This window comes from Exiguobacterium sp. ZWU0009, assembly GCF_000798935.2.
Classification (GTDB): domain Bacteria; phylum Bacillota; class Bacilli; order Exiguobacteriales; family Exiguobacteriaceae; genus Exiguobacterium_A; species Exiguobacterium_A acetylicum.
In genome coordinates this window covers 1,927,662-1,985,332 of the sequence record NZ_CP018057.1, presented here as the reverse complement: position 1 = coordinate 1,985,332, position 57,671 = coordinate 1,927,662, and the positions used below count along the sequence as shown (strand labels likewise).

General features: G+C 47.4%; 61 protein-coding genes (2 of these 61 cut by a window edge). 56 read left to right on the top strand and 5 right to left on the bottom strand.

The features are described from left to right. From L985_RS10515 to L985_RS10480, 7 genes are all read left to right on the top strand, one after another. On the top strand, positions 1 to 1,610 hold the 3' portion of the coding sequence (locus tag L985_RS10515; protein ID WP_034786026.1) for a DNA translocase FtsK. It extends 538 nt beyond the left edge of the window; 1,610 of the gene's 2,148 nt are visible here — the last part of the coding sequence; its start codon lies off the left edge, out of view; its stop codon occupies positions 1,608 to 1,610. A gap of 332 nt (positions 1,611 to 1,942) precedes the next feature. Continuing rightward, positions 1,943 to 2,956 (top strand): BMP family lipoprotein, encoded by a 1,014-nt coding sequence (locus tag L985_RS10505; RefSeq protein ID WP_047393865.1) that lies wholly within the window; start codon positions 1,943 to 1,945, stop codon positions 2,954 to 2,956. 222 nt (positions 2,957 to 3,178) lie between these two features. Then, positions 3,179 to 3,898, top strand: a complete 720-nt coding sequence (locus L985_RS10500; RefSeq protein ID WP_023468666.1) for a GntR family transcriptional regulator — start codon at positions 3,179 to 3,181, stop codon at positions 3,896 to 3,898. A gap of 129 nt (positions 3,899 to 4,027) precedes the next feature. Continuing rightward, the gene (locus tag L985_RS10495; RefSeq protein ID WP_047393869.1) at positions 4,028 to 5,101 is read left to right on the top strand and encodes a BMP family lipoprotein; all 1,074 of its coding nucleotides are present in this window, start codon (positions 4,028 to 4,030) and stop codon (positions 5,099 to 5,101) included. Positions 5,102 to 5,167: 66 nt separating this feature from the next. Continuing rightward, the gene (locus L985_RS10490; protein ID WP_047393872.1) at positions 5,168 to 6,697 is read left to right on the top strand and encodes an ABC transporter ATP-binding protein; all 1,530 of its coding nucleotides are present in this window, start codon (positions 5,168 to 5,170) and stop codon (positions 6,695 to 6,697) included. After that, positions 6,694 to 7,764, top strand: a complete 1,071-nt coding sequence (locus L985_RS10485; protein ID WP_029342028.1) for an ABC transporter permease — start codon at positions 6,694 to 6,696, stop codon at positions 7,762 to 7,764. Before L985_RS10490 ends, L985_RS10485 begins: the two co-directional genes overlap by 4 nt. Beyond that, the gene (locus L985_RS10480) at positions 7,764 to 8,723 is read left to right on the top strand and encodes an ABC transporter permease (RefSeq protein WP_023468662.1); all 960 of its coding nucleotides are present in this window, start codon (positions 7,764 to 7,766) and stop codon (positions 8,721 to 8,723) included. The genes L985_RS10485 and L985_RS10480 overlap by 1 nt, the downstream gene beginning before the upstream one ends. A gap of 129 nt (positions 8,724 to 8,852) precedes the next feature. Here the strand turns inward: L985_RS10480 and L985_RS10475 are convergent, their stop codons facing one another. After that, entirely contained in the window at positions 8,853 to 9,101 is a 249-nt protein-coding gene (locus tag L985_RS10475) for a ferredoxin (RefSeq protein WP_029342027.1), read from the bottom strand. A gap of 228 nt (positions 9,102 to 9,329) precedes the next feature. On the opposite strand from L985_RS10475, the gene L985_RS10470 reads away from it, so the two are divergent. From L985_RS10470 to L985_RS10435, 8 genes are all read left to right on the top strand, one after another. Then, positions 9,330 to 10,352 (top strand): YpbB family protein, encoded by a 1,023-nt coding sequence (locus tag L985_RS10470; RefSeq protein WP_029342026.1) that lies wholly within the window; start codon positions 9,330 to 9,332, stop codon positions 10,350 to 10,352. Further along, on the top strand, positions 10,352 to 11,782 hold the full coding sequence (locus L985_RS10465) for a RecQ family ATP-dependent DNA helicase (protein ID WP_029342025.1): 1,431 nt from the start codon (positions 10,352 to 10,354) through the stop codon (positions 11,780 to 11,782). Before L985_RS10470 ends, L985_RS10465 begins: the two co-directional genes overlap by 1 nt. A 43-nt stretch (positions 11,783 to 11,825) precedes the next feature. Beyond that, a complete protein-coding gene (locus L985_RS10460) occupies positions 11,826 to 12,020 on the top strand; it encodes a hypothetical protein (protein WP_047393877.1) in 195 nt (64 codons plus the stop codon). Between the two features lie 71 nt (positions 12,021 to 12,091). Continuing rightward, positions 12,092 to 12,976: a MerR family transcriptional regulator gene (locus tag L985_RS10455; protein WP_029342023.1), complete on the top strand. Its 885-nt coding sequence runs from the start codon at positions 12,092 to 12,094 to the stop codon at positions 12,974 to 12,976. 58 nt (positions 12,977 to 13,034) lie between these two features. Further along, positions 13,035 to 13,625 carry an adaptor protein MecA gene (locus L985_RS10450; protein WP_029342022.1) on the top strand — a complete coding sequence of 197 codons (591 nt, stop codon included), beginning with the start codon at positions 13,035 to 13,037 and terminating at the stop codon, positions 13,623 to 13,625. 140 nt (positions 13,626 to 13,765) lie between these two features. Beyond that, positions 13,766 to 14,710: a D-alanine--D-alanine ligase gene (locus tag L985_RS10445; RefSeq protein WP_029342021.1), complete on the top strand. Its 945-nt coding sequence runs from the start codon at positions 13,766 to 13,768 to the stop codon at positions 14,708 to 14,710. Between the two features lie 134 nt (positions 14,711 to 14,844). Then, positions 14,845 to 16,110: a Glu/Leu/Phe/Val family dehydrogenase gene (locus L985_RS10440; RefSeq protein ID WP_023468654.1), complete on the top strand. Its 1,266-nt coding sequence runs from the start codon at positions 14,845 to 14,847 to the stop codon at positions 16,108 to 16,110. A 121-nt stretch (positions 16,111 to 16,231) separates the two neighbouring features. Beyond that, a complete protein-coding gene (locus L985_RS10435) occupies positions 16,232 to 17,221 on the top strand; it encodes a YpdA family putative bacillithiol disulfide reductase (protein ID WP_029342020.1) in 990 nt (329 codons plus the stop codon). Positions 17,222 to 17,274: 53 nt separating this feature from the next. On the opposite strand, the gene L985_RS10430 is transcribed toward L985_RS10435, so the two are convergent. Then, positions 17,275 to 18,243 carry an asparaginase gene (locus tag L985_RS10430; RefSeq protein ID WP_047393882.1) on the bottom strand — a complete coding sequence of 323 codons (969 nt, stop codon included), beginning with the start codon at positions 18,241 to 18,243 and terminating at the stop codon, positions 17,275 to 17,277. 168 nt (positions 18,244 to 18,411) lie between these two features. Here L985_RS10430 and prsW point away from each other — a divergent pair, with 168 nt between their 5' ends. From prsW to L985_RS10300, 26 genes are all read left to right on the top strand, one after another. Continuing rightward, a complete protein-coding gene (prsW, locus tag L985_RS10425; RefSeq protein WP_029342018.1) occupies positions 18,412 to 19,089 on the top strand; it encodes a glutamic-type intramembrane protease PrsW in 678 nt (225 codons plus the stop codon). A 19-nt stretch (positions 19,090 to 19,108) separates the two neighbouring features. Further along, a complete protein-coding gene (locus L985_RS10420) occupies positions 19,109 to 19,765 on the top strand; it encodes a flagellar brake protein (protein ID WP_029342017.1) in 657 nt (218 codons plus the stop codon). Positions 19,766 to 19,841: 76 nt separating this feature from the next. Next, positions 19,842 to 20,516: a (d)CMP kinase gene (gene cmk / locus L985_RS10415; RefSeq protein ID WP_029342016.1), complete on the top strand. Its 675-nt coding sequence runs from the start codon at positions 19,842 to 19,844 to the stop codon at positions 20,514 to 20,516. After that, the gene (locus tag L985_RS10410) at positions 20,513 to 21,112 is read left to right on the top strand and encodes a lysophospholipid acyltransferase family protein (protein ID WP_029342015.1); all 600 of its coding nucleotides are present in this window, start codon (positions 20,513 to 20,515) and stop codon (positions 21,110 to 21,112) included. Before cmk ends, L985_RS10410 begins: the two co-directional genes overlap by 4 nt. Before the next feature lie 102 nt (positions 21,113 to 21,214). Continuing rightward, the gene (rpsA, locus tag L985_RS10405; RefSeq protein ID WP_023468647.1) at positions 21,215 to 22,348 is read left to right on the top strand and encodes a 30S ribosomal protein S1; all 1,134 of its coding nucleotides are present in this window, start codon (positions 21,215 to 21,217) and stop codon (positions 22,346 to 22,348) included. A gap of 123 nt (positions 22,349 to 22,471) precedes the next feature. Further along, on the top strand, positions 22,472 to 23,782 hold the full coding sequence (der, locus tag L985_RS10400) for a ribosome biogenesis GTPase Der (protein ID WP_029342014.1): 1,311 nt from the start codon (positions 22,472 to 22,474) through the stop codon (positions 23,780 to 23,782). 14 nt (positions 23,783 to 23,796) lie between these two features. Further along, positions 23,797 to 24,822 (top strand): NAD(P)H-dependent glycerol-3-phosphate dehydrogenase, encoded by a 1,026-nt coding sequence (locus L985_RS10395; protein WP_029342013.1) that lies wholly within the window; start codon positions 23,797 to 23,799, stop codon positions 24,820 to 24,822. Positions 24,823 to 24,861: 39 nt separating this feature from the next. After that, positions 24,862 to 25,038, top strand: a complete 177-nt coding sequence (locus L985_RS10390) for a DUF2768 domain-containing protein (RefSeq protein WP_034786022.1) — start codon at positions 24,862 to 24,864, stop codon at positions 25,036 to 25,038. Beyond that, the gene (locus L985_RS10385; protein ID WP_029342012.1) at positions 25,035 to 25,769 is read left to right on the top strand and encodes a hypothetical protein; all 735 of its coding nucleotides are present in this window, start codon (positions 25,035 to 25,037) and stop codon (positions 25,767 to 25,769) included. Before L985_RS10390 ends, L985_RS10385 begins: the two co-directional genes overlap by 4 nt. Positions 25,770 to 25,854: 85 nt before the next feature. After that, positions 25,855 to 26,127 carry an HU family DNA-binding protein gene (locus L985_RS10380; protein ID WP_012370671.1) on the top strand — a complete coding sequence of 91 codons (273 nt, stop codon included), beginning with the start codon at positions 25,855 to 25,857 and terminating at the stop codon, positions 26,125 to 26,127. Between the two features lie 140 nt (positions 26,128 to 26,267). After that, positions 26,268 to 26,846, top strand: a complete 579-nt coding sequence (locus tag L985_RS10375; RefSeq protein ID WP_029342011.1) for a heptaprenyl diphosphate synthase component 1 — start codon at positions 26,268 to 26,270, stop codon at positions 26,844 to 26,846. A 22-nt stretch (positions 26,847 to 26,868) separates the two neighbouring features. Next, positions 26,869 to 27,576: a demethylmenaquinone methyltransferase gene (locus tag L985_RS10370; protein ID WP_029342010.1), complete on the top strand. Its 708-nt coding sequence runs from the start codon at positions 26,869 to 26,871 to the stop codon at positions 27,574 to 27,576. A 1-nt stretch (position 27,577) separates the two neighbouring features. Continuing rightward, positions 27,578 to 28,540 carry a polyprenyl synthetase family protein gene (locus L985_RS10365; protein ID WP_023468640.1) on the top strand — a complete coding sequence of 321 codons (963 nt, stop codon included), beginning with the start codon at positions 27,578 to 27,580 and terminating at the stop codon, positions 28,538 to 28,540. A 93-nt stretch (positions 28,541 to 28,633) separates the two neighbouring features. Next, positions 28,634 to 29,050 (top strand): nucleoside-diphosphate kinase, encoded by a 417-nt coding sequence (gene ndk / locus L985_RS10360; protein ID WP_029342009.1) that lies wholly within the window; start codon positions 28,634 to 28,636, stop codon positions 29,048 to 29,050. A gap of 192 nt (positions 29,051 to 29,242) precedes the next feature. Further along, the gene (locus L985_RS10355; protein WP_029342008.1) at positions 29,243 to 30,019 is read left to right on the top strand and encodes a CheR family methyltransferase; all 777 of its coding nucleotides are present in this window, start codon (positions 29,243 to 29,245) and stop codon (positions 30,017 to 30,019) included. 19 nt (positions 30,020 to 30,038) lie between these two features. Further along, entirely contained in the window at positions 30,039 to 31,193 is a 1,155-nt protein-coding gene (gene aroC / locus L985_RS10350; protein WP_029342007.1) for a chorismate synthase, read from the top strand. Next, entirely contained in the window at positions 31,190 to 32,251 is a 1,062-nt protein-coding gene (gene aroB / locus L985_RS10345) for a 3-dehydroquinate synthase (RefSeq protein ID WP_047393887.1), read from the top strand. The genes aroC and aroB overlap by 4 nt, the downstream gene beginning before the upstream one ends. After that, positions 32,242 to 33,498: a 3-phosphoshikimate 1-carboxyvinyltransferase gene (aroA, locus tag L985_RS10340; protein ID WP_047393891.1), complete on the top strand. Its 1,257-nt coding sequence runs from the start codon at positions 32,242 to 32,244 to the stop codon at positions 33,496 to 33,498. Before aroB ends, aroA begins: the two co-directional genes overlap by 10 nt. A gap of 11 nt (positions 33,499 to 33,509) precedes the next feature. Then, positions 33,510 to 34,796, top strand: a complete 1,287-nt coding sequence (locus tag L985_RS10335; protein ID WP_231925633.1) for a tetratricopeptide repeat protein — start codon at positions 33,510 to 33,512, stop codon at positions 34,794 to 34,796. Between the two features lie 28 nt (positions 34,797 to 34,824). Next, entirely contained in the window at positions 34,825 to 35,355 is a 531-nt protein-coding gene (locus L985_RS10330; RefSeq protein ID WP_029342003.1) for a ReoY family proteolytic degradation factor, read from the top strand. Between the two features lie 181 nt (positions 35,356 to 35,536). Continuing rightward, the gene (locus L985_RS10325; protein WP_023468632.1) at positions 35,537 to 35,977 is read left to right on the top strand and encodes a DUF2487 family protein; all 441 of its coding nucleotides are present in this window, start codon (positions 35,537 to 35,539) and stop codon (positions 35,975 to 35,977) included. Positions 35,978 to 36,081: 104 nt separating this feature from the next. Then, positions 36,082 to 36,588, top strand: coding sequence for a ubiquinol-cytochrome c reductase iron-sulfur subunit (locus L985_RS10320; protein ID WP_023468631.1), 507 nt, complete (start codon positions 36,082 to 36,084; stop codon positions 36,586 to 36,588). A gap of 3 nt (positions 36,589 to 36,591) precedes the next feature. Then, positions 36,592 to 37,263 carry a menaquinol-cytochrome c reductase cytochrome b subunit gene (gene qcrB / locus L985_RS10315; RefSeq protein ID WP_012370658.1) on the top strand — a complete coding sequence of 224 codons (672 nt, stop codon included), beginning with the start codon at positions 36,592 to 36,594 and terminating at the stop codon, positions 37,261 to 37,263. A 40-nt stretch (positions 37,264 to 37,303) separates the two neighbouring features. Beyond that, positions 37,304 to 38,095, top strand: a complete 792-nt coding sequence (locus L985_RS10310; RefSeq protein WP_029342002.1) for a menaquinol-cytochrome c reductase cytochrome b/c subunit — start codon at positions 37,304 to 37,306, stop codon at positions 38,093 to 38,095. A 54-nt stretch (positions 38,096 to 38,149) separates the two neighbouring features. After that, positions 38,150 to 38,752, top strand: coding sequence for a DUF1405 domain-containing protein (locus tag L985_RS10305; RefSeq protein ID WP_029342001.1), 603 nt, complete (start codon positions 38,150 to 38,152; stop codon positions 38,750 to 38,752). 45 nt (positions 38,753 to 38,797) lie between these two features. After that, positions 38,798 to 39,478, top strand: a complete 681-nt coding sequence (locus L985_RS10300) for a zinc metallopeptidase (RefSeq protein ID WP_023468628.1) — start codon at positions 38,798 to 38,800, stop codon at positions 39,476 to 39,478. Between the two features lie 42 nt (positions 39,479 to 39,520). On the opposite strand, the gene L985_RS10295 is transcribed toward L985_RS10300, so the two are convergent. Next, on the bottom strand, positions 39,521 to 40,408 hold the full coding sequence (locus L985_RS10295; protein WP_029342000.1) for a YitT family protein: 888 nt from the start codon (positions 40,406 to 40,408) through the stop codon (positions 39,521 to 39,523). Positions 40,409 to 40,578: 170 nt separating this feature from the next. On the opposite strand from L985_RS10295, the gene bshA reads away from it, so the two are divergent. From bshA to nth, 13 genes are all read left to right on the top strand, one after another. Continuing rightward, positions 40,579 to 41,721 (top strand): N-acetyl-alpha-D-glucosaminyl L-malate synthase BshA, encoded by a 1,143-nt coding sequence (gene bshA, locus L985_RS10290; RefSeq protein WP_029341999.1) that lies wholly within the window; start codon positions 40,579 to 40,581, stop codon positions 41,719 to 41,721. Continuing rightward, positions 41,708 to 42,841 carry a CCA tRNA nucleotidyltransferase gene (locus tag L985_RS10285; RefSeq protein WP_047393896.1) on the top strand — a complete coding sequence of 378 codons (1,134 nt, stop codon included), beginning with the start codon at positions 41,708 to 41,710 and terminating at the stop codon, positions 42,839 to 42,841. The genes bshA and L985_RS10285 overlap by 14 nt, the downstream gene beginning before the upstream one ends. Further along, complete coding sequence (locus L985_RS10280) at positions 42,811 to 43,773, top strand: biotin--[acetyl-CoA-carboxylase] ligase (protein WP_047393899.1); 963 nt, start codon at positions 42,811 to 42,813, stop codon at positions 43,771 to 43,773. Before L985_RS10285 ends, L985_RS10280 begins: the two co-directional genes overlap by 31 nt. Positions 43,774 to 44,030: 257 nt before the next feature. Then, positions 44,031 to 44,870, top strand: a complete 840-nt coding sequence (gene panB, locus L985_RS10275) for a 3-methyl-2-oxobutanoate hydroxymethyltransferase (protein WP_029341996.1) — start codon at positions 44,031 to 44,033, stop codon at positions 44,868 to 44,870. After that, on the top strand, positions 44,867 to 45,697 hold the full coding sequence (gene panC, locus L985_RS10270) for a pantoate--beta-alanine ligase (protein ID WP_029341995.1): 831 nt from the start codon (positions 44,867 to 44,869) through the stop codon (positions 45,695 to 45,697). The genes panB and panC overlap by 4 nt, the downstream gene beginning before the upstream one ends. A gap of 2 nt (positions 45,698 to 45,699) precedes the next feature. After that, a complete protein-coding gene (gene panD, locus L985_RS10265) occupies positions 45,700 to 46,083 on the top strand; it encodes an aspartate 1-decarboxylase (protein WP_029341994.1) in 384 nt (127 codons plus the stop codon). 105 nt (positions 46,084 to 46,188) lie between these two features. Beyond that, on the top strand, positions 46,189 to 49,002 hold the full coding sequence (gene dinG, locus L985_RS10260; protein ID WP_047394027.1) for an ATP-dependent DNA helicase DinG: 2,814 nt from the start codon (positions 46,189 to 46,191) through the stop codon (positions 49,000 to 49,002). A 62-nt stretch (positions 49,003 to 49,064) separates the two neighbouring features. After that, positions 49,065 to 49,235: a YpmA family protein gene (locus tag L985_RS10255; RefSeq protein ID WP_069940825.1), complete on the top strand. Its 171-nt coding sequence runs from the start codon at positions 49,065 to 49,067 to the stop codon at positions 49,233 to 49,235. Then, complete coding sequence (locus L985_RS10250) at positions 49,232 to 49,699, top strand: hypothetical protein (RefSeq protein ID WP_047393903.1); 468 nt, start codon at positions 49,232 to 49,234, stop codon at positions 49,697 to 49,699. Before L985_RS10255 ends, L985_RS10250 begins: the two co-directional genes overlap by 4 nt. 14 nt (positions 49,700 to 49,713) lie before the next feature. Next, a complete protein-coding gene (locus L985_RS10245) occupies positions 49,714 to 50,895 on the top strand; it encodes a pyridoxal phosphate-dependent aminotransferase (protein ID WP_029341992.1) in 1,182 nt (393 codons plus the stop codon). 29 nt (positions 50,896 to 50,924) lie between these two features. Beyond that, a complete protein-coding gene (asnS, locus tag L985_RS10240; protein ID WP_197499327.1) occupies positions 50,925 to 52,214 on the top strand; it encodes an asparagine--tRNA ligase in 1,290 nt (429 codons plus the stop codon). A 75-nt stretch (positions 52,215 to 52,289) separates the two neighbouring features. Then, positions 52,290 to 52,868, top strand: coding sequence for a DnaD domain-containing protein (locus L985_RS10235; RefSeq protein WP_029341990.1), 579 nt, complete (start codon positions 52,290 to 52,292; stop codon positions 52,866 to 52,868). Positions 52,869 to 52,872: 4 nt separating this feature from the next. After that, positions 52,873 to 53,529: an endonuclease III gene (gene nth / locus L985_RS10230; RefSeq protein ID WP_047393910.1), complete on the top strand. Its 657-nt coding sequence runs from the start codon at positions 52,873 to 52,875 to the stop codon at positions 53,527 to 53,529. A gap of 39 nt (positions 53,530 to 53,568) precedes the next feature. Here nth and L985_RS10225 read toward each other — a convergent pair whose 3' ends face one another. Both L985_RS10225 and L985_RS10220 read right to left on the bottom strand, forming a co-directional pair. Next, entirely contained in the window at positions 53,569 to 54,483 is a 915-nt protein-coding gene (locus tag L985_RS10225; RefSeq protein ID WP_052169455.1) for a DUF3800 domain-containing protein, read from the bottom strand. Positions 54,484 to 54,658: 175 nt separating this feature from the next. Continuing rightward, entirely contained in the window at positions 54,659 to 54,961 is a 303-nt protein-coding gene (locus L985_RS10220) for a DUF1798 family protein (protein WP_023468613.1), read from the bottom strand. Between the two features lie 74 nt (positions 54,962 to 55,035). Between L985_RS10220 and recU the strand changes: the two genes are divergently transcribed. Both recU and L985_RS10210 read left to right on the top strand, forming a co-directional pair. Further along, positions 55,036 to 55,662, top strand: coding sequence for a Holliday junction resolvase RecU (gene recU, locus L985_RS10215; protein WP_035396916.1), 627 nt, complete (start codon positions 55,036 to 55,038; stop codon positions 55,660 to 55,662). A gap of 20 nt (positions 55,663 to 55,682) precedes the next feature. Then, a protein-coding gene (locus tag L985_RS10210) for a PBP1A family penicillin-binding protein (RefSeq protein WP_047393913.1) crosses the window boundary here: on the top strand, positions 55,683 to 57,671 show its 5' portion. 675 nt of this gene lie beyond the right edge of the window; only the first 1,989 of its 2,664 coding nucleotides appear in the window; the start codon lies at positions 55,683 to 55,685; the stop codon falls past the right edge of the window.

The window sequence follows — 57,671 nt, the reverse complement described above, 5'->3', positions numbered from 1 at the left end:
GTGTCGAAAAAGAGTTGAAAGCGAAACCGGTTCGTGAGAAAAAACCGAAGACGTTGCGACCAGCAACTGTCGAGGAACCGATCGAAACGGAACAAGAAGCAGAAGATCCTTCCGTCAACATTCAAGACGTTCCGATCATCGGTTTCACGGATCACGTTGAACCGCAAGCAGCGGAGACACAAGGACCGTTGACGATGACAGAGACACCCGACGGTTATCAATTGCCGTCGCTTGATTTGTTAGCAGAACCAACATCAAAAGACTTGTCCGGTGAGAACAAACGATTGAAGGACAATGCGACGAAATTGATTGCGACCTTAAAGTCGTTCGGGATCGGAGCAAAAGTTTTAAAGATTCATCTCGGACCTAGTGTCACGAAGTACGAGATTGAACCAAAACAAGGAATCAAGCTTAGTCGAATCACGGGACTCGCCGATGACTTAGCGCTAGCGTTAGCCGCAAAAGATATCCGGATCGAAGCACCGATTCCGGGTAAAGCGGCTGTTGGAATCGAGGTGCCGAACCGTGAAGTCGCCATGGTATCCCTTCGAGAAGTACTAGGAGCGGAGAGCGTCCAATCTGACAGCGATCGTTTGCTCGTCGCACTCGGACGAAGCATTTCTGGTGAGACGGTGACAGCGAAGTTGAATAAGATGCCACACGTCTTAGTTGCCGGTTCGACGGGTTCCGGTAAATCGGTCTGTATTAATGGGATGATTGTCTCGATATTGATGCGGGCACGACCGGATGAAGTCCGCTTGATGATGATTGACCCGAAAATGGTCGAATTGAATGTCTACAACGGCATTCCGCACCTCTTAGCGCCCGTCGTCACCGATCCTAAAAAAGCGGCACAGGCATTAAAACAGGTCGTCTCGGAAATGGAACGCCGTTATGAGATCTTCAGTCAAAACGGAGCGCGCAACATCGAAGGCTACAATGCACTGATTGATAAGATGAACGCAGAGGAGAAAGTGCATCAACGATTACCGTACATCGTTGTCATCGTCGATGAGTTAGCTGACTTGATGATGGTCGCGTCAAACGAAGTCGAAGATGCGATCATGCGACTTGCACAAATGGCGCGAGCAGCAGGAATTCATATGGTCATTGCGACGCAGCGTCCGAGTGTTGACATCATCACCGGTGTCATCAAGGCGAATATCCCGTCGCGGATCGCATTCAGTGTATCGAGTGCGACTGACTCGCGGACGATTCTTGATACGGGAGGCGCTGATAAATTGCTCGGACGAGGAGATATGTTGTTACTTGGTAACGGCATGAACAAACCGGTCCGCGTACAAGGAGCCTTTTTATCGGACGAAGAAGTCGAGAAGGTCGTCAATCATGTCATCAGTCAGCAAAAGGCACAGTATGTTGAAGCGATGATTCCAAAAGATGTACCAGAGGGCGAAACAGAGGTCGACGATCCACTTTACGATGAGGTCGTCCAGTTCATTCTGACACAAGAGACAGCATCAACGTCGATGATTCAACGAAAGTACCGCATCGGTTACAACCGAGCTGCCCGTCTTATTGATGCGTTAGAAGAAAACGGTCTAATTGGTCCATCTGAAGGATCTAAACCACGTCGCGTCATGGGACGTTAATCGAGTAGAAAGGAAGTCGTGGAATATTCCGGGGCTTCCTTTTCTTTTCTAGAAAAATGTATAGAGAAGACCCGGTATCTCAAAAAAAGAAAAGACATATGAAAAAAAGACATGATGATTTTGTATAAATAGAAATGACTGGAAAAATTCATAAATGCATCAAAAATAAAATCGCTTTCATGAAAATAGTTGTCAGACGTCTGTTGATTTTCAGTAGTGTTTTTGGCATACTCAGTCATATGAGTGACCGACCTTCAACACGAGGGCTGGGAGCGGCTTTTTCACAAATAGATAATGAAAGCGCTCTCATAATTGCAGAGGAGATGGATGAAATGAAGAAGAAACAGGTAATCGTATCGATGATGTCAGTAGCGACGGTTGGTCTTGTTGCTTGTGGTGGTTCAGGTGAGAAAGCCGATCAAAAAGATCAATTCTCTGTTGCGATGGTAGCCGATAAGGGTGGTATCGATGATAAATCGTTCAACCAATCCGCTTGGGAAGGTCTGCAAGCGTACGGTAAAGACAACAAACTTCAAAAGAATGAAGGGTTCTCTTATCTACAATCTAAATCGCAACAAGATTATCAACCGAATCTATCGCGTCTTGCTCGTGGGGGAGAAGATTTAGTTTTCGGAATCGGGAACACGTTCAATGAGGATATCAAAACAATTGCTGATCAATTCAAAGACACACAATTCGCAATCATCGATAACGTCGTTGAAGGAAAGAACGTCACGTCGATCACATTCAAGGAAAATGAAGGAGCATATCTTGCGGGGATCGTTGCTGCAATGGAGACGAAAAAAGATCATATCGGTTTCGTTGGTGGGATGAAGATGGACGTCATCGAGCGTTTCCGTGCCGGTTTCGAAGCAGGTGCTAAGTCCGTCAATCCGAAGATTAAAATCGATGTCCAATATGCGGAAGACTTCGCAGCTCCAGAAAAAGGTCAAGCGATCGCAGCTGGAATGTATGGTAAAGGCGCAGATATCATCTTCCCAGCAGCAGGTGGTACAGGAAACGGTGTCTTCACAGAGGCGAAAAACCGCAAGAAAAACGGTGAAAACGTCTCAGTCATCGGTGTCGACCGAGACCAAAAAGAAGAGGGTATGCCGGAAGACGTTACATTAACTTCTGTCATCAAACGTGTCGACAGTGCAGTCGAAGATACAGCAAACGCAGCGAAGGATGGTAAACTCGAGGGCGGCAAAACGATTCGTTATGGTCTGAAAGAAGATGGAGTTGATATCGTACCATCTGAAAAGATTTCGAAGAAGACGTTGACTGCGCTTGAGAAAGCAAAATCAGATGTCGTTTCTGGAAAAATCGAAGTACCTGAGCAATAAGCGTTGAAAAAAGAAGGGGCATTCTTAGGTAGAATGCCCTATTTTCTTCCATTATTGATTGCGTTATGAAAAGGGTTACAAAAGCGCCAGAAGTCAGACTTCTAACCTGTTACAAAATGATTGCAGGATTGTGTTGGGCGTCATATACTTATCTTGGCTGGAGTTCTCATACGTCAGAAGTCTGAGCACTGGTTACAACTAGATAGAGGATGGAGATGCGTCATGTCGATTAAATTAGATCATCGTTTGCTTTATTTACGTGTGATTGAAAAGATCAAGTCTGACATCGATGACGGCGTTTACAAGGAAGGCGAGAAGCTCCCTTCAGAGTTTGAACTTTCAAAGCAACTTGGCGTCAGTCGAGCTACTCTTCGAGAGGCATTACGAATTCTTGAAGATGAGAACATCGTCATCCGTAAACACGGTGTCGGTACGTTTATCAATGCAAGACCACCGTTTACTTCTGGAATCGAAGAATTGTACAGCGTAACAGAAATGATTGCGCGCGCAGGTATGGTTCCGACATCAGAAGTGTTATCATCCGAGATGGTCCAACCGACTGAGCGCGACCGAGAGCGTTTTCAACTTGGTCCGGATGAATTGGTTTATCGAATCGAACGAATCCGACTCGCAGGGGATGTTCCTGTCGTCTATTGTATCGATAAGATTCCAAGCCATTATATTAAAAATGAAGAGCAGTTCACCTCTTCGACATCATTATTTGATGCTTTAGAAAAAGAACTTGGACGACGTGTCACGCATGCCGTGACGCACATCGAGCCACGTATTGATCCGAAAATCGCTGAACAATTACATACGGACCAACCTTTGCTCGCGTTGCGTCAAACGCATTATGATGAGCTCGACCGTTCCGTTCTTTTTTCAGCGAACTATTTCCGAGCAGATAAGTTTGATTTCCACGTCATCCGTAAACGTGTGTGAGCCATTGTTTTAGGATGAATACTGAAAGCGCTTTCCGTCATAACCTACGTAACGCTCCTCATCGCCAGCCTCGGGTGCTAGACGTAGTCTTGAACTTTGTATGACCATATTCGAAAGGGGATTTTCCAGATGAAAAAGAAGTCACTTCTCGCATTAGCAGCAACAGGTTTAGCAATGAGTTCGGTCCTTGCAGCATGTGGTGGCAACGACGATTCAAAAGATTCAGGTAGCGGCAGCAAATCAGACGGCTTTAAAGTAGGTATGGTTACAGATACAGGCGGTGTTGATGATAAATCATTCAACCAATCTGCTTGGGAAGGTATCCAAAAGTTCGGAAAAGACAACGACTTAAAAGAAGGTACTGGCTACAAATATCTTCAATCTGCAAAACAATCGGATTATCAACCAAACCTTCAACAATTAGCTCGTGCTAAATACGACTTGATCCTCGGTATCGGGTTCTTGATGGGAGAAGATATCGGTAAAGTAGCGGATCAGTTCAAAGATAGCAACTTTGCACTCGTCGATATGGTCGTTGACAAGCCAAACGTCGCGTCAATCGTCTTCAAAGAAAACGAAGGCTCGTTCCTCGTTGGTGTTGTTGCTGGTTTGACGACGAAATCAGATAAAGTCGGATTCGTCGGTGGCGTTAACTCTGACTTGATCAAGAAGTTCGAAAGTGGATTCAAAGCAGGTGTTAAAGCAGTCAACCCTGATGCAGACATCGAAGTACAATATGCAGAAGACTTCAATGCTGCTGAAAAAGGACAAGCAATCGCTTCAGGTATGTACGGTAAAAAAGTCGACGTCATCTATCACGCAGCTGGTGGTACAGGACAAGGGGTATTCACAGAAGCGAAAAACCGTAAGAAGAATGGTGAAGATGTTTGGGTTATCGGTGTAGACCGTGACCAAGTCGAAGAAGGAATGCCAGAGAACGTCACATTGACGTCAATGGTCAAACGTGTCGATACAGCTGTTGAGCAAGTCTCAAAAGATACGAAAGACGGCAACTTCCCAGCAGGTAAAGTTGTTGAGTTCGGTCTAAAAGACGGCGGTGTTGATATCGCACCTTCGAAAGACAACGTTTCGAAAGAAGCGCTCGACAAAGTCGAAGAGTATAAAAAACAAATCATCGATGGCGACGTTAAAGTCCCAGCGACAGACGACGAGTACAAAGAATACGAAGCGTCACTGAAATAATAATGAAAGCGGGGGTCGCTAGCATTGCGGCTCCCCCTTTTAAACTAAACATGGGAGTGGATTTTCTTGGAATACGTCATTGAGATGCTGAACATTAGAAAAGAGTTTGGCAGTTTCGTCGCAAATGATAATATCACGCTCCAGCTTCGGAAAGGTGAGATTCACGCTTTACTTGGTGAAAACGGTGCCGGAAAATCGACGCTGATGAACGTCTTATTTGGTTTGTATCAGCCTGAGGCTGGAGAAATTCGTGTACGTGGTGAAAAAGCCAATATTACGAGTCCGAACGTCGCGAACGATCTTGGAATCGGTATGGTGCACCAACACTTCATGCTCGTTCAAAATTTCACTGTTACTGAAAACATCATTTTAGGTGCAGAGCCACGTGCCGGAATTAAGATCGACCGTTCAACTGCACGTGAGAAGGTACGCCAGATTTCTGAACAGTATGGTCTTGCTGTTGATCCTGATGCAAAAATCGAGGATATCTCAGTCGGAATGCAACAGCGTGTTGAAATTTTAAAGACGTTGTACCGTGGTGCAGACATCTTGATCTTCGATGAACCATCTGCTGTCTTGACACCACAAGAGATCAAAGAATTGATTCAGATCATGAATCGCTTGATCGCAGAAGGAAAGTCGATCATCCTCATCACGCACAAACTGAAGGAAATCATGGAAGTAGCTGATCGCTGTACGACGATTCGCCGTGGTAAGTATATCGGAACGGTCGATATCGATGAGACGATGACACAGTCGCGTCTTGCTGAAATGATGGTAGGTCGTGAAGTCAACTTTAATGCGGAGTATTCCAAGGCAACTCCACAAGAACTCGTTCTCGACATCAAGGATCTAGTCGTCAAGGACAGTCGCGGCATCAAAGCCGTCGATGGATTAAATCTCGACATTCGTGCCGGAGAGATCGTCGGAATTGCCGGAATCGACGGGAACGGGCAAACGGAATTGATTGAAGCCATCACTGGTCTCCGTAAAGCGGATAGTGGAGAAATCTTCCTCAACAATAAATCGATCAAAAACTTGAAGCCACGTAAAGTGACGGAATCAGGTGTCGGTCACATTCCGCAAGACCGTCATAAACATGGACTTGTCCTCGATTATTCAATCGGACATAACATGGTCTTACAAACGTATTACAAACAACCGTATTCAAAAGCAGGCATCATGAACTATAAACAAGTCATGGAAAAAGCAAAAACGCTCATCGAGAAGTTCGACGTCCGAACTCCAAGTCCAGAGACGTTTGCTCGTGCCTTGTCAGGTGGTAACCAGCAAAAAGCGATCATTGCGCGTGAAGTCGATCGTTCACCAGACCTATTGATTGCAGCACAGCCGACACGTGGTCTTGATGTCGGAGCAATCGAGTTCATTCATGAACAGTTGGTTCTTGAACGCGAAAAAGGTCGCGCTGTCTTGTTGATTTCATTCGAACTCGAAGAAATTCTTCAAGTATCAGATCGGATTGCCGTTCTTTATGAAGGAAAAACAGTTGCCTTCTTGGATCCAAAAGAAACGAATGAGATCGAGCTTGGCTTCTTGATGGCCGGCGGTAAGAAAGAGGAGGTAGGTCATTCATGAAGTTAGAGCGTTTTTACGGCATCCTCATTCCGATTCTTTCCATCATCCTTGGAATGGTCGTCGGGGCGATCGTCATGGTCATCGGCGGGTACGATCCGATTGCCGGTTTTGATCAGTTATTCTATGGTATTTTTGGCGAACCATACAGCATCGGTGAAACATTGCGAGCAGCAGCTCCGTTGATCTTTGCCGGTCTTGCTGTCGCGTTTGCTTTCCGAACTGGACTCTTTAACATCGGGGTTGAAGGTCAGGTTCTCGTCGGGTGGATGGTCGCAGTTTGGATCGGGATTGAGTTTGATCTACCGATGGCGATTCATTTACCGCTTGCTCTAATTGGAGCAGGTTTAGCAGGTGCACTTTGGGCATCGATTCCTGGTATCTTAAAAGCGAAGTTTCATGTGCATGAAGTCATCACGTCAATCATGATGAACTATATCGCATTGTATGTGACGAATGATATTTTACGTCACGTCATCGGTATTACGAACGAGCGGACGGAGTCAGTCAAGGAATCAGCATCCCTTGCTTCACCGTTCTTACAAGAGATGACGGATTTTTCACGATTGCATAACGGGATTTTCATCGCAGTCATCGCTGCCCTCGTCTTCTGGTTCATTTTGTGGAAAACAACGCTTGGTTATGAACTCCGAGCAGTTGGATTCAATAAAAATGCTGCAGAGTATGCAGGGATGGGCGTTAACCGAAACATCATCTTATCGTTCGTCATCTCAGGTGTGTTCGCAGGTCTCGCTGGAGCGATGGAAGGTCTTGGGACGTTCCAAAACATGACATTGAACGCGTCCTTCACAGGTGTTGGATTCGACGGAATCGCGGTTGCCTTGTTAGGTGCGAATAACCCGATCGGTGTCGTTCTCGCGGCGTTACTGTTTGCAGGACTCAATATCGGTGGTCTGTCGATGCAACAGATTGGTATTCCACCGGAACTGATCAAAATCATCATCGCATTCATCATCATCTTCGTGGCTTCGGGTTACGCGATTCGTCTCGTCATCGAGAAGTTCACGGTTAAGAAAGAATCTAAAAAAGCGAAAGGAGCCGGTCAATAATGGGCTTTCTTGAAGTACTTTATATCATCGTGCCAATCGCACTCGCCTATTCGGCTCCGTTGATCATTGCAGCACTTGGCGGCATTTTCAGTGAGCGTTCTGGCGTCGTCAACATCGCGTTAGAAGGATTAATGGTCATGGGTGCCTTCACAGGTGTCGTCACGGCATTGACTTTATCGAAAATGGGCTTAGGTGCTGCGAGTCCTTGGCTTGCGATGCTCATCGCGATCGTCGTCGGAGCGGTCTTCTCACTGTTCCTTGCGATTCCAGCAATCCTATTCCGAGCAGACCAAACGGTTCTTGGAGTAGCGATCAACTTGCTTGCGGTTGGTCTTGCGATCTTCCTTGTCCGTGCACTTTACAGTAAAGGACAGACAGATTCGATTCCAAACCGGATTTCGAAAGAAAATGTACCATTCTTGTCTGATATTCCAGTCTTGAAGATGTTCTTCGCGAACGTCTACTACACATCGTATATCGCGATCGTTCTCGCGTTCGTCGCATGGTACATCATCTTCAAGACACCATTTGGTCTTCGTTTACGTTCTGTCGGGGAACACCCGATGGCAGCGGACACAATGGGAATCAACGTCACGAAGATGCGTTTCATCGGCGTTATGATCTCTGGTGGTTTCGGCGGTCTTGCTGGTGCTGTCTACGCGACGTCGATTTCATTGAACTTCAGTGTGACGACGATTCTCGGTCAAGGCTTCCTCGCGATTGCGGCGATGATCTTCGGAAAATGGAACCCACTCGGTGCCATGGGGGCAGCCCTCTTCTTCGGGTTCGCTCAAGCGATTTCGATCATCGGTCAGCAATTGCCGTTACTCGATCAAATTCCACAAGTGTATCTGTTGATTGCGCCGTATTTATTGACGATCTTAGCACTTGCTGGTGTCGTTGGTCGTGCGGATGCACCAAAAGCTGTCGGTGTACCGTATATCAAAGGTAAACGCTAAATTTTTACTAATCATAGACCGGATGTTGCCAATTGGTGACATCCGTTTTTTTTTAGATGATCGATAGATTGAATGAGAAAAAGTCCAATAAAAAAGATGCTTCGCGAGGAAACATCTTTTTTTATTCACTTATTCGAATTTTAACGCATCGCCTTCGAACGATTCATCTGCTACTTTGATTGAATCCGTCGGGCAACCTTCGAATGCATCAATCATATCGTCGAATAATGCTTCTGGAATTTCGGCAGTACCATTGTTATCATCAAGAATGACATACGCCAAACCCTCATCATCATAATCATAGATATCTGGTGCCGCTGCTCCACAAGCACCACAAGCGATGCAAGTATCTTTGTCGACAATCGTAAATTTAGCCATTGAACGGTCTCCTCTCTATACGAAAACATTATTGAAACACGCTGTTCTCATCTATATGTCATTGTATCGGACTCATCGTTGCATTTCAATGACGAAGCACAAGTGACAGCAGAAAATGTATATATCATCACATGCCCGCAAACGGCCTCTCTAAAACGTAACGATGAAACAGGAATAGCATATCATCTTTGATTTGGAAACGACATACAACAGGAGGGAGCGTGACATATGGAAGTTTCTTTACTCGAGCGTATTTTTCTGGAATCGATCCAGCGCCTTCGAAATGAACGATCTGACCGCAGTCTTTATCATGTTTTTCAAGGAAAGAAATCAGCGACTTCTCTGCAAGATGCTCATTTTTATGATTTAGAGTCGGTATTCGGTACTGTATTAGTCAGTAAACAGCGATTCGAAACAATCTTGGCTGAACTTGCGCAGAAGAATTGGATTGAGCGGCAAGAGACACTGCGACTGACGTACGAAGGCGCGCGACTAGTAGAGCAAACGGATCGTGCGATCATTGATCAACTAGGTGGTGAACTTCGTGGTTATGCTGAGATGATGTGGAAACGACTCAGCCTTTTGGTTCAAACGATGGTTTGTTTGGAAGCGAAACAGCCGTTTATTCCTGTGCAACAGGAAACCATCATCCGTGAATGGGTAAAAAGTGTTCTTCCGACCATCTCGAATCGAGCAGAATGGTTACATGATATGCACCAAGAGTTGATATTTCTCCTTGAGCACTTGTCAGAACGCGATGCGACATTGATTAGTTATCGCTTGTCTGGCGTGCAAGCAGGATGGTCTTATCCGCAATTAGCCCAAATGATGAAAACGGATGTGGAGACTGTCCAATACGAATTTACGATCGCTTGGCGAAAGTGCATCGATGACTTGGAAAACTCACCACTCCTCAAGCAAATAGGAATGGATCTACACACATCAAAAATGACGCAGTCTGCTCAAACGACATGGGAGTTGTTGCAACAGGGATTAACCGTTGAAGAGGTTGCGATTCGAAGGCGGCTAAAAAATAGTACGATGGAAGATCATCTTGTTGAGATCGCGATGTATGCTCCTTCTTTTCCGCTGAATCATTTTGTCACGCCATCTCAGCAAGAAGAGGTACAACAGATTGCACAGCGACTCGGAACTTACGCGCTGAAGCGAATCAAGAACGAGATGCAATCCGATATATCTTATTTTCAAATTCGATTGGTATTAGCACGTAGTAAATGGGAGGGAATTTAATGGAAGCGTTATTGCATCGTCATTTTGGATACGAAGCATTTCGACCTGGACAACGCCAAATCATCGATTCCATCCTAGACGGAACAGATACATTAGCGATTTTGCCGACAGGCGGAGGAAAATCTGTCTGTTATCAATTTCCGTCTTATGTACAAAATGAAGGACTGACGTTGATTTTGTCTCCGTTACTCTCGTTGATTGAAGATCAGGTCATGCAAATCAAGCGCAGAGGAGAGCGATCTGTCGCTAAATTAACATCAGTCGAGACACGAGAAGAGAAGGAGCAGATCTTATCTGTACTCGAACATCTACGATATCTTTACTTATCGCCGGAACAACTCGCGCTACCACAGATTCGGGCTCGGCTAAAACAGGTCAATATTGCTCTCTTCGTCGTCGATGAGGCGCATTGTATCTCCCAATGGGGACACGAATTTCGACCGGAGTACGCAAGACTTGGTCACATTCGACAAGAACTAGGCCTTCCACCATGTCTCGCCTTAACGGCAACAGCGACGCGTGCTGTTGAGCAAGATATTCGAACACAACTGCGTATGCGCGAACCACAAATCATCCGTCGTTCTGTCAACCGACCAGAAATCCAATATGTTGTCGATCGCGTTGATCGAGAAGAAAAAGATGCGGCAGTTGATCGGTGGATGGAACGCATCGTTCGCCCATGCGTCATCTATACGACAACCCGTAAAGAAGCGGAACGAATTGCTGGAATCATTGACGGCGCGACCTATTATCATGCTGGGTTGACGATAGAAGATCGCCAGCTTGTCCAACAACAGTTTCTTCATGATGAGATTGATTGTCTCGTGTGTACGAGTGCGTTCGGAATGGGTGTCGATAAAGGCAACGTGCGTACGGTCATTCATTATACGATGCCTGCGACGATCGAAGCCTATATGCAGGAAGTCGGACGTGCCGGACGTGACGGTAAAGAGGCGACCGCAATCTTACTCTACGCTGCTCAAGATGAACAATTACAGACGTACTTGATCGACACGCAATATGCACCCGTCTTGTGGATCGATCAATTGCAACAAGGGATGAATCAAGGCGAATCCTATGCCAAGATGGAAAGTCGTTTTCGTTTTAACCCGGAAGACCCGGCATACCGGTTACTCAAATCACAACTCGAAAATGGGTGGTCGAAGGAACGCATCATCCAGTGGCAAACGGAACGTAAACAATTAAAACGACAAGAGATCAACCAGATGATGGACTACGTTCACCGGAACGAATGTCGCCGTTCGATGTTGTTGCATCATTTTGATGAGCAGGTAATCGTACAACCACGTTGTTGTGATATATGTGGAACGATTGAGTGGGAAAATCCAGTGCAGAGAAGGACGCATCAACCGGTAGATTGGAAATTGCGTTTAGAACAAGTCTTTTTTTCATCACCAGATTCGGTGTAAACTAGACAATATCCTTATATTTTTCAAGAAAAGGTGATGAACATTGAGTAAACAAGATCAGCGACGGTTGCATCAGAACGAAGAGGGGCAGTCACTGCCACCGCGTTCTTCGCGTATCGAACCCGTTCGAAACGAGCGATTAAAACAACCATTTCGAAAAAATCCGTTAGCCATCACGCTGACGGTGCTCATGATCACGATCATCATCGCCTTCGTCTCCATTGGTTTCATGATGTAAGGGCACATTGTGAACGGAGATTTTTTTCCTTTCAGCGTATACTAGAAAGGAAGGGGAAGGAGGCACGATGCATGGATCGTGGGAAATATAATATCAAAGCAGTCGCTGCGTTAGTGGGACTCAACCCGACGACCATTCGTGCTTGGGAGCGGAGATATCAGGTGCTCGATCCGGATCGAAGTGAATCCGGACATCGCATTTATAGTGATAACGACGTCGCGAAATTACGCTGGATCGTCGATAAACAAAAAGAGGGATTGTCTGTCTCTAAAGCAATCCAGTTGTATGAAATGCCGGTCAATCGGGCTGAAGTACCGCACGATTACGGAGTCGAACTGCGAGATCAATTATTCCGGGCATTGACGAACTTCGAAGAACGTCACGCGCATGATATTATGAATAAAGCATTTTCGATGTTTAGCTTCGATAAAGTCATTCAGGACATCGTCGGTCCACTTTTGCATGAGATTGGAGTGAAGTGGGAGTCGGGTGAGATTACGATTGCGCATGAGCATTTTGCGACGGCATTTCTGAGAGCTCGTCTTTCGACATTGTCGTTACAGATGCCGATCAATCCGTTCTTACCACGAATCGTCTGTGTTTGTGCGCCGGAAGAAGAACACGAACTCGGACTACTTTTCTTTACACTTTATTTACGACAATCTGGATTTGATGTCATTTTCCTCGGTTCCGGTATACCGGTTCAGGACTTGGTGACGGTTACGCATCAGCTGCAACCGAAAGCCGTTATTCTTTCCTGCACGTTATCGGATCATTTACCGTTACTTGATGAAGCGTTAGCACGTTTGATGTCTGATTTTCCGGATCTTGAGATTGGTCTTGGTGGTTATGCGGTCGATCAGCTCCCGGAACGATATGGTCCACATTTACTTGGTGCAGACGATCAATCTTGGAAAAGTTGGTTAAGTCGACTCACTCCGACAACTGGTGTATAGTATGGTTCATAACGAACGGAGACATCTGTGTTTCCGGTTTTGACTGGAGGAGTCTATTATGAGGTTTGAACAAATGAAACAAGGACACCTTCGTGTCTTCATCACAAAGCAAGAGTTATCGCTTCACGACGTCCGACCAGAAACGTTGGCTGTCGGGAAGGGACAAGCTTTATTGCGCAACTTATTAGAAGAAGCCGAATCGAATTATGGTTTTCAGGCAGCAGGAACACTCGAATTTTTCGTCACATTCTTCCCGAATGACGGGATGCTCGTTGATGTACGTCGTGAAGGAGATTTGCCAGAAGAGATGAACGAGGAGTTCGATCAAGTCGAAATCCGCATGACAGTCGATATCGTCCATCACGTCTTATATGCTCTACACTCGCTAGAAGACGTCATTCAAGCGAGTCATGGATTATTGCGGCATATGCCTCGTACAGAGACAGGGGGTAGCCTCTACTTCTTCGAGGGAAGCTATTATCTCTATTTCCAAGAACGAATGAACGAGGCGCTCGAGCGAACGGTGACGACGATTTTATCTGAATACGGTGAACCGAGCCCGAAAAGTCCACTCGTCATGGCGGAGTATGGGAAAACGATTCAGGCGGAACATGCCGTCGCAACGATAGCTGAACAGTTTAATATGTAAAACATCAGGTGCGCCATTCCCTCATAGGGGGGATGCCGCACCTTTTTGTCTTCTGCTGGAAGTGGCACCATTTTGTATTTTTTCATCGTCAGAAGGATGGTATGATAATCATTGAACGTAAGAAGAAGGAGTGAAGTAGGATGAAAGTGGCAGTATTATACGGTGGGACTTCAGGAGAACGGGAGGTTTCATTAAACAGTGGAAAGTCGATCATGGAAGCATTAAACAGTAAAGGGCATGAGGTCACGGCTGTTGATTTCCACCCTGATCAAGCGCATGAACTCTTCCAGCTGGATGTAGATGTGGCTGTCATCGCTCTTCACGGGAAAATTGGTGAAGATGGACGCGTACAAGCATTGCTTGAACTGGCAGACATTCCATATACAGGTTCAGGTGTGTTAGCGTCAGCGCTAGCGATGGATAAGGCACGTTCGAAAGTTCACTTTGATAAAGCAGGCATTACGATCGCTCGTGATGTGCTGTTAGAGCGTGGAGATGATATCGAAGCAAAAATCGCAGAGTGGAATGGTCAATTTCCTTGTGTCGTCAAACCAGCACAAGAAGGCTCATCAAACGGATTGACGATTGCTCAAGACGAGACGATGTTACGTGAAGGAATCGCGAAAGCCTTTGAAGCAGACGATGCAGTTCTTGTCGAACAGTTTATTAAAGGGCGTGAAGTGACAGTTCCAGTCGTCGGACATAAAGGTGCAGAAAAAGCACTGCCGGTCATCGAGATCATTCCGAAGAACGCTTTTTATGACTATGAATCCAAATATGCCATCGGAGGTTCGGAGCATATTTGTCCTGCTGAACTGGATGAAGCAACGACAGAAAAACTTCAAGAATGGGCTGTTAAAGCGCATCAAGTACTTGGCTGTGCAGGATACTCGCGATCTGATTTCCTTGTGCCGGAATCCGGAAATCCAGTCATCTTGGAGACGAATACACTTCCTGGTATGACTTCGACCAGTTTATTCCCGGACGGTGCACGAGCAGTGGGAATTGAATATCCGGAATTGGTCGAATATTTCATGGAACTGGCGATCGAACGACATCGTCAAACAAAACAACCAAATCAATGATATCCTAGGAAAAGAAGTGAGAAAGCGCTTACAAATATAGGCGTAACCCCTTTCATTACGTTCGAGAAAAGAGTATACTTTATCCGAACAAGGAAACGGCATAGGGGATGCCACTTATGGGGAGGAACGTTGGAATGATCACTGACCAACAACATGCGAATCACCGCAAGAACGTACTGGAAGCAACACAAGAAATCGTCAAGGAGGCACTAGGGAAACTTGGTTATCCAGACGAGATGTACGAATTACTTAAAGAACCACTCCGGATGTTGACAGTCCGGATTCCGGTACGGATGGATGATGGTTCGACGAAAATCTTCACAGGATATCGTGCGCAACATAACGATGCCGTTGGACCGACGAAAGGTGGAATTCGTTTCCACCCAAACGTGACGGAAGTCGAAGTCAAAGCATTATCCGTCTGGATGAGTCTGAAAGCTGGTATCGTTGACTTACCATACGGCGGCGGTAAAGGCGGAATCATCTGTGATCCACGTGAGATGAGCTTCCGTGAAATCGAACGTCTCAGCCGTGGATATGTCCGTGCTATCAGTCAAATCGTTGGACCGACGAAGGATATTCCAGCACCTGACGTCTTCACGAACTCGCAAATCATGGCATGGATGATGGACGAATACAGTCGAATCGATGAATTCAACTCACCTGGTTTCATTACAGGGAAACCGCTCGTCCTCGGTGGTTCACACGGTCGTGAGACAGCGACGGCGAAAGGTGTCGCAATCATGATTCGGGAAGCGGCTGCTAAAAAGGGTATCTCGCTCGAAGGCGCACGTGTCGTCGTTCAAGGATTCGGCAACGCCGGAAGTTTCTTATCGAAATTCATGTATGATTTAGGTGCAAAAGTCATCGCGATCAGCGATGCGTACGGGGCACTCCATGATCCAAACGGTCTCGATATTCCATACCTACTCGACCGTCGTGACTCGTTCGGTACCGTGACGACATTGTTCAAAAATACGATCTCGAATAAAGAATTGCTTGAACTTGAATGTGATATTCTTGTTCCGGCAGCAATCGAGAATCAAATCACAGAAGACAATGCGCACGATATCAAAGCAGCGATCGTCGTTGAAGCGGCTAACGGTCCGACGACGAACGAGGCGACGAAAATTCTCGCTGAACGTGACATCCTGATCGTTCCGGATGTTCTTGCTTCGAGTGGTGGCGTAACGGTTTCTTACTTCGAATGGGTCCAAAACAACCAAGGGTATTACTGGACGGAAGAGGAAGTACACGAGAAACTTGAAAAAGTACTCGTGAACTCGTTCAACCAAGTCTATCAGACAGCGCAGACGCGTAATGTCGACATGCGACTTGCCGCTTATATGGTAGGTGTCCGGAAGATGGCGGAAGCATCTCGTTTCCGTGGTTGGGTCTAATATGATAATGAACGTCCGCTTCTTCTTTGCGAAGAGCGGGCGTTTTGCATTGCAATTTCTTTCGTCTATGGTAGAGATTTGCTAAGATATAAAAAAAGCAACCGGAAGAGGAGATATTCGAATGTTAGATTGTATCGTAATCGGTGCAGGCCCATGTGGGTTATCGGCAGCGATCGAAATGCAAGATCGGGGACTAGACGTCGAAGTGCTCGAAAAGGGAAATATCGTCGAAGCGATTTATCGTTATCCGACGCATCAAACGTTCTTTTCAAGTAGTGAGAAGTTAGAAATTGGTGGTATACCGTTCATCAATAAAGAATTAAAGCCACGACGTCTCGACGCGCTCGTCTATTATCGAGAAGTCGTCAAACGAAAACAATTGACGATTCGTCCGTTTGAGACGGTCGAGCGGATTGAACGTCAAGCGGATCATTTTATCATCCACTCGGAGCGTTCCGGGGAAAAAAGAAGCCGAGAAGCTCGTTCCGTCGTGCTTGCGACAGGTTATTATGGTTTACCGAACCGAATGGATGTTCCTGGAGAGGAATTACCTCATGTCTCGCACTACTTTACGGAAGGACATCCGTATTTTGATCAAGATGTCGTCGTCATCGGTGGGAAAAATTCGAGCGTTGATGCAGCGATTGAACTTGAAAAAGCGGGAGCACGTGTGACCGTCCTTTACCGTGGACCGGAGTATAGTCCATCCATCAAACCATGGGTGTTGCCGAACTTCGAATCTCTCGTTCGTTCGGAAAAGGTCAAGATGATTTTTGAGGCGACGATCGAAGAAATCACGGAACAAGAGGTCGTTTATCAAATAGATGGAGACAAACGAACCGTCCGTGCTGATTTTGTATTTGCGATGACCGGATACACGCCAGACGTCGGTTTGTTCGCTGACACAGGCATCACGATTGATCGCGAGACCGGTATTCCGAGTCATGACGAAGAGACGATGGAATCGAATGTCCCGGGCATCTATATCGCAGGTGTCGTGGCAGCAGGATATGACGCCAATAAAATATTCATTGAAAATGGACGTTTTCACGGTGCGAACATTGCAAACCATCTCGTTGAACGGTTACGTGGTGCATCGATACAAGCCTAAACAAAACCTCTTGATTTGGAAAATAAATTTCCGAATCAAGAGGTTTTTTTCATTTATTCAACGCGAAATGATTCTTCGAGTTCTAGTTGTGAGGCATTGATTTCGAGTTCGACCATCAGTTTAAGCCGCGCTTTTTGTGAATTCAGTCCATTCGAGAAAATGACGCCGAGTTCTTTTAATTGTTGTCCTCCACCCGTATATCCGTAGACGTCTTGAACGATTCCGTTGAAACAGCGACTGACGATGACGATCGGCATGACGGTAATCAATTCAGCGATGGCATCCACGATACTCGGTGGTACGTTTCCTTGACCAAGGACTTCAAGGACGAGTCCATCATAACCGAGCTGTTTCACAGCAAGTAATAAGTCGGGTTCCATACCGGCATAGACTTTGAGAACGGCGACCCGTTTTGAGAGCGAAGTCACCATATGTGTTTGTTTTAAAAGCGGTGTATTGAATAAGTAGACATGATCCTTCGTTACCATCCCAAGATTTCCGAAATGAACGGATTTGAACGTATCGACGGATGACGTATGCGTTTTTGTGACGTTGAATGCCGAATGAATTTCCCCATTGAAGACGACGAGGACACCTTTTCCGCGCGCAGCTTCACTGACAGCGACACGAAGTGCCGTAATCAGATTAAACTCACCATCGGATCCGACCTCATTAGAAGAACGCATGGCTCCTGTCAAAACAATTGGAACGGGTGCACCAAGCGTCAAATGCAAAAAATAAGCCGTCTCTTCCAGTGTGTCCGTTCCGTGGGTGATGACGACGCCATCGTAATGTTCCTTTGTTAGCTCACTCTCGATGAAATGGGCTAGACGCAACATGATGTCAGGTGTCATATGAGGAGAAGGCAAATTGGCAAAGTGACGCGTCGTGATGTTGGCGATATCTGTTGCTCGCGGGAGTGAAGCGTCGAGTGGATTGATATCATTTGGTAAGACATGACCAGAATGATCCTGTGCCATGGCAATCGTTCCACCCGTATGAATGAGTAATAATGATTTCATGCTAAAGGGTCCTTGTCTACAGACAGAAGACCTTCACCTACTTTCTATAGCGGATTCAATTCGTTCTCCCATATTGTAACCTTTTTCCCTCCTGAAACAACGAGGACGTTTTCTTTTTTCCAAGAAACCTTTATTCTTATAAATGAGGAAGAAAGGGGGAGAGGAAGCGTGGTTCAAATCGTTTTCTCCGGAGTTGCCCCAGGCATCGCACTCCTAACTTATTTTTATCTACGTCACGAACATGAATCGGAGCCAGTCGGCTATATTCTTCGAAGTTTCATTTTCGGTATTTTACTTGTCTTTCCCTTGATGTTCATCGACTATATCGTCCAGACAGAGTTTGGTGGGCGTGAAGAGGTACAGTTGATTCGAACAGCTATCACGGAAGAATTCGCCAAATGGTTTGTCGTCTTTTATACGGTCTATATCCATCAACGGTTTAATGATTATTACGACGGGATCATCTACGCGGTAGCCTGTTCACTTGGGTTCGCAACGCTTGAGAATATTTTATATCTGATGGTGAATGGAACAGTCGAACATATGCTGTTCCGTGCACTCTTACCAGTATCTGGTCATGCTTTGTTTGCGGTCATCATGGGATTCTTCATGGGCATGGCGAAATTCTCGCCTCATCCTTATCGCTGGTTGTCCCTCTCGATTGCGCTTCCGGTATTTGCGCATATCTTATTTAATTTGTTAATATTGGAAAATGGTGGTATATCTTTTTTGCCAATCGTCTTCATGGTCATCCTATGGACGATTGGATTATTTCAAGTACGAGGTGCCAATCGTTTAAATCGGCGATTCAAACGAAAAAAACAACATTCAGATGGCATCGAATAGAGAGTAGGAGCGAAGTAGTATGATGGAAATTGGGGATTTGGTAATGCTTTCGAATAGTGAGGATCGACAAGGTCGCTCAAAGGTGACGGCCGTGACGAATCGATTGATTTGGATTGAAGCACCGAGTGAGGTCGCGACACTGAAGACATTCATCTTGTCAGAGCAAGAAGAAGTGTCCTTTTATTTCTTTAAGGAGAAGGGCAAATTATTTGGATTTGATACGGTCGTCGTTGAACGACAAAATGATCCACTTCGCGGTCAACGATATGCTTTGAAACGACCGAAGGATGATCAAATCGAACGCATCCAACGACGTCAGTTCGTCCGAGTACCGCAAATACTCGATGTCGCTGTACACCCTCATAAAACACATTTCGAGCCGTTTACGACTGTGACGCTCGATCTATCGGCTGGAGGGATGATGATCTTGTCGGATCAATTACCGGTTCAAAAAGAGGAAGAGGTGGAAATGACATTCATTTTGCCTACTGGTGAGGGTGTATCAAGTACACTAGACGTCGTCGCTGAACTCGTCCGAATTGATCGGCGCGAAGAACGATACGAATTAGCTTTCCAATTTACGATGATTCCCGACCGAAGTCGTGAGCTTGTATTGCGTCACTGTTATCAAATGCAAATGAAAAGTTCAAGAAGGGGCATGAATCCATTCACCTGACCGCATTTTTTTGCTATGATAACGTTCGGAAGAATGAATCCCTATTAATCATAGGGAAGATGGAAGGACAGGATGGATGATGAAAAAGATTCAAATTGCTTTAGATGGACCAGCGGGTGCTGGGAAAAGTACGATCGCAAAACAATTGGCAGCGCGCCTTGACTATGTATACATCGATACAGGAGCCATGTACCGAGCTGTGACGCTGGCAGCACTTGAACAATCGCTTGACCTCAACGATGGTGAAGTGCTCGGAGAATTAATGAAATCGCTTGATATTCGTTTAACACCAGGTGAAAACGGGCAACGTGTCTTTATTGGTGATCGCGAAGTGACGGATGCGATTCGTTCCATCGAAATCACGAATAATGTCTCGTTCGTCGCTCGTCAAAAAGAAGTCCGGGCTGCACTCGTCACAGCACAGCGGAAATTAGCTGAACGCGGTGGGATCGTCATGGATGGGCGTGATATCGGCACAGTCGTATTGCCGGATGCAGAATTAAAAGTCTTTTTGACGGCAACTGTGGAAGAACGTGCTGCTCGAAGACACCGCGAAAACATCGCGCGTGGGATGGACAGTGACATCACGGTTCTTCAAGAAGAGATCGCACTACGCGATAAGCGCGACAGTGAGCGTGAAGTCTCGCCATTGCGTCAAGCTGACGATGCGCTATATCTCGATACGACAGAGATGACGATCGATGAAGTCGTTGTCCGCTTGATGGAACTAGCAGAGGGTGTCCTAAAATGAAACGTCAAGATACCGTTTACCGGATTGCGCGGTTTGTCGTCTGGGTCATTGCGAAAACTGTCTTCCGATTGAAAGTGACAGGGCAAGAAAATATTCCGAAAGACGGTTCCTTACTCGTCTGTGCCAATCACAGCTCGAACTGGGACCCGGTTTTCCTCGTCAGCGCGATTCCGCCAAAACGTGCGGTTCGTTACATGGCAAAAGAAGAACTGTTCAAAGTTCCTGCCTTGAAACAATTAATGATTGCAGCAGGAACATATCCTGTCGGTCGCGGTCAAGGAGATCGTCAAGCTTTAAAACGGACGATTGAACTATTGAATTCAGATGAGACGGTCGGTATTTTCCCAGAAGGAACACGTTCCGAACCAGGTGAATTTACAGCAGCACAACCAGGAGTTGGGTTCTTTGCGTTACGATCGAATGCTCAGATTTTACCGATTGCCATCATCGGATCTTATCGTCCGTTCAAACGGATGCACGTCGCGGTCGGAAAACCGGTTGATATTTCGGATTTACGTGACCAGCGGGGGGCAGCGAAAGCGATTTCTGACCGAATCATGGACGAAATCAAATCCGTCTACTTCAATCACGCTTAATACCTTGACAAATAGTCAGAATTGTAAGAAGTTAGAAGCAGGATAAACGCATTGACATGTGTCAGGCGTTTCTTGTACTCATCGTGAGGAGGTTGTTTTGGAATGGTCGAAGAAATGAAAGATATGCCTGATTTTGAAATTCATCGGGACCAGGTAGTTACCGGAATGGTCGTGAAAATTGAAGACAAGCAAGCACTCATTGATATCGGATATAAAACAGAAGCCATCTTACCGATCAGCGAAGTATCGAGTCTTCATCTCGATGATATTCGTGGCGTGCTGAACGTCGGAGATGAACTACAAGTGAAGGTCAAGAAAATCACGGATGAAGAGGTCGTCGTCTCGAAACGAGAAATCGACGCGCTCAAAGCGTGGGAGCAAGTAGAAGAAAAGTATAAATCAGGTGAGATCTTTGAAGTTGTCGTCAAGGACATCGTCAAAGGTGGACTCGTCGTTGATATCGGTGTCCGCGGATTCATTCCGGCGTCACTCGTCGAACGGCATTATGTCGAAGATTTCTCGGATTATATCGGTCGTTCGATCGAAGTCAAGGTCGTTGAACTCGATCAAGAGAAGAACCGTGTCATTCTCTCGCACAAAGCTGTCGTTGAAGGCGAATTGAACGCGAAGAAAAAAGAGACACTCGAAAATTTAGAAGTAGGTCAAATCCTCGAAGGTACAGTCCAACGTTTAACGGACTTTGGTGCTTTCGTTGATATCGGTGGCGTCGACGGTCTCGTTCATATCTCGGAGATGGCACACCACCGTGTCGAACGTCCTTCGGATATCGTCACGGAAGGTCAAAAAGTCGAAGTCAAAGTACTTGGTGTCGACCGTGATACGGAAAAAGTCAAGTTATCGATCAAGGAAACACAACCTGGTCCATGGCAACAGATGGAAGGGAAGATCGAAGCTGGCGATATCGTCAAAGGGCGTGTGCGTCGTCTCGTCCAGTTCGGGGCCTTCATCGAACTTGCGCCGCAAGTAGAAGGACTTTTGCACATTTCGCAAATCGCGAACCGTCATATCGGTTCACCTTCGGAAGTACTCGAAGAAGGACAGGAAATCGAGGCGAAAGTACTAGAAGTGCGTCTTGACGAGCATAAGATTTCGCTATCAACACGTGTTCTTGAAGAGGAAGAATCATCCGCTGACGATTACTCGGATTATACGAATCAATCAGAAGGATTCTCGGTCGCTGACTTGACTGAGGACGATTCTGATCAGAAAGAATAAGCAATGACACAAAGCGGACACAAGCGTGTCCGCTTTTTATATGCGGTTTGTTATGGTATATGACAGTTTGATTTGATACAATAGAACGGCTATGAAGCGAGAGAAGAGAAAGAAGGTGTTGGGATGGCAATTCCAGTCGTGGCGATCGTAGGTCGCCCAAATATCGGAAAGTCGACGATTTTTAACCGGGTGATTGGAGATCGGGTTTCAATCGTAGAAGACAAGCCAGGCGTTACCCGCGACCGTATTTACGGAACTGGAGAATGGCTGAATCGTCATTTTCATTTGATTGATACAGGTGGAATCGAAGTCGGGGATGAGCCCCTACTTCAAATGATGCGTCATCAGGCGGAGCTCGCCATTGATGAAGCGGATGTCATCATTTTCATGGTGAACGGACGCGAAGGAATCACAGCAGCGGATGAGGAAGTCGCGAACATGTTGTTCCGTTCGAACAAACCAGTCGTCGTAGCTGTCAACAAAGTCGATAACTTTGAAATGCGTGATTTAATGTATGAATTTTACTCCCTTGGATTCGGAGACTTGTTCCCGATTTCTGGTACGCATGGTCTTGGTCTAGGTGACTTACTCGACCGTGTCCTTGAACTGGCACCAGATAAAGAAGAATTAGAATATGACGAAAGCACGATCAAGTTTGCCTTGATTGGTCGTCCGAACGTCGGGAAATCAAGTATGACGAACTCGATTCTCGGTGAAGAACGCGTCATCGTCTCAAACATCGCCGGTACGACACGCGATGCAATCGATACACCGTTTACGCGAGATGAGCAAGAATACGTCATCATCGATACGGCAGGGATGCGAAAACGCGGGAAAGTCTATGAATCAACAGAACGTTTCAGCGTCATGCGTGCTCAAAAAGCAATCGAACGGGCAGACGTCGTCTGTGTCGTGCTTGATGGCGAAGAAGGCATCATCGAGCAAGATAAAAAAGTGGCGGGATATGCGCACGAAGCAGGTCGCGCGGTCATCATTGTCGTCAATAAATGGGATGCTGTCGAAAAAGATGATAAGACGATGAAAAAGATGCAAGAAGAGATTCGGGAAGAATTCCGTTTCCTTGACTACGCACCAATCGTCTTCGTCTCAGCGAAAACAAAACGTCGTTTGCAGACGTTGTTACCAGTCATTCAACAAGCAGCGCACAGTCATGCGCAACGGATTCAGACAAGCGTCTTGAACGATGTCATCGTTGACGCTGTTGCGATGAACCCGGCGCCGACGGATAAAGGGGTTCGTCTTCGGATCAACTATGCGACTCAAGTCGCGTCACGTCCGCCAACGTTCGTCTTGTTCGTCAATGATCCAGAATTGCTGCACTTCTCTTATAAACGATATCTTGAGAATCGGATTCGGGAAGCATTTGATTTTACAGGTACACCAATCCGGATTTTAGCTCGTCAAAAACAATAATGAGGTGAGTCAGTATGACCAAAATCGCTGTCATCGGAGCGGGAAGCTGGGGAACAGCGCTCTCGCTCGTTCTAGCCGATAATGATCAGGAAGTCATGCTTTACGGTCGTGAACAAACAAACGTCGACCGCATCAATGAACATCATGAAAATGCGCAATTTTTGCCGGGGGTTATGTTACCACAATCATTGAAGGCGACGACGGATCTTAAAGTGGCGGTTGAAGGTGCAACACATATCTTGATTGTCACACCGTCCTCTGCGATTCGTTCGGTTTCCCGACAATTGAATGACTTGTTGACGGAACCAGTCGTTCTGATTCATGCATCAAAAGGAATTGAGCCAAAGACCCATCTTCGGTTGTCAGAATTAATCGAAGAAGAGGTCGATCCTGCGAAACGCAAGGCGGTTTGTGTCTTGACGGGTCCTTCGCATGCCGAAGAGGTCGCGTTACGTAAACCAACGACAGTGACCATTGCATCGGATGATTTAGAAGAGGCTGGTCGTGTACAGGAGCTGTTTACGAATGAAAACTTCCGCGTCTATCTAAATGCGGATATCATTGGAGCTGAACTTGGTGGGGCGCTCAAAAATATCATTGCGCTTGCCGCAGGTATGACGGATGGTCTCGGTTACGGGGACAATGCCAAAGCAGCATTGATTACGCGTGGAATGGTTGAAATCGCCCGTCTCGGTACGATGCTTGGAGCTAACCCAATGACGTTCACTGGATTGACGGGAATGGGTGACTTGATTGTTACTTGTACATCGGTTCATAGTCGAAATTGGCGTGCGGGGAATGCCATCGGTCGCGGTGAAAAGTTAGAGACGGTGCTAGAAAACATGGGAATGGTCGTCGAAGGTGTTCGTGCAACCCAAGCGGCATATGATTTGGCGGAGACGAAACAGTGTGAACTCCCAATCACTTCTGCCCTCTACCATGTTCTCTTTGACGGTCATACACCGGAAGAAGAAGTCAAAAAGTTGATGCAACGACCACAGAAAAATGAGATCGAGCATCTCTTCACGACGAAAGATTAACGGAGTGGGGTGGAAACCTTGAGTCCAGGATTAATAAAAATGTGGATCTCGTTCGCTGGCATTGGACTCTTTGCGATCAGTGTCTTGCTGGTCACAGTCAGTCGGACGAAGTTGAAAGGGATATGGCAGGTTCTCGTATCGACTTTGGCATTCGTATGTTTCATCGTTGCGTCGATCATCATGGTGTTCATCGTCATGGCGGGGCCAAGCGCATGAAGAAGTGGTTCGTCATCCTCATGCTCATTCCGGTGACGTTGTTATCGGGTTGTCTGTTTCCAGACAGTCAGAAACCGTCGAACCGCGTACCGTATCCGCAACAGTTACGTACCGTACAGGATGCTGTCGATGCGTATCAAAAAGACACGGGTGTTTTGCCAATCAAGACGATGGAAGCAGATACTCCGCTCATGGAGCGTTATCAAATCGAATTAGGGCGGCTCATTCCGCGTTATATGAGTGATCCACCATCAAACAGTTTTGAAGGTGGCGGAACATTCATCTACTTGTTAGTTGATGTCGATACGAAACCGACTGTTAAGTTGATGGACTTACTTGTTGCAGAAGAGTTACAGAAGCTCCAAGTCCGGATTGATGCGTATCGGAAGAAGAACGAAAAGTATCCGTTTAAAGGATCGTTCGGAAAAAACCAGTTTACGCTTGACTATAAAAAACTATTCATCAAAAAAGAACCGACCGTCCCAAGTCCGTATTCAGATGAAAAGTTGTCGATCTATGTCGATGGTCAAGGACGCCTCTTCATCAACTATTTACCTGAGTTGAAGAAAGCTGTTCAAACTGCGAAGAAAAAGCCGAAAGTCGGTCAGGATATTCGGTATTTGCTCTATGAAGATCAACCTTTTGTTCCTGCCTATTCTCAAAGCTACACGATAAACGAAAAAGGCGAACCTGTGTTTTCAGAGGAATCGAGCGAAGAATCTGAAAATTGAACGTTATTTACACGAAAATGTTGTAATAGCAACGTTTATGGGGTATGATTACCCTCGAAGAAGTGATTGGGAGGGGGTGAAAGTAATGAACAAAACTGAACTCATTCAAGCAGTTGTCGAAAAATCAGGTCTTACAAAAAAAGACGTGACGAAAGTTGTTGAATCAACATTCGAATCGATCACTGAGACACTTCAGTCTGGAGAGAAAGTCCAATTGATTGGATTTGGTAACTTCGAAGTCCGTGAGCGTGCAGCCCGTAAAGGTCGCAACCCACGTACAAAAGAAGATATCGAGATTCCAGCAAGCAAAGTACCTGCCTTCAAACCAGGTAAAGCATTGAAAGATGCTGTGAAGTAATCCGGCTACATAGTCGCCCGAGATTTTCTCGGGCGGCTTTTTTGTGGACATTCAGAAGCGTGAAAGCCCGCCGATTATGGTATATTAAAAAAGAAGAACGTCCATCAACGAGATGGCACTGGAGATCGGGGGGTAAAAGCATGGAACAACATGAGCTGCGCGTGGATGAAATCATCACTGCACTCACCACTAAACAAACGACACGATTGGCTCGACATGTGGATTTCCCTTCCATCGATCGTGAACAGATCAGTTGGTTGATTGATGTCGCTCAACATGACACGCTGGATACGGAAGCACTCGTCAAAGCGATACATTTCGCACAAGTAGCGCTACGTCTGCATGAGCGTGTCAATGAAACGCTACGCGGTTCGAAGGAGCGACAGTTGCTTGTATTAGCGGGGGATTTATTCTCGAGCTACTTTTTCGAACAGCTAGCTGGGTTACCAAAAGAGGTTCTCGTTTCACTCGGACGGACAATTCAACGGGTCAACGAGGCAAAGTGTGCCCTTCACGAAATGAATTATGCATCGACGGAAGAACGGGTTCTCTTATGGTTGACAGCAGAGTTCGGATTAATGCAAGGACTCGCGGCAATCACGAAACGAGAATGGCTGACACGACAGGGGCGACAGATCATTCAACAACAGGCAGAACAATTGGATCTGGTCGCACAGAAATTACTGTTATCGCATCTCGAGCAGATGGCGGTAGCATAAGATCTTGGAAAGGGTGAGCGGTGTGCAGGCAAAAGATAAAGAAAAAAAAGTATATGAAGTGTTTCAATCGATATCAACGAACTATGATCAAATGAATTCAGTCATCAGCTTCCGACTGCATAAACTATGGAGACGCGAGACGATGCGCCGGATGCAAGTCTTCCCAGGCGCTAAATGTCTCGATCTTTGCTGTGGGACAGCGGACTGGACGATTCAACTGGCGAAAGCAGCCGGTCCGACAGGGGTCATCAAAGGACTTGATTTTTCAGAAAACATGCTGAGAGTCGGCGTCGAGAAGGTAGAAGCGCTCGATATGAAAAACATCGAATTGATTCACGGAAATGCGATGGATCTACCGTTCGGTGATAACTCGTTCGATTATGTGACGATCGGTTTTGGTCTACGCAACGTACCTGATTATCTACAAGTCATCAAAGAGATGCATCGTGTCTTAAAACCAGGTGGAACGGTCGTCTGTCTCGAGACGAGTCAACCGACTGCGCCACTTTTCCGCGAAGCATATTCATTGTACTTCGGGAAAATCATGCCTCAGGTCGGGCGATTGCTTGCGAAATCATACGATCAATACAACTGGCTACAAGAATCGACGGAAGTGTTCCTCGACCGTGTCGAACTGAAACAACTCTTCGAACAGGCAGGCTTCATGCAAGTGGAAGTCAAGGCATTCGCGGGTGGGGCTGCTGCAATGCACCTTGGGAAGAAGTGGTGAGATGTCACTGCATTCCATATACCGTGATGTCACGAAGGAAGTTAATTTAGTCGATCGTTTTCTGATCAGTCATATCGCCTCTGAGGAACCAACGATCGATGCGGCCGGAAAACAATTGTTGAAGGCTGGTGGAAAACGGATTCGACCAGCGTTCGTATTGTTAGCGTCTAAATTCGGTGAGGCAGATCGAGATGAACTGATTCGTGTGGCAGCAAGTCTTGAACTTGTCCATATGGCGTCACTTGTTCATGACGATGTCATTGATGATGCGGAACTACGACGAGGAAAACCGACCGTCATGCAATATTTCGATGAAGAAGTAGCATTGTATTCCGGGAATTATTTGTTTGGAGAGGCGATTCGGTTGATTGGTGAAGTCGGAAAGCCGGAACTTGTCCAAGTGATGGTCCATACGATGCGTGAAATTTGTGAAGGTGAGATTGAACAAATCTACGACCAATATGATTGGGAACAGTCGATTAAGCGCTACATCAAACGGATTGAACGAAAAACCGCCATTCTCATCGAAGCGAGTTGCCACCTGGGTGCAATTGTTGCGAACTGTTCTGCAGCCGATACGAAAGCGTTACGGTTGTTTGGACGAGATATCGGACTCGCTTTTCAAATTGCTGACGATTTACTTGATTTCACCGCGAATCGTACAGAACTTGGTAAGCCAGTAGCAGAGGATTTGCGTCATGGACACAAAACGTTACCTGTCTTTTATGGTGCAGAAGATGCTGTCTTTTATGAACGTCTTTCGAAAATCGAGAGTATGCCAACGCATGAAGAAGTCGCACCGTTATTGTCGTTTCTTCAAACTTCCGGTGCTCTCGAACGAACGCAACAAACAGTCGATCATTATATCCATCGTGCCATCAAACGTCTTGAACCCTTACCTAAATCCTCAGCTAAGCGTTCACTTGAAGAAGTCGCACGCTACGTTGGAAAACGAAAAGGATGAAGATTGTCAAAAATTTCTTGCTGTTCTTCTCAAAAGCCAGTAAACTGACTATGTAAGCGCTTTTCTAAAAGCATTTCATAGGGGGAACTAGAGATGGAACAGACATTTTTGATGGTCAAACCGGATGGCGTAGAACGTGGATTGATTGGGGAAATCATTGGACGGATCGAACGCAAAGGATTCATCATTCGTGAAATGAAAATGATGAACGTCACAGAAGAGCTCGCAAAAGCACATTACGAAGAGCATGCGGAAAAACCGTTCTTTGGAGAGTTGGTCACTTTCCTCACATCGGGTCCTGTCGTTGCACTTCGTGTCGAGGGTGCAGACGTCGTCGCTGTTTCTCGTTTGATGATCGGGAAAACAAAACCACTTGAAGCAGCACCTGGAACGATTCGTGGTGATTTCGCGAACACGATGAGTGAAAACGTCATCCATGGTTCAGATAGTGTCGAGAGTGCGGAGCGTGAGCTTTCCCTCTGGTTTCAAGGACAGCCAGTCAACGCGTAATAAATGAATGGAAAGACAACGGGGAGGGGATTCGATTTGATCGAATCCCTTTTGTCGTGTTCTTGTAAAACGGAATGACCCAATTGTCTAATTGCTTTTTGGAATGCCTATAGCTTTATGCTACTATAGAAAATAAGTTGAACCGGTCATGGAGATGACCATTCGATATCGAGAGTGAGTGAGGTGTGCCAATTGCAAGATTATGAACTTTTTATTCAACGATTCAAGACCAAATCAGGGATTGATCTCGGTCAGTATAAAGAAGCACAGATGAAACGGCGATTGACGGCGTTACGTGATAAAAAAGGATACAGTACATTTGCTTCTTATATGCAGGCAATGGATAAGGACACATCGTTATACGACGAATTTTTAGATCGGATGACGATCAATGTCAGTGAATTTTTCCGTAATCCGATTCGTTGGCAACAATTGGAACAAGATATCTTACCGATCCTAGAGTCGCGAGCACATGGACGAATCCGGACGTGGAGCGCAGCTTGTTCGACCGGAGAAGAACCGTACTCCCTCGCGATGATTTTAAGTGAACGGCTCGATCCGTCCGCCTTTACGATTCAAGCAACAGATTTGGATGAACTCGTCCTTGAAAAAGCCAAGCTTGGTCGATACGGAGCTTCTGCATTGAATGAAGTCGTCGAAGCGCGTAAAAAGCAATACTTCATCGAGCAAGAGCAAACGTTCGAAGTCGTTCCGGAAATCAAACGACTCGTTCGTTTCAGTAAACATAATCTGTTAGGAGACCGGTACGATACGGGGTTTGATTTAATCATCTGCCGCAACGTACTAATTTATTTTACAGAAGAAGCAAAAGCACACGTCTATCGTTCGTTCGTCGAGGCCTTAAAGCCAGGCGGAATCCTATTCGTTGGTGGAACGGAACAAATTTTCCAACCCGAACGGTTTGGATTAAAGATGAAACAGAGCTTCTTTTACGAAAAAATCGGTTGAACAGGAAGGGATGAAGCGAATGCGTTACATGACAGCAGGAGAATCACACGGAAAAGGGTTGACCGTCATCATCGATGGGATGCCGGCAGGACTCACGATTGATTTTGAAGCCATCCAGCGTGAAATGACACGTCGCCAAGGGGGATACGGACGCGGACGACGGATGCAAATCGAACAAGATCAAATCGATGCACGTGGCGGGATTCGTCACGGGTACACGACGGGATCACCGATCAGTTTGTTCATCGAGAATAAGGATCATACGCACTGGACACAAGTCATGCAAGCAGAACCGCTCGAAGAACAGTTGGAGCGCCCGCGAACGTTGACGCGTCCACGTCCCGGACATGCGGATCTCGTTGGTGGATTGAAGTACGGTCATCGCGACTTACGCGATGTGCTAGAACGTTCTTCCGCTCGTGAGACAGCAGCACGTGTAGCGGTCGGTGCCTTCGCTAAACAATTACTGAATGAACTCGGAATTGAAGTGTTCTCGCACGTACGGTCGATTGGTGGAATCGATGCACCGTGGAAGGATCCCGTCGAACATCAGGAAACGATTGATGCTTCACCCGTTCGTTGTGCAGATGAGATGGCTGGACAACGGATGATGGAGGAAATCGATGCGGCTAAAAAAGAAGGGGATACACTCGGCGGTGAAATCGAAGTCGTCGTGACGGGCATGATGCCTGGCGTCGGATCCTTCACCCAAAACGATCTAAAGCTCGACAGCCGGATTGCACAAGCTGTCATCAGTGTCAACGCGATGAAATCAGTCGGTTTTGGTGACGGGTATGAACTTGGTCGTCGCAAGGGAAGTACCGTCCAAGATGAAATCGTTCATGATGCATCCGGATATCATCGGCGGACGAATCATCTAGGTGGAATCGAAGGTGGGATGTCGACAGGCATGCCGATTCGCGTCCAAATCGCGATGAAGCCGATTCCGACACTCTATCGTCCACTGCAATCAGTCGATATCGAGACGAAGGAAGCATTCACGGCTCAAATCGAGCGAAGTGATGCCTGTGCCGTTCCAGCCGCATCGGTTGTCCTAGAAGCCGTCGTCGCGTTTGAGATTGCGGTTGCTATCCTTGAAATGTTCGGGACATCGACACTCGATCGTCTTCAGGCTGCCGTCGCTGCTTATAAAGAGGAGGTTCGGACGTTTTGATCGAATTTGATATCCGGTTGAAAACGTCATATCCCGTATTTGTCGGAAATGGGGCATTAGCCCGGTTATCGCATCTTTCAGCGCTAAACAAGGCGGACCGCATCTGGGTCATCACGGATGAAACGGTACATCATTTGCAAATGAATCGATTGCAGGCTGCGTTAGCGGATGTATCGCCGTCGATCGATGTTCACATCAGTACCGTTGCGCCTGGGGAGAACAGTAAGTCGCTTGCCGTATACGGCGCTCTACTTGAAGAAGGAATTCGGTATGGGATGACACGCCATAGCCTTATCCTTGCGTTCGGTGGTGGTATGATTGGGGATTTAGCGGGATTCGTCGCGGCAACCTTTTTGCGCGGCATCCCGTTCATTCAAATTCCGACGACACTGTTAGCGCATGATTCAAGTGTTGGTGGAAAGGTTGGTCTCAACCTCTCCCTTGGTAAAAACTTAGTCGGTGCATTTTATCAGCCGAGTGGTGTCGTGTATGATTTAACGCTCCTTCAGACATTACCAGACCAGGAATGGAGAAGTGGCTTCTTTGAGTTAGTCAAGCATGGGTTCCTTTCGCGACCATCATTTGCGGATTCGTTACTCGATGTTTCGCTGGATACTGTTAAAGGACTCGATTTAGAAGACTGGCTCGCACGAGGGATTAATGTGAAACGGGATATCGTCGAACAAGATGAGACGGAGCAAGGGATGCGTGCCTTCTTGAATTATGGACATACATTCGGTCATGCCGTTGAATATGCGAGTCTGGGTCTGTCGCATGGCGAGGCCGTAGGGATCGGACTCGTCTTCGTCAAGTTCTTGGAAGGAAATGACGGACAGGCGAAGCAGCTCGGGCAATTGCTCCACCGTCTCGGAACGGAATTGCCGGATCGACAATCGTTCGAGACCTATCTCGAACTGATGCGTCGCGACAAGAAGAACCACCAAGCAACGATTCGATTCGTCCTCGAAAAAGAAGGACGCTTCATTTTAGAAGCGATGAGCGAAGAACGATTGCGCCAAGCATTCAATCAAACAGTGAGGTGTTTAGAATGGGCTTAAGAGGAACAGTACAAGTACCAGGCGATAAATCAATGACGCACCGTGCTTTCCTGTTCGGTGGAATTGCCGAGGGAACAACACGTGTCAGAAATGCACTTGAAGGAGCTGATTGTCTCGCTTCACTAGAAGCGATGCAGGCGCTTGGTGCGCAGATCGATCGAACACCAGAGGAAATTCGGATCACCGGAACGGATACGTTCCAAGAAGCGACGATCGATTGCGGAAACTCGGGGACGACGATTCGTCTCTTGAGCGGTATCCTAGCAGGCGGTCAAGCGGCTTATGCGCTCGATGGCGATGCTTCCTTGCGAAGACGTCCGATGAAACGGATCACGGAACCGCTTGCCTTATTTGGAGCGAACATCACTGGTGAGACGGCACCACTTCATATCACAGGAACGCCGCTTGTCGGAACGACGTATACATTGCCAGTTGCAAGTGCGCAAGTGAAAAGTGCCGTGTTGCTCGCAGGTCTGCATGCGACGGGTGAGACGACTGTCATTGAGCCGGTCCTGTCACGCGATCATACAGAACGGATGCTGCCACAGTTCGGCGTTGACGTAACAATCGATGAACGCGAGGATGGTCGGCACATTCGTGTACAGGGTCCTGTACGCTTACACGCGACGTCACTGGACATTCCAGGGGATCCATCGTCAGCAGCGTTTTGGTGGACGGCAGCAGCAATCGGTCAGGATAGTCGCATCACGACGACCCACGTCTTGATGAATCCGACACGGATCGGTTTTTTACAGACGTTACGACAGATGGGTGCAAGTGTCGAAATCAATCATCGCTCAGAAGACGGTGGAGAGGAGACGGCAGATGTGACCGTCGAGACGACATCGTTACAAGCAATCACCGTCGAAGGGGATCAGATTCCATCCTTGATTGATGAGATCCCGTTACTCGCTTTACTTGCGACGCAAGCGGAAGGACGAACGATCATTCGCGATGCGGAAGAGCTTCGTGTCAAGGAAACGGACCGGATCGAGACGGTCGTGACGGCATTACAGCGTCTTGGGGCGAACATCGAGGCGACGGATGACGGCATGATCATCGAAGGACCGACATCTTTGCAAGCAGCGGAAGTCGACAGTGCAGGTGATCACCGGCTCGCGATGATGTTAACGATCGCAGCGACGATCAATCCGGAAATTATGGTTCATGGACGCGAAGTAGTTGAAGTCAGCTATCCAACGTTCTATGATGATTTAAAGAAACTTCAATCCGACCAATCTGAGTAAGCAATAGGCGGATGACAGAAAGTGGGGCGTTTGCCTTGAATGAACAACTATTGAATGGCATCATCGAAGAATTAGAACATGGTCACACCTCAGAAGCGTTAGCAGCATTAGAAAAACTCGAAAAGACAGGGACGGATGAGGACCGCCTCGCCGTTGCCGATCTCTATATCGAACTCGGATTGTCTGACCGGGCGGTCGATCTCTTGGCACCACTTTACGTTGAATATGCGGGTAACGCGGGAGTTGCCTTGTTACTTGCAGAATGTTATATCGATTTGGATCGCGAAGAAGAAGCGATCTCGGTCCTCGAGCAGGTTGATACGTCGGACATGGAATATGGTCCCCGGTCTCTTGTTTTACTTGCGGACCTTTATCAGTCGCAAGGTCTTGACGAAGTAGCGTTAGCGAAGCTGAAGGAAGCACGTAATCTTGCGCCGGACGAACCGTTACTTGCATACGGTTTGGCTGAGCTCTACATGACGCTCGGCGCGTTTGATCAGGCGGTACCGTTATTCGCTGAAATTGCGGAGCGTCCAGAGTTACGTGCTGAATTGCCTCTCGATGCCCTTTATGCGGAATCGCTCGCGATGACAGGACAATTTGAAGATGCGATTCCACTGTACGAACGTGCTGTCGCAGAACGCTCCGACCTGCATACGCTGTTTGGTCTTGCGATGACGGCTCACCGTGTTGGTCAACATCAAAAAGCGGTCGAGACATTCCAGCAATTGATTGCACAGGATCCAGACTATACGTCGGCGTACGTACCATATGCGGAAAGCCAAGCCGAACTTGGTTTGACGAAAGAAGCGCTGAACGTCATCAAACAAGGAATGGAGCGCGACGATTATAATGATGAGTTGCGGACGATGGAAGCCTTGTTCCTTCTAAAACTCGGTGATCGCGCAGGAAGCGTCCAAGCGTTGCGTGAAGCACTTGCCTTGAATCCGGAATCAATCGTCGCAGCGGAACGTTTGCTTTCGTTACTAGCTGAAGACGAGGACCACGAAGCGATGATCGAGACGATCTCTGCCATCGAAGAACACGTCACGGCTCCGATTCTGACATGGTACCGGGCACGCGCTTTGTATGCCTTAGAGGAATACACACAAGCGATGGAGAATTATGCGATAGTCGAAGGTGCATTCACGGAAGATGCGCTCTTCTTGAAAGAGTATGGATTTGCACTCGTCGAAGAAGGACGGCGTGAAGAGGGGCAACGTCTCCTCCGTCGCGCTGCCCAGTTGACACCAGAAGATAACGAACTCGTCGACTATGTTGAACGAATGGATGGATGACTTCACGGGAGAAGGGAGTAGGATTGAGATGATAGAGAGAAAGCAGCGATTCTTACGCCGCATCTTGACCTATTACACGTTAAAGCGACGGGAAGCGAAATGGATCATCGATTATTGGCTGCGTAATGAGGCAAAACTCGAGCAAGTACACTTCGTCCAAAATGCGACCTTCGCACCGAAGGCAATCATCATGACGACATACGGATTCGATGCAGAACCGTTTCTCTTCAAAAAAGGGGATGTCACGACGTTAGATCCAGAAAAAGCGTATCATGACATCCGCCTGACCTCGGAAGATATCTATATCGAGTTGAACTTCCAAGGTATGATGATGGATGACGAGTATTTGTCTTTACTAGAAGAAAATCCGTTTCGCCCAGAAGTTGCTGTTGAACCGCGTTTAGCGGATGAAGCGACACATTTCATCGCGGTCACGGTCAATCGGCAGGAAGAAGAACGGTTAGTCCGCTTGATTGATGAAGCGCTAGATGCACGCGATCAACATCGGTTCCACTCCCTTTCCGAACAGTTACGGCTCGTTCGAAGTCAACTTCCTTAACAGAAGGACTCTATTGCCCAGTGCAGGCGATAGGGTCCTTTCGTATGTGAAGATTTGTGCAAAATATGAAGAAAAATAGAGTGGAATTTCATAAAACGTTCACATTAAGAGAGTAGGAGGAAATGCGGATATGATACATTAAATGTGACGAATTGTAAGTACGAAGAAAGGGGGAAATGACTTGCGTTTCAAACCATCCGACGTACAGCGGACACGAAGCGAGCAAGCGTACATCGATACGCTGATCGTGCCTTTGCTTCCGGTCGGTTTCGATGAGGCGATGCATGCTTACGCGGAATGCGCAGACATGACATTGACGGTGGCGTCCGAAGTCGAACGCCAGCTATCCGGACGGGCGTTGCTCGTTCCGGCTCTGACCTACATCGATGCACCGTCGATCGAACAGTTGGAAGGATGGCGTCAAGCGGCTGCTTCCGGGCAATTCCGTTTCATCACCTTCATCACCGCTGATTTAAGGTGGAAGGAGACTGCTGCTGAAGAGATTATCTACGTGCCACGTCTAGCTCTTGAGACGATGAGTCGTGACCAACAAGGTCAGATGGTCGGGAATTTTGTTGGACAAGTTCTCGAACAGTTAGGAAACCGTTGGACCGCGCTATGAAGCGGTTGACGCAATGATTTTATTAAGATACTATTACCATGTGAGAAATTTGTGTGAAGTACTGTCGTCTTGGGGCACAGCGTACATCACAAGGGGGGATCGAGATGGCTCAAAACGGGTCTAACGTAACACGTCGTCAGTTCTTGACGTATACATTGACAGGCGTCGGCGGTTTCATGGCGGCGACGATGGTCATGCCGATGGTCAACTTCGCAGTTGATCCAGTCCTGAAGAAATCAGGAGCAGGCGATAAAGTAAAAGTAATGAAGTTGTCGGATATCACGACAGAACCAAAACGGGTCGACTTCAAGAAACAAACGCAAGATGCATGGTATGAGTTCGAAGAAACGTTGTCAGCTTGGGTGTTCAAAGATGATAAGGGAGAAATTCTAGCCCTCTCACCAATTTGTAAACACTTAGGTTGCCAAGTCAGCTTCGGTTCAGATCCGACGCACCCGGAGCAATTCTATTGCCCATGTCACTTCGGTCGGTACACGAAGGATGGCGTCAACGTTCCAGGAACGCCTCCGACGAAACCACTCGATGGTTATGAAATGCAGCAGAAAGATGGTTTCCTCTACCTTGGTAAACCAGTCGAAAGAGGTGCGTAAGCGATGATGCAAAAAATCTATGATTGGATCGATGAGCGCGTTGACATTACGCCGCTCTGGCGAGATATCGCCGACCATGAAGTACCGGAGCACGTCAACCCGGCACATAACTTTTCAGCTTTCGTTTATTGTTTTGGCGGATTGACGTTCTTTACGATCGTCATCCAGATTCTTTCGGGGATGTTCTTGACGATGTATTATGTACCGGACATCATCAACGCACACGCGTCCGTCTACTATCTTCAAAATGAAGTCGCACACGGACAAATCGTTCGTGGTATGCACCACTGGGGTGCGTCGGTCGTTATCGTAATGTTGTTCCTACATACATTACGTGTCTTCTTCACTGGTTCATACAAAAAACCACGTGAATTGAACTGGGTCGTCGGAGTTCTCTTGTTCTTCGTCGTCTTAGCTCTCGGTCTGACAGGATACCTATTGCCTTGGGACATGAAAGCGTTGTTCGCGACAAAAGTTACGATTCAGATTGCTGAAAGTATTCCGGTCATCGGTGGTATCGCGAAGACCCTCCTTGCGGGTGGAGAAATCGTCGGCGCAAGTACAATCGCTCGATTCTTTGCGATTCACGTCTTCTTCCTTCCTGCAGCATTGTTCGTCTTGCTCGGGGCCCACTTCATGATGATCCGTAAACAAGGGATCTCTGGACCACTTTAAACCGACTATCATCTAGACAACAAAAAAGGGGGAGAACACGATGCATCGTGGTAAAGGAATGAAATTCGTCACCGATTCACGGGTGTCGATCAACAACCGGATGCCGAACAAGTCGAAAGACTACTCGGAATATCCAGGTCGAACGGAAGCGTTCTGGCCAAACTTCTTACTTCGCGAATGGATGGTTGGAGCGGTCTTCTTGATCGGCTTCATGACACTGACAATCGTAGAAGCAGCACCACTTCAAAACATTGCCGATCCGACGAATACGTCGTACATTCCACTTCCGGACTGGTACTTCCTATTCCTCTATCAGCTCTTGAAATACCAATTCGCTGCAGGTCCATACATCTTGATGGGTACGGTCATCCTTCCAGGTCTTGCGTTCACAGCACTTCTCGTCGCGCCATGGCTCGACCAAGGTCTTGAACGTCGTCCTGCGAAACGTCCGATCGCAGTCAGCATGATGCTCCTCGCAGTCGTCTCGATCGTCTTCTTGACATGGGAATCTGTTCAAACGACTCACTGGGATACAATCCATAAACAAGGTGAGTTGACGATGAACGAAGGACCAAAAATTGATACATCGGCAAAAGGATACGAAATTTATTCGAACCAGTCATGTGTCAACTGTCACGGTAAAAACCTCGAGGGTGGAGCAGCAGCTCCGGCACTCGTTGGTACGAAGAAGACAGAAGAAGAGATTTATGAAATCGCAGATAAAGGTATCGGTTCGATGCCTGCTGGTCAGTACAAAGGATCAGATGCGGATCGTAAAGAACTCGCGAAATTCATCGCTTCATACGGTGAAGGCGGCGAAAACAATAAATAAGACAAAAGCCGGGGGAGCAATCCTCCGGCTTTTGTCGATGATGAGGTGAAACGATTGCAAGGTATTTTGACATTACTCCGCCATAAAGCAGTACTCTGGATCGTCGGATTGATCAACTTAGCAGGAACGATCTACGGCTACATCTGGTATGAACCGCAACTTGCGACATCGAAGTGGTATTACTATCCGTTCATTCCGGATAGCCCGACCGCCTCTCTCTTCTTTACGATCATCGTCATTCTCTGGATCTTTGGACGACGTTCCCGACTGTTTGAAGCGCTCGCGTTCGTGACATTGATTAAATATGGCGTCTGGGCAGTCGTCATGAATGCGTTGATGTTGAATCAACTCGGAATGGAGAATGCGACCTTAACGGCGATGGCACTGATGTTGATGGTGTCGCACGGAGCGATGGCGTTCCAGGCATTGTTATACAGTCCGCTGATGACGTTTCGCGTCAAGGAGCTCGTCCTCGTCGCCATCTGGGTCATCCACAACGATGTCGTCGATTATGTCCTCGGACAATGGCCGCGCTATCCGGCGCTTGCGGAGCACATTCAGTGGATCGGATACGGCTCCTTTTGGTTGACCGGATTATGTCTTTTGATGGGATATCTGCTTGTCGCACGCGATTCAATTGACAATAAGATCACTTGAACATAAAATAGACCTATAATCAAAAAAAGAAAGGAACGATGTCTCGTGGCAAACTATTTGATCTATCTCGCGATCATCATCATCGTCCCGATTTGGGCTCAGATGCGGGTGCGGAGCACCTATAAAAAATATCAAGATGTTCCGATTCAGAGTGGGGTGACGGGAGCGCAGGTCGCCGACTTCATCATGAAGCAGAACGGGATCACGAACGTCCGTCTCGAGCCGATTGGTGGAACGATGTCCGACCATTATGACCCGACGAACAAAGTCGTTCGTTTGTCGGAAGACGTCTATTACGGTTCGACGGTCTCAGCCGTTTCGATTGCAGCACACGAAATCGGTCACGTCATTCAAGATGCGACGGATTACAATATGATGCGTGTCCGTCACCGGATCGCACCTGTCGCGTCGATTACGTCGAACTTATCGTTCCCACTGTTGTTGATTGGTCTATTTGCCGGTTTCAGTGGTCTTGCGATGCTGGGTGTCGTCTTGATGCTTGGTGCCGTCATCTTCCAACTCGTCACGTTACCAGTTGAGTTTGATGCCTCGAATCGAGCGATGGCGCAGTTGACGGAGCATGGTATCATTGATGCCGAAGAAGAACGTGGTTCACGTCGTGTCTTGAACGCAGCGGCTTGGACGTACGTCGCAGCAACACTCGTTGCCGTCGCCGAGTTTCTTCGTCTTGCACTGCTCGTCTTCAACCCATCAAGTGATGATTAAACAGAAAAACACGGATTGCTCAAGTGAGCGATCCGTGTTTTTTTACGTTTCTTTGATTGGGACCCGGTTTTCGTCGAACGTGAAGCCTTCTCCCGTTACTTCATAAACGTCATGTAAGGTAATGAAAGCATGTTGATCGACACTTTTTACAAGTGTCTTCAAGCGATTGATTTCATTACGAGCGACGACGACGTACAATACTTCGAGATCTCGTCCGGAGTAACCGCCTTTTGCGATCAGACGGGTCGTGCCACGATTCATTGTCGCATGAATGCCGTCTGCAATCTCCGTCCGGTGATCACTGATGATCATCGCTGCTTTACCAGCATAAGTGCCCTCTTGCATCCAATCGATGACACGGGCGCCGACGTAGACGGCAAGTAACGTATACATCGCTTGTTTGTAATCGAGATACGTCAAGGATGCGACGATGACGAAGAAATCAAAGATTAAGAATGTTCGACCGATCGACCAACCGAAGTAGCGTTTCGTCAAACGCGCGATGATATCGACGCCACCTGTCGTACCGCCGTTGTTGAAAATGATACCAAGACCCACGCCGATGAATACACCTGCAAAGAGCGCGGCAAGCACCATATCGTCACGCAGGTCGATGACAAGAGGTGAATATTTGGCAATCAATCCATACCAGAAGGAAAAACTGAATGTACCGATCAACGTGTAGACGAAGGTCGTTCGACCAAGAATCTTATAACTGACGAAAAAAAGTGGGACATTCAACACTAAGTTCGTGATCGATGGAGACCATCCGAACAGTCCTTTTAAGATTAAGGTAATCCCAGTAAAACCGCCTTCTGCTAACTCGTTTTGAACGTTAAAATGATAAATACCAAAAGCAAAGATGAATGACCCGACCAAAATCCAGAAAATGTTCTGGATCCGAATCGGAAATTGGAATGGAGGTGCCATTTCCGTATGCTCCTTTCAAATCAAGACTCTTTCTCTAGGGTAACGGCACGGTCGGAAAAAGACTAGCTTTTCCTATGAAAATCAGTCGAAAAGTGATCAGTATGGTCATTCCGATCGATATTGCTTAGAATAGAGACGAATAGAAGTCATAAAGAGAGTGTGGTCTTATCATGAAAAAAGCAATTGGGATTCTTTGTTATCCTTCCGTCGGCGGGAGTGGGGTCGTCGCAACGGAACTTGGTATGAAACTAGCAGATCGTGGACATGACGTTCACTTCATTACATCCAGCATGCCGTTTCGGCTGACAGAATATCGTCCAAACATCACGGTACACTTGGTTGAAGTCAACCAGTACTCCGTCTTTAAATATCCACCATACGACATTACGTTGGCGTCAAAAGTCGCAGAAATCATTGATTTATTTGATCTTGATGTCATCCATGCCCATTACGCCGTTCCGCACGCGGTCTGTGCAGATCTCGGACGAAACATGGCAAAGAAAAAAGGTGTCGCCGTCGTGACGACGTTACACGGAACGGACATCACCGTCATCGGGCAAGACTTAGAGATGCAACCGGCAATTCGTTACGGTATCGAACGATCAGACGCGGTCACGGCCGTCTCAGAGAGTCTAGCGCTTGAGACGAATGCGACGCTCAACGCACACTACGACATCGATGTCATTGCGAACTCGATTGATGAGAGTGTCTATTATCCGATGCGGGATGAACGCTTGAAGCGGCATTACGGCATCGAAGCGGACGAAGTCGTCGTCATTCATATCTCGAACTTCCGACCGGTCAAACGAATTGATGATACGCTTGCAGCGTTCGCCATTGCAGCGAAAGATCGGAAGATGCGTCTCTTACTTGTCGGGGATGGTCCAGAGATGGGACAAACGAGACGTCGCGCAAAGGAACTCGGCATTTACGACAAAGTGATCTTTGCTGGTAAACAGGAACACGTCGCGCAGTTGCTCGCCATCAGTGATATTCATGTTCTGTTGTCGGAAAAAGAAGCATTCGGACTCGTCGTCCTTGAGGCGATGGCAATTGGAGTCCCGAGTGTTGTCTCGACAGCAGGTGGCTTACCGGAAGTCATACAAGACGGCGTAACCGGGTATATCGTTCCAACCTACGACGTCAAAGTAGCTGCGGCACGAATCGGTGAACTCGCAGATGATTCGATGTTACGGGAGCGAATGGCAGAAGAGGGCATTCGCGATACGCGTCGTCGTTTTGATTCGAACGAGATCGTCCGCCGTTATGAACAAGTCTATGAACGGGTGTGTGCGCGTCATGAACTTGCTTGAAGGTGCACATCACATCATTAAAACAATCGAGCAGGCGGGCGGTGAAGCCTATATCGTCGGTGGTGCCGTTCGTGATATGTTGCTCGACCGGACACCTGGAGACTACGATTTAGCGAGCTCGATGTTACCGGAACAAATCATCGACTTATTCCCTGTCGTCATTCCGACAGGACTTGAGCATGGAACCGTAACGGTCGTACTCAACCACGTGCCGTACGAGATCACGACGTTCCGCTCGGAAGCAACGTATAGCGATCGCCGGCGACCGGATGCGGTGACGCTTGGTGTCAGTTTGGAAGAGGATTTGACCCGGCGCGACTTTACAATCAACGCGATGGCACTCAGACCAACTGGTCGCGTCGATCTATTCGGAGGAGCGCGTGACATCGAAGAGCGGATCATCCGGACGGTCGGCAAACCGACCGAACGTTTTAATGAAGATGCGCTTCGGATGATGCGGGCGTTCCGCTTCATGAGTCAACTGGACTTCTCGCTTGACGAGGCGACGGAACAAGCAATTAAGGAACTTGCCCCACATTTAGCGGCCGTTGCGATTGAGCGGATCGCGATCGAGTTCGAGAAGCTCTTACTTGGTCCGGGAAAACAGCGGGCGTTACAGGCGATGCTACGCACTGGCATCGAACGCTATTTACCCGGCATGACTTCAGAAATCGTCAAAGGACTTGCGCAGCAGTCGCTTCGGGGTGTTTCAAAAGATGCCGTCTGGACACTCGTGCTCGATGCGGGTCTTGCGCGAGACCAATTGACGCGCTGGAAACGATCGAAACATCAAGTCCAGCTCGCTACGCGTTTGGCACCCCTGTTGCATCGACCGTTACAGGACTGGGATCGTTATCAATTGTCGGACTCAGAACTGACGACTCTTCGGGAAATGACGGGAAAGCATTATCCGGATCGTTCGGATTTACCGATTCGTGGTCGCAAAGAGCTCGCTGTCGACGGAAAAGATATGATCCGCCTCGGTCTTCAAAAGCAACAGATCAAGGAAGCGCTCTTGCACTTGGAGAATAGCGTCGTCATGAGATCTTGTCCAAACGACCGAACGGCATTAATGGAGGAGGTAGAGCGATGGCGCACTCAGTCCGAGAACAAATCTTGATCGCACTTCGTAAGCGGACGTGGTATTCCGGACAAGAATTAGCAGAGACGTTAAATATTTCACGTACCGCTATTTGGAAGCATATGCAAATTTTAAAAGAAGAAGGATACCAGATCATCTCAAATAAAAAACAAGGTTATCAATTAGTCGATGAAGGCGATTTGCTAACGCCGATTGCCATTGAACAATGGTTAACGACAGCGTGTCTTGGTCGCCACCTCCTTCATTTCGAAGAACTGGATACAACGCAACGGATTGCACATGAACAAGCGCAACAGCATGCGCCAGAAGGAACACTCGTCGTATGCGATCACCAAACGAATGGACGCGGACAGCTAGGGAGAACGTGGCATGAGGCGAAAAATGAAGGCATCGCGATGAGTCTACTCGTCCGACCAGATGTACCGATGCATCAAGCAGGTCAATTAACACTTGTAGCAGGTATTGCACTTGCACAGTCTCTCCGGACATTCGATGTTCCGGTTACGATTAAATGGCCGAACGACATCTTGATTAACGGTCGTAAGGTAGCAGGCATCTTGACGGAAATGCAGACCGAGGCGGACCGGATTAGTTCGGTCATCATCGGCATCGGCATCAATGTCCATCACGAACAGTTTCCCGAAGACATCAAAGATCGTGCTACCTCGCTTGTCCGAGAATCAGGAAGAACTTTCCGACGTGCGGAAGTCGTCGCGACGTTTTTGAATCGATTTGAACGACTATACACGCAGTGGCTCGAGCTAGGGTTCGGATCTTTCGTCTCCGAGTGGGAAACACTCGCTGACCGCTTACATGAACAAGTGACACTACGGACACGTCAGGCGACCGCTTCCGGAACATTGCTCGGTATTGACGAGACGGGTACGATTCGGATTAAGACGGAAACAGGTGAGACCCGTTTCCATTCAGCAGAGCTGATTTACTGGTAAAAAGAATAAGGGTTTGAATCAGACGGTTTGCAGAGAGCTTTTCCCGTCATGTATAATAAAGCCACGGATGGTATCCGCTCATCGGAACCATACCGAATTGACAGGTGCCAGTTTTAGCTGTTTCAACTGCCTTGATCTTAACGGACAGGGACAGAAGGACGATATTCAATTATTCCGCCTTCTTTTCCGCATGCATTTATTTTGGAGAAGAAGGCGTTTTCCTTTTGTCCTCCCTACACACGTAAGGAGAGAACACAATGCACACAATGGGTCCATTATTGAAAAAACAACAAGCTGGAGAGAAGCTTGTCATGTTGACGGCGTATGATTATCCTTCAGCAAAACTATCGGAGGCAGCAGGGGTTGATATGTTGCTCGTCGGCGATTCCCTCGGGAACGTCATCCTCGGCTATGATTCAACGATTGCCGTCACGGTCGACGACATGGTTCATCATGCGCGTGCCGTTCGCCGCGGCGCACCACAGACGTTCATGATCGTCGATATGCCGTTCGCAAGCTATCATGGTTCATTTGATCGCACGCTTGAATCAGCAGCCCGCATCTTCCAAGAATCACAGGCAGATGCCTTGAAACTAGAAGGGGCAGGGGAAATCTTAAAGACGATTCGTCGTTTGACGGATGCTGGGATGCCTTGCGTCGCGCATCTCGGATTAACACCACAATCCGTTGGCGTTCTTGAAGGATTCAAGGTCCAGGGGAAATCACTAGAAGCAGCCGAACAACTGATTGCAGACAGTTTGGAAGCAGAGCGTGCCGGAGCGAAGATGCTCGTGCTCGAGTGTGTGCCGCATCCGCTCGCGAAACGGATTCAAGAGCTCCTCTCGATTCCCGTCATCGGAATCGGTGCCGGCGCAGAAGTCGCCGGTCAAGTACTTGTCTATCATGACATCTTGACGTATGGCGTCGGTCGTTTACCGAAGTTTGTTAAAGCGTACACGGACTGGAATACTTCAGGAACGGAAGCAATCGCAGCTTACGTCAAAGACGTCAAAGCCGGTGCCTTCCCTGAACTAGCACATTCGTTCCAGATGGACGAAGAACTGATTGGTGCGCTTTATGGAGGGAACAAGGAATGAAGATTATCGAGGACGTCCAGACGTTACGCGAACATTTAGCGGGAGCCGGTTCAATCGGTTTTGTACCGACGATGGGATTCTTGCATGAAGGGCATGCTTCCTTGCTCAAACAAGCACGACAAGAAAATGATGTCGTCGTCTTGAGTATTTTCGTCAACCCGACACAATTCGGACCAAACGAAGATTTGGATCGTTATCCACGAGACGCAGAACGGGATCAGAAAATCGCGGAGGCAGAAGGAGTCGATTATCTGTTCTATCCGACGAACGAGACGATGTATCCGCTGGATATGGCCCGTGTTACGGTCCGCTCCGGTGATGATGTCTTATGCGGCGCATCACGACCAGGGCATTTTGACGGTGTCTTGACGGTCGTCAGTAAACTGTTGAACGTCGTCCGTCCAACCCGTGCGTATTTCGGTCTGAAGGATGCACAACAGCTCGCATTGATCGAAGCGTATGTCGCTGATTACTTTGTTCCGGTTGAGATTGTCCGTTGCCCAATCATTCGCGAAGCAGATGGTCTAGCGAAATCGTCACGTAATGTCTATCTATCGGAAACAGAACGTGCGCAAGCACCGGGAATCCAGCAAGCGTTACAACAAGCGAAACAAGCACTCGATCAAGGGGTGCCGGTTGAAACGGTTCTCGAGCAGACTCGCGAAGCACTTCAATTCGAGGGGACCACGATCGATTACGTCGAAGCTGTCGACTATCCATCACTACGACCTGTCACTGAACAAACGACTACGATTCTCTTAGCTGTCGCCGTGCAGTTCGCATCGGCACGCTTGATCGATAATTTACTATATACGAGAGGAGCATGACGATGTTACGCACATTCATGCACGCTAAACTACACAAGGCCCGGGTCACCGAGGCAAACTTACACTATGTTGGTTCGATTACGATTGATGAAGATTTACTCGATGCTGTCGGAATTCTTGAAAATGAAAAAGTCCAAGTGACGAACAACCAGAACGGTGCGCGGATTGAAACGTATGCGATCAAAGGTGCGCGCGGTTCAGGTGTCATCTGTTTAAACGGTGCGGCAGCACGTCATTTCCAAGTCGGGGATGAGGTCATCATCATGGCGTATGCGCAATTGTCGACGGAAGAAATCGCGACACATGTCCCAAAAGTGGCTGTTCTAAATGAGCAGAACGACATCAAACAAATGTTATCTCAAGAAATCGCCCACACGATCTTATGAAATTTTAGAGACCCGATCATGTCAGCGGGTCTCTTTTTTTGTTAAGATGAAGAATGAGATGCCGTCCGATCATGGAGAGGATGGATAAAAGGTGGAGGATCAGTGTTGAAGAAAAAGTACGTCGTAGTCGACCTGGAAACGACAGGTCATTCCATAAAGGCTGGCGATGAGATGATTGAGATCGGCATGGCGGTCATTGAAGACGGGCAGTTGACAGAACAATTTTCTGCCTTCGTGCGTCCGACCCAACCGATTCCTCCGTTCATTTCCCAGTTGACGGGCATCACAGATGAGGATGTCAAAGAGGCCGAGACATTCGATGTCATCGCACCGCGTGTCTTATCATTGCTCGATGGTGGTGTCTTCGTCGCACATAATGTGCAGTTCGATTTAAACTTCTTAAACGATGCGTTAGAAGAGGAAGGATACTTGCCGTACACAGGTCCTGTCATTGATACGGTCGAACTCGCACGAATCTTACTTCCGACAGCAGAAAGCCACGCGCTGTCGCATCTGTCAGAGTCATTACACCTTGCCCATCAAGAGGCGCACCGGGCAGGGAGTGACGCTTCGGCGACGGCTGAATTGTTGCTTGAACTACTCAAACGACTACATACGTTGCCGCTTGAGACATTGAAGCACTTAAGACGTTTATCACCGCGCCTGTTCAGTGCCATCGAAGAGGAAATCGACCATGCGATTCGTTTAGTCGGTATCGAAGAGGATGAGCGATTCGATCGTTTTCGAAAAATCGCTTTGAAAAAACGCCAGACGATAGAGCGGTTGGCACATCCACCCGTCCTTGAACCGTTTGGACCATTCGTTGATGAATTGAATGCCGTCACGTTCCCTCGTCTATTCGAAGGATATGAAGAGCGACGTGGGCAGCTCGAGATGATGCGTCATGTCTATCAATCGCTCGATCAAGAAACACCGTTGCTCGTCGAAGCAGGGACGGGAACAGGAAAATCGCTCGGTTATCTTGTGCCTGCAGCGCATTACGCACTCGAACATGAAGTACCGATCGTTGTCAGTACGCACACGATTCAATTGCAGGAGCAATTGTTCGCGCGTGATTTACCGCTCTTGCGTCAGCTGTTCGAGGCACCGGTCCAGATTGCATTACTTAAGGGACGAAGTAACTACATTGATTTACGGAAATTCGAATTTTTCTTGAATGATCAAGAGGATGCCTATAACTTCACGCTCGCAAAAGCGATTCTGCTCGTCTGGTTGACGGAAACAGAAACGGGAGATTTAGAAGAAGTCAGCTTACCAGGCGGTGCTGCGCAAGGCAATATCGGCATCAAACAGTTGATCCAGTCTGATAGCCAATCGCAGCTTGGACGGTTTGACCCATGGTACAGCCGGGACTTCTTCCAACACGCGATTCGCCAGGCAAAGGATGCGACGATTATCGTTACGAACCACGCCTTGTTGTTTAGTGACCTTCAATTCGAGGCAGGGGTCTTACCGAAAGGAAGTCCGTTGATTCTTGATGAGGCGCACCAAATCGAAGAAGTCGCGAGTCATCACTTTGGTCTCATCTTTGATGGACATACGTTTGATCGTCTGTTCCGACAACTCGGATATTCGTCCGACAAAAAATTGTTACACCGCTTGCTCGATCTGTCGGAAGAATGGGACATCGCCGAGATGGTCGAAGCCCATAGTGAGACAGTCGATGAGGCGTTGACGACATTGCTCGAAGAGGCGGACGGGCTGTTGATGATCATTCAAGCGTACGGGCTCGAACTGGCTTCCCGCAAAGCACGTCGGGAAGGGATGGTCAGCATTCGCTTCAAGCGACTCGACCGTTCGATGCGTGCTGTTCAAGAGAGTGCCAAGCGGGTTGAATTAGTGTTGCGTCGTTTGCGTCAAGCAATCCGTGCGATTCATAAACTATTCCACGAACACCGTGAGCAGATGAGTTATCGGGAGCGTTCACTCGTCGCGGATTTAAAAGCGATCACGTCTCAAATCGAAGAAGCGGAGCTCGCCATCTTCGAGACAATGCTTGCTCCGCACGACGATACGGTATCTTGGATCGAAACGTCCGTTAAGAATCGAAAACTGACACGCGTGTATACACAACCAATCGATATTTCAGAGCGACTACGTCGCGATGTCTTTTCGAAACGGACGTGTATCCTGACGTCTGCGACGTTGACCGTCTCGAACAAGTTCCAATTCATTGAGAACCGATTAGGACTTGATGCGTTTGAGACACGTCGATTCGTCGTTCCGTCACCATTCGGATATGCCGATAACGTGCGATTGATGATTCCGACGGATCTTCCGCTCCTACAGGATGTGCCATTGCCGGAATTCGCAGAGACGATTGCAGAAGCCATCTTACAAATCGCAGAGGTGACGGAAGGGCGGATGCTCGTCTTATTTACGTCAAACGATTTACTTCGACTGACGCATGAAGCGACGAAGCCGTTACTACCTGACCGGTTTACGTTACTCTCGCAAGGGGTCACGCAAGGTTCACGGCAACGACTGATGAAACAATTCAAACAACTCGACGCCTGTATCTTGTTCGGAACAGCTAGTTTTTGGGAAGGGGTCGATATCCCAGGAGATGACCTCAGTTGTCTCGTCATCGTCCGGCTTCCGTTTGCACCACCGGACCAACCGATTGTCCAGGCACGTTCGGAACGGATCGAAAAACTCGGGAAATCATCATTCTTCGAATACAGTTTACCGCAAGCCATCATTCGCTTTAAGCAAGGATTTGGTCGCTTGATCCGGACGACGAACGACCGAGGTGTCGTCTTCGTACTCGATCGACGGATCGAGACGACACGTTATGGAAAACGGTTCGTTACGAGTCTGCCGAAAGTGCCTGTTTTATCAAAACCACTTGATGAACTAACGGCAGAACTAGAATTGTTCTTGAATGATGGCGATTGAGTCTATTCAGATAAACCCTATCGCATTATAATAGATAGAGAAAAATGAGGGAGGACATACAGATGGATTCAAAAATTGAAACACTTGCGACCGTCAAAGTGAACCGCCATGAGGATACGTATAAAATCGTAGACTTGTTGAATCGGACACTGAAAACGGAAGATTTAATGTTCGGTCTTGCTCTCGATGAAAAAGACAAGGAGCAGATGGTCTTCACCATCTACCGCACATGAAGTGGAAAATCACGCTCGGTCTGCTGAGTGCACTCATCCTTTTGACTGTGCTTGGCACCGCCGTTTATCAGGTGACGATTGCTGAGGCAAAAGACCGGGAACAGAGCGTCGCCGAGCAAGCAGAGGCACGTCTGAAAAAAGAACTCAAACCGACGGACGTCCGGTTCGAGTCTGTCTTTAACGGGAAACGTCAATATGTCGTTTTTACGATGAAGCAGAACGAACAGGCGGTACGGGCGTTCGTTCCGAAAAAAGGAACGATTGAGACACGACCGGTTGCTGATGGTATTGCCATCAAAACGGTCATCGCGGATCATCCAGAACTCGGAGACATCGTGTCTGCTAAGTACGGATTTGAGGATCGTGCCGTCATCGAGATCGTTTCAAAGACGTCGACAGGCTATGATTATTCGTATTACACGTATCAAGAAGGTTCTTTCATCAAACGATTACGAATCAAGTAAAGGGAGTGGGCGACATGTTATCGAAACGCGTACGACAATTGACACCATCTACAACGCTAGCCATCACAGCGAAAGCCAAGGCACTACGTGAAGAAGGTCAAGACATCATCGGTTTAGGTGCGGGAGAGCCCGACTTCAATACACCGGAATTCATCATCCAAGCAGCATTCGAGGCAGCAGAAGCGGGCGATACGAAGTATACGCCGTCTGGCGGAACGGTTGCCTTGAAGGATGCGATCATCGAAAAGACACGCCGGGACTTATGGATGTCATACGAACGCTCGGAAGTCATGGTCGCTTCAGGAGCAAAGCATGCACTATCAACGTTGTTCCAAGCGATTCTTGATCCAGGCGATGAAGTCATCGTCCCAGCACCATACTGGGTCAGTTACCCGGAGCAAATTAAACTCAGTGACGGTGTACCGGTCATTTTAGAAACGGACGAATCGTCTCGCTTCAAAGTGACTCGGGAATTGCTTGAGCAACACATTACTCCAAAAACGAAAGCACTCGTCTTGAATTCACCATCGAATCCGACAGGAATGGTCTATTCGAAAGAAGAGCTCGAGATGGTAGCAGATGTTGCGATCAAGCACGATCTACTCGTCATCAGTGACGAGATTTATGAAAAGTTGCTCTATAACGGTGCGACACATATCTCGATCGCGTCCTTGCCAGAAATGCGCGAACGGACGGTCATCATCAATGGTGTCTCGAAATCGCATGCGATGACAGGCTGGCGGATTGGGTATGCAATCGGACCGAAGGAAATCATCTCAGCGATGACGAACTTAGCGAGCCATTCGACGTCGAACCCGACATCGATTGCGCAAGCAGCATCGGTTGCTGCGTATGCAGAAGGCGATGCACCGGTCGAAGCGATGCGTGTCATCTTTGAAGAACGACTTGAGAAAATCTATGCACGACTCAATGAAATCAAAGGATTGACGTGCTTGAAGCCGGAAGGGGCATTCTATTTGTTCCCACATGCAAAGCAAGCTGCTGAGATGTGTGGATTCGATAATGTCGACGACTGGTGTACAGCTGTTTTATCTGAAGCGAAGGTCGCCTTGATTCCAGGTTCAGGATTTGGTGCACCGGACTATGTCCGCCTATCTTACGCGACGGACCCGGCACGTGTCTTAGAAGCACTCGACCGGATTGAAGGATTCATCACGGCACATACAGCCGTTTAATAGAGAGAGGATGTTGACTGTTGAAAGCAATGATTCGAGATGTAAACAAATATGTAGGAGAAGAAGTGACGATCGGGTGTTGGTTAGCAAACAAACGCTCAAGCGGTAAGATCGCTTTTCTCCAGCTTCGGGATGGCTCTGGATTCATGCAGGGTGTCGTCGTCAAGGAAACGGTCGGCGAAGACTTATTTAAACAAGCAAAAGGCTTAACGCAGGAATCGTCACTTTGGGTGACAGGTGTCATCAAATCAGATGGCGGTCGGACAGCGATCGGTCACGAAATGGAAATCTCTAAGATTGAGCTCATCCATGAAGCAGTCGATTATCCGATCACTCCAAAAGCACACGGAACGGATTTCTTGATGGACAACCGTCACCTCTGGTTGCGTTCAAAGCGTCAACATGCGGTCATGGTCGTTCGGAACGAATTGATTCGAGCAACGTACGAATTCTTCAACCAAGAAGGATTCATTAAAGTGGATCCACCAATCTTGACAGGTAGCGCGCCAGAAGGAACGACAGAATTGTTCCACACGAAATATTTCGATGAAGATGCGTACCTTTCACAATCTGGTCAGCTCTACATGGAAGCGGCAGCAATGGCACTTGGAAAGGTCTTCTCGTTCGGTCCAACGTTCCGTGCTGAAAAATCAAAAACACGTCGTCACTTGATCGAATTCTGGATGATGGAGCCTGAGATGGCATTCCACGACCACGAGATGAACCTCGAAGTCCAAGAAAACTACGTTTCGCACCTCGTGCAATCGGCACTCAAAAACTGTCGTGCGGAACTCGAATTGCTTGGTCGTGACTTGACGGTCCTTGAGAATATCAACGCACCGTTCCCACGCGTCAAGTATACGGAAGCAATTGACATGCTCAAGGAGCAAGGATTCGACGATATCGAATTCGGCGATGACTTTGGTGCACCACACGAGACAGCAATCGCGAACAGCTTCGCACGTCCTGTCTTCATCACGCACTGGCCAAAAGCGATCAAACCGTTCTACATGAAAGAAGATCCGGAAAACCCAGACTTCGTTTTATGTGATGATTTGATTGCCCCTGAAGGATACGGGGAAATCGTCGGTGGTTCACAACGTGAAGAAGATCATGAGAAACTTCTCGCGGAGATGAAGAAACACGGACTTGACGAGACGGGTGCTTATAAATGGTATCTTGAAACACGTCAATACGGTTCTGTGCCACACAGTGGTTTCGGTCTTGGTTTAGAGCGGACAGTCGCTTGGATCACAGGCGTCGAGCACGTTCGGGAAACGATTCCGTTCCCACGTCTGCTGAACCGTCTCTATCCTTAAGCAGTAAAGAAAAACATCGACCCATCGTCTCGACGGGTCGATTTCTTGTTTAGACTAGAGAATCGAGGAAATACGATGAATCATAATTTAGTGCAATTATTTGAAGAAGGGACCGTCGTCTTACCGAAACGATTGTTCACCGAGGCAAAACGATTAGGCATCAGTTTTGTCGAGTTCACGTTGATTGGTCAACTGTTTGCTTGTCGGGCGGAAGGCATGGAGATGCCGTCACCGGAAGAGTTAAGCAATCGACTCGGACTATCAGAGACGGAAACGATCGAGACGACTCTCGGTTTATTGCAAAAAGGATTATTGGCTATGGAAAACGTCAACGGATCAGAACGTTATTCGCTTGTTCCGCTGTACGAAAAGCTGATGGCACCACCGGAACAGGAAACACCGAACTTTGATACGATCAATCCGTCCGTCTTCCAACAATTTGAACGGGAACTCGGGATGATGTCACCGTTTCAGATGGAGCAGATCATTCAGTGGTTGACGATTGAGAACATTTCGGAAGAACTGGTGCTTGCCGCACTTCGAGAAGCGGTCTATCATAATGTCCGTAAAATGACTTATATCAATCAAATTTTACGGACGTGGGAACGTGAAGGGATCAAGACGCTCGAGGATCTCGCAGGGCGGGGAGGTTGAGTAGATGTTACGAAAAGCAGAAATCGATCGGATTGAAGCAACGCTAGAAGAGATGTTTCCAGATGCATTTTGTGAGTTGATTCACCGTAATCCGTTTGAACTTGTCGTCGCGGTCGCACTCAGTGCACAAGCGACCGATGTGCTCGTCAATCAGGTGACGCCTGGATTATTCGCGGCGTATCCGGATCCTGCTTCGCTTGCTACGGCACCGGTCGAGGAAATCGAGGACAAAATCAAACGACTTGGATTATACCGGAATAAAGCAAAAAACATCAAGGCGCTTGCGGCACAGCTCCTTGCGCAACACGATGGAGAAGTCCCGACGGAACGAGCCGGGCTCGAAGCATTACCTGGCGTTGGACGTAAGACGGCGAACGTCGTCTTGTCTGTCGCCTTTGATGTACCGGCATTTGCGGTCGATACACATGTCGAACGTGTCTCAAAACGCCTCGGGATCTGTCGCTGGAAGGATAATGTCACGCAGGTCGAAGCGACACTCATGCGCCGTTTCAAACGGGAGCGGTGGTCAAAGCTCCATCACCAATTCATTTTCTTTGGACGGTATCACTGCAAGGCACAACGTCCGAACTGTGAAGCGTGCCCGTTACTTGATATGTGTCGAGAGGGAAAAAAGCGGACAAAAGGACTAGCTACACTATAAAAAAAGTGGATCCGAGACCGGATCCACTTTTTTTGCATATCATCCATTCCAAGGAGTATCAGACCATTCACGACGCTTTTTCGTGATCGGTACTTTTTTGAAGCCCCAGTTTCGGAAATCTTGGTCCGGACTATCGCGTCGAATGTAAATCTTATCTTTGATGGCTTTAAAAATCCGGTTTTCGTCCCCATAATGGACAAACCGCGGTTTTACCTCGATGACACCACGACGGACGCGAGATAAAGGTAAGCAGACCAAGTCGGCAATCTCAAGACCAGATTGGTAGAGGTCGCTGTCTTTTTCAGCAAAGATGAAGCCTTTGATTTTTTGACGGCTTTTTTCGACGTCGAGATGGACCGTTCCCGAATTGAAGATATCGAAGAACGCCTTTTGAATGAGCAAGTTTTGATAATCATCACGGCTTTCAAGAACGACACGCGCACTCGTTGCTTCTGTCTCATCAAGGAAGGAATAAAACGACTTCATCAGATGGGCGAAGGCGACGACGTACGGATCCTTCGGTGTCGAGAAGAAGTCTTGTAGCTTCTGTTTATCGACTTCGACACTGACGATCGTACAATCGATATCAACTAAAAATTCCGGCAAGGCGATCCAGAAATGTCGTAACATATCGATCGTGATGCCATCTTCTTTACCGTAAGGATGCTCAGCTTTTAAAATCTCCTTCAAATGAAGGGGAATATGTGGATCTTCAAAAACTTTTGACTTAAAATCCATCAAACGTTGACGAAGCGGACTTGGTTCACCGGTCTCATCCGAATCGATGGCATATTTATATTCCATCAAGACACCCGTTAAGTTGAATTGTGTATTCCCTTTCGGTGTCCCAGTTTCGTCGACGAACATGATGTATTTCTTCGGGCCAGGGGTTGAATTCTTAGGAAATCCTTTGACGTCAACGCCTTTGACGTTTGATTGTACCCGTTTGTTCAAATGAATCTCCTCCAATTGCACAATAATTACACAGTCTTTTCGAAAGAAATGCTCTTGATGCCACTTTACACGCTAGGCGGATGAAAAGCTATAGCCTGATAAGTGAAACCGTAGAAACATTCCTTCGTATGATTAGGTGTTCGACTTAAGGAAGATAATTCCTGTTTTTTAATCGTTATTCTTCACCATTCATCAAGCGATCGATATAACGAACGGATTTAATCGTTTCATTGAAGCGCTTCAGACTCGTTTTCGGCTGAAATGCTTGGACGGAAATTTGCTTCAATTGATCAACGGCGCTTTCGACCATGCTAGGTCGTAAGTAAGGACTATCTTGGGCATTCGTTTGCCACTGTGCAATCAGTTGATCCGCTCGTTCAACGAACGGTACGACGTCTCGATTGAAGTCATATTCGGTTCCGGCACGTCCTTCTTGATAAATACGTTCAATCTCTTGTAATAACGGTTCAATTGTCATTGGTTTTTAACTACTCCTCTCGGCCGATACGGTACAATCACATATCATGGTACAATAAACGCGATAGGAGGGGAATCGTTTTGAATTACCCGAACGGGAAAAAATTTCAAAAGCCACTCGAGTCGCATGGAACCCGAATCAAGAAGGCGCGATCAACCGATTCCACCTTTTCGAATCGAGGGATGACGCTCGAAAAATTATTGAATGAAAGTAATACGTTTTACCTGACCCATAATCGGGCAATCATTCACAAGAAACCCACTCCGTTACAAATCGTTCAAGTGGATTATCCGAAGCGGTCGGCAGCTGTCGTCAAGGAAGCCTATTTTAAGCAACCATCGACGACCGATTACAATGGTGTCTACCGTGGAAAATATATTGATTTCGAAGCGAAGGAGACGACGAACAAAACGTCCTTCCCGATAAAAAATTTTCACCCCCATCAAATCGCACACATGCGCCAATGTGTCGAACATGGAGGAATTTGTTTTGTCATCATTCGTTTCAGTCTGTATAATGTGCAATATGTGCTTTCAGTCGAGCACGTGTTCCCCTGGTGGGATCAGCTAGAAAGCGGACGAAAATCAATTCCGCTGACGGTCATTGAACGAGACGGTATCAAAGTCGAGACTGGCGCGTACCCTGCCATCGATTATTTAAAGGCAGTGGACGAACTATATTTCAATTCAGACACTTTTTGATTGAAGGAGAAGGATAGCATATGGAAAGAAGTCGTGTCGCACGTCGTGAAGAGACGAAGTCATCAGAGAAAAAGATGAAACGGACAAAACGTCCTCAAAAGAAAAAGTCAGGTGGAGGTTCCGGTGGGAAAGGTCCACTTTGGAAAAAACTATTGCTGATTGCTACTGGACTATTCATCGTCATGATGTTGGTCGGAGGCGGATTTGCCGCTTACGCGATTGCTACGGCACCTGAGCTCGATGAGACAGAACTTCGAGATGCTTTGCCATTGAAAATCTATGCGAGCAATAAGGAAGAGATTACGAAAGGCGGAACGAGTCGAGAATACGTATCAATCGATGAAGTACCGGAAGTCGTTAAAGACGCATTCATATCGATTGAGGACCGTCGTTTCTATCAGCACAACGGAATCGATTTCCGTCGTCTGGGCGGAGCCATCATCGCGAACGTGACAGATGGATTCGGATCAGAAGGGGCTTCGACGATCACGCAACAGGTCGTCAAACAGTCGTTCCTCAGCTTTGATAAGACGATTACGCGGAAAGTGCAGGAGCAATGGCTCGCAATCCGGTTAGAGCAGGACTATACAAAAGATCAAATTTTAGAGATGTACTTGAACAAAAACTATTATGGTCAAAACTCGTTTGGAATCCAGACGGCTTCAAAGGCTTACTTCAACAAGTCTGTTGATAAGTTGAATTATGCGGAAGCCGCGATGCTTGCAGGACTCCCGCAACGTCCGACAGCTTACGATCCAATCAAAGGAGATCCAAAGCTAACGAAATGGCGTCAGACGCAAGTTCTCAATGCGATGCAAACGACAGGCGTCATTACAGAAGCACAACGGGATAAAGCAGTAAAACAACCGATTTCGAAATTAATCAATCCAGCGCCGAAGTCGACGAAGGATGAATCGTATGACAGCGTCATCTTCGATATGGTGTCTAAAGAGTTAGAAGATGATTTTGGTCTTGAAGGTAAAGATATCTATGGTCAAGGGTTAAAGATCTATACATCGATTGATAAACCGATGCACGACTATATGAATGAAGCCATTAAGAAAGACCAAATCGTCCAATTACCGGAATACGCTGAAACGGCTGCGACAGCAGTCAATACGCAATCAGGAGAAATCCTTGCGGTCGTTGATGGTAAAAATCCAGGTAAGGGAACAGCGCGACGAAACTTTGCGAATGAACCGCATCAACCGGGTTCGTCTGCTAAACCATTCTTTGCCTATGGTCCAGCAATCGAGAACGATAAATGGTCGACTGCGAAACAATTGACGGATAAACCAACAGAAGTCAACGGTAAAGAGATTGGAAACTACTACGATGGATACCGTGGCACGAACACGATTCGTCACTGGTTGAAAATCTCAGCAAACACACCAGCCATCCAAACGTACCAAGAAATCGGTGGTGATTCAGTCGAAGCATTCGCTGAAAAATCTGGTTTGAAAATGAAAGATGATGAGTCGATTTCGCCAGCGTATGCAATTGGTGGGATGAAACACGGTTTTAATACGACACAGATGGCAGGAGCTTATGCAACACTTGGTAACGGTGGCGATTATATCAAACCACACGTCATCAAATCGATTGAGTACAGTGATGGATCAAAAATCAAATCACCAATCAAATCGAAAAAAGCGATGGAAGACTATACAGCGTATATGTTGACGGACATGCTTCGTGATGTCTTAAAACCAGGCGGTACGTTCCCGAGTGCTGGATTGTCATTTGATGCAGCCGGTAAGACAGGAACAACGAATGCCTATAAAGATGTCTGGTTCGCAGGATATACATCTGATGTCTCAATCAGTGTCTGGACAGGAACGACGAAATCCGGAAACAACAACGGAGCCGGACTTAGCGGTCCGTATAACAGTACGATGGCACAGCAAATCTGGAAAGATTTCATCACGAAGACTCGTGATCGTACACCCGCACCATTCGAACAACCTAGTTCTGTCCTCAGTATCGGAAACGAATTGTACGTGAAAGGG

Excerpts from the sequence above, each read along its gene's own strand:
- L985_RS10505 (WP_047393865.1), top strand. The coding sequence starts at position 1,943 with ATGAAGAAGAAACAGGTAATCGTATCGATGATGTCAGTAGCGACGGTT.
- L985_RS10500 (WP_023468666.1), top strand. The coding sequence starts at position 3,179 with ATGTCGATTAAATTAGATCATCGTTTGCTTTATTTACGTGTGATTGAA.
- L985_RS10495 (WP_047393869.1), top strand. The coding sequence starts at position 4,028 with ATGAAAAAGAAGTCACTTCTCGCATTAGCAGCAACAGGTTTAGCAATG.
- L985_RS10485 (WP_029342028.1), top strand. The coding sequence starts at position 6,694 with ATGAAGTTAGAGCGTTTTTACGGCATCCTCATTCCGATTCTTTCCATC.
- L985_RS10480 (WP_023468662.1), top strand. The coding sequence starts at position 7,764 with ATGGGCTTTCTTGAAGTACTTTATATCATCGTGCCAATCGCACTCGCC.
- L985_RS10475 (WP_029342027.1), bottom strand. The coding sequence starts at position 9,101 with ATGGCTAAATTTACGATTGTCGACAAAGATACTTGCATCGCTTGTGGT.
- L985_RS10470 (WP_029342026.1), top strand. The coding sequence starts at position 9,330 with ATGGAAGTTTCTTTACTCGAGCGTATTTTTCTGGAATCGATCCAGCGC.
- L985_RS10465 (WP_029342025.1), top strand. The coding sequence starts at position 10,352 with ATGGAAGCGTTATTGCATCGTCATTTTGGATACGAAGCATTTCGACCT.
- L985_RS10455 (WP_029342023.1), top strand. The coding sequence starts at position 12,092 with ATGGATCGTGGGAAATATAATATCAAAGCAGTCGCTGCGTTAGTGGGA.
- L985_RS10450 (WP_029342022.1), top strand. The coding sequence starts at position 13,035 with ATGAGGTTTGAACAAATGAAACAAGGACACCTTCGTGTCTTCATCACA.
- L985_RS10445 (WP_029342021.1), top strand. The coding sequence starts at position 13,766 with ATGAAAGTGGCAGTATTATACGGTGGGACTTCAGGAGAACGGGAGGTT.
- L985_RS10440 (WP_023468654.1), top strand. The coding sequence starts at position 14,845 with ATGATCACTGACCAACAACATGCGAATCACCGCAAGAACGTACTGGAA.
- L985_RS10435 (WP_029342020.1), top strand. The coding sequence starts at position 16,232 with ATGTTAGATTGTATCGTAATCGGTGCAGGCCCATGTGGGTTATCGGCA.
- L985_RS10430 (WP_047393882.1), bottom strand. The coding sequence starts at position 18,243 with ATGAAATCATTATTACTCATTCATACGGGTGGAACGATTGCCATGGCA.
- L985_RS10420 (WP_029342017.1), top strand. The coding sequence starts at position 19,109 with ATGATGGAAATTGGGGATTTGGTAATGCTTTCGAATAGTGAGGATCGA.
- cmk (WP_029342016.1), top strand. The coding sequence starts at position 19,842 with ATGATGAAAAAGATTCAAATTGCTTTAGATGGACCAGCGGGTGCTGGG.
- L985_RS10410 (WP_029342015.1), top strand. The coding sequence starts at position 20,513 with ATGAAACGTCAAGATACCGTTTACCGGATTGCGCGGTTTGTCGTCTGG.
- rpsA (WP_023468647.1), top strand. The coding sequence starts at position 21,215 with ATGGTCGAAGAAATGAAAGATATGCCTGATTTTGAAATTCATCGGGAC.
- der (WP_029342014.1), top strand. The coding sequence starts at position 22,472 with ATGGCAATTCCAGTCGTGGCGATCGTAGGTCGCCCAAATATCGGAAAG.
- L985_RS10395 (WP_029342013.1), top strand. The coding sequence starts at position 23,797 with ATGACCAAAATCGCTGTCATCGGAGCGGGAAGCTGGGGAACAGCGCTC.
- L985_RS10390 (WP_034786022.1), top strand. The coding sequence starts at position 24,862 with ATGTGGATCTCGTTCGCTGGCATTGGACTCTTTGCGATCAGTGTCTTG.
- L985_RS10385 (WP_029342012.1), top strand. The coding sequence starts at position 25,035 with ATGAAGAAGTGGTTCGTCATCCTCATGCTCATTCCGGTGACGTTGTTA.
- L985_RS10380 (WP_012370671.1), top strand. The coding sequence starts at position 25,855 with ATGAACAAAACTGAACTCATTCAAGCAGTTGTCGAAAAATCAGGTCTT.
- L985_RS10375 (WP_029342011.1), top strand. The coding sequence starts at position 26,268 with ATGGAACAACATGAGCTGCGCGTGGATGAAATCATCACTGCACTCACC.
- L985_RS10365 (WP_023468640.1), top strand. The coding sequence starts at position 27,578 with ATGTCACTGCATTCCATATACCGTGATGTCACGAAGGAAGTTAATTTA.
- ndk (WP_029342009.1), top strand. The coding sequence starts at position 28,634 with ATGGAACAGACATTTTTGATGGTCAAACCGGATGGCGTAGAACGTGGA.
- aroC (WP_029342007.1), top strand. The coding sequence starts at position 30,039 with ATGCGTTACATGACAGCAGGAGAATCACACGGAAAAGGGTTGACCGTC.
- aroA (WP_047393891.1), top strand. The coding sequence starts at position 32,242 with ATGGGCTTAAGAGGAACAGTACAAGTACCAGGCGATAAATCAATGACG.
- L985_RS10335 (WP_231925633.1), top strand. The coding sequence starts at position 33,510 with ATGACAGAAAGTGGGGCGTTTGCCTTGAATGAACAACTATTGAATGGC.
- L985_RS10330 (WP_029342003.1), top strand. The coding sequence starts at position 34,825 with ATGATAGAGAGAAAGCAGCGATTCTTACGCCGCATCTTGACCTATTAC.
- L985_RS10320 (WP_023468631.1), top strand. The coding sequence starts at position 36,082 with ATGGCTCAAAACGGGTCTAACGTAACACGTCGTCAGTTCTTGACGTAT.
- qcrB (WP_012370658.1), top strand. The coding sequence starts at position 36,592 with ATGATGCAAAAAATCTATGATTGGATCGATGAGCGCGTTGACATTACG.
- L985_RS10310 (WP_029342002.1), top strand. The coding sequence starts at position 37,304 with ATGCATCGTGGTAAAGGAATGAAATTCGTCACCGATTCACGGGTGTCG.
- L985_RS10295 (WP_029342000.1), bottom strand. The coding sequence starts at position 40,408 with ATGGCACCTCCATTCCAATTTCCGATTCGGATCCAGAACATTTTCTGG.
- bshA (WP_029341999.1), top strand. The coding sequence starts at position 40,579 with ATGAAAAAAGCAATTGGGATTCTTTGTTATCCTTCCGTCGGCGGGAGT.
- L985_RS10285 (WP_047393896.1), top strand. The coding sequence starts at position 41,708 with ATGAACTTGCTTGAAGGTGCACATCACATCATTAAAACAATCGAGCAG.
- L985_RS10280 (WP_047393899.1), top strand. The coding sequence starts at position 42,811 with ATGGCGCACTCAGTCCGAGAACAAATCTTGATCGCACTTCGTAAGCGG.
- panB (WP_029341996.1), top strand. The coding sequence starts at position 44,031 with ATGCACACAATGGGTCCATTATTGAAAAAACAACAAGCTGGAGAGAAG.
- panC (WP_029341995.1), top strand. The coding sequence starts at position 44,867 with ATGAAGATTATCGAGGACGTCCAGACGTTACGCGAACATTTAGCGGGA.
- panD (WP_029341994.1), top strand. The coding sequence starts at position 45,700 with ATGTTACGCACATTCATGCACGCTAAACTACACAAGGCCCGGGTCACC.
- L985_RS10255 (WP_069940825.1), top strand. The coding sequence starts at position 49,065 with ATGGATTCAAAAATTGAAACACTTGCGACCGTCAAAGTGAACCGCCAT.
- L985_RS10250 (WP_047393903.1), top strand. The coding sequence starts at position 49,232 with ATGAAGTGGAAAATCACGCTCGGTCTGCTGAGTGCACTCATCCTTTTG.
- L985_RS10245 (WP_029341992.1), top strand. The coding sequence starts at position 49,714 with ATGTTATCGAAACGCGTACGACAATTGACACCATCTACAACGCTAGCC.
- asnS (WP_197499327.1), top strand. The coding sequence starts at position 50,925 with ATGATTCGAGATGTAAACAAATATGTAGGAGAAGAAGTGACGATCGGG.
- L985_RS10235 (WP_029341990.1), top strand. The coding sequence starts at position 52,290 with ATGAATCATAATTTAGTGCAATTATTTGAAGAAGGGACCGTCGTCTTA.
- nth (WP_047393910.1), top strand. The coding sequence starts at position 52,873 with ATGTTACGAAAAGCAGAAATCGATCGGATTGAAGCAACGCTAGAAGAG.
- L985_RS10220 (WP_023468613.1), bottom strand. The coding sequence starts at position 54,961 with ATGACAATTGAACCGTTATTACAAGAGATTGAACGTATTTATCAAGAA.